At 63.1% G+C, this 55,766-nt stretch carries 56 protein-coding genes (1 of these 56 running past the window's edge); 17 read left to right on the top strand and 39 right to left on the bottom strand.

Features of this window, described 5'->3' with window-relative positions; all coding sequences use genetic code 11:
* Both K663_RS00280 and ppa read left to right on the top strand, forming a co-directional pair.
* Positions 1-705, top strand: partial view of a M61 family metallopeptidase gene (locus K663_RS00280; protein ID WP_062120049.1) — the 3' end only. The gene continues 1,209 nt to the left of window position 1, outside the view; the window shows 705 of its 1,914 coding nt (coding positions 1,210-1,914); its start codon lies off the left edge, out of view; it ends in the stop codon at positions 703-705.
* A 44-nt stretch (positions 706-749) separates the two neighbouring features.
* Entirely contained in the window at positions 750-1,292 is a 543-nt protein-coding gene (ppa, locus tag K663_RS00275; RefSeq protein ID WP_062112649.1) for an inorganic diphosphatase, read from the top strand.
* Between the two features lie 81 nt (positions 1,293-1,373).
* Here ppa and yczR read toward each other — a convergent pair whose 3' ends face one another.
* Both yczR and K663_RS00265 read right to left on the bottom strand, forming a co-directional pair.
* Positions 1,374-2,837, bottom strand: a complete 1,464-nt coding sequence (gene yczR / locus K663_RS00270) for a MocR-like transcription factor YczR (protein WP_062112646.1) — start codon at positions 2,835-2,837, stop codon at positions 1,374-1,376.
* Positions 2,838-2,979: 142 nt separating this feature from the next.
* Positions 2,980-3,441 (bottom strand): hypothetical protein, encoded by a 462-nt coding sequence (locus K663_RS00265; RefSeq protein WP_062112643.1) that lies wholly within the window; start codon positions 3,439-3,441, stop codon positions 2,980-2,982.
* Positions 3,442-3,526: 85 nt separating this feature from the next.
* Between K663_RS00265 and gyrB the strand changes: the two genes are divergently transcribed.
* Complete coding sequence (gene gyrB / locus K663_RS00260; RefSeq protein WP_062120045.1) at positions 3,527-6,034, top strand: DNA topoisomerase (ATP-hydrolyzing) subunit B; 2,508 nt, start codon at positions 3,527-3,529, stop codon at positions 6,032-6,034.
* A gap of 33 nt (positions 6,035-6,067) precedes the next feature.
* Here the strand turns inward: gyrB and K663_RS00255 are convergent, their stop codons facing one another.
* From K663_RS00255 to K663_RS00245, 3 genes are read right to left on the bottom strand one after another with little or no spacing between them, the layout of a single operon-like run.
* On the bottom strand, positions 6,068-6,448 hold the full coding sequence (locus K663_RS00255; protein WP_062112639.1) for a TadE/TadG family type IV pilus assembly protein: 381 nt from the start codon (positions 6,446-6,448) through the stop codon (positions 6,068-6,070).
* The gene (locus K663_RS00250; RefSeq protein WP_062112636.1) at positions 6,445-6,912 is read right to left on the bottom strand and encodes a TadE/TadG family type IV pilus assembly protein; all 468 of its coding nucleotides are present in this window, start codon (positions 6,910-6,912) and stop codon (positions 6,445-6,447) included. The genes K663_RS00255 and K663_RS00250 overlap by 4 nt, the downstream gene beginning before the upstream one ends.
* A gap of 1 nt (position 6,913) precedes the next feature.
* Positions 6,914-8,155: a pilus assembly protein TadG-related protein gene (locus K663_RS00245; RefSeq protein ID WP_062112633.1), complete on the bottom strand. Its 1,242-nt coding sequence runs from the start codon at positions 8,153-8,155 to the stop codon at positions 6,914-6,916.
* Positions 8,156-8,302: 147 nt separating this feature from the next.
* On the opposite strand from K663_RS00245, the gene K663_RS00240 reads away from it, so the two are divergent.
* The gene (locus K663_RS00240) at positions 8,303-8,794 is read left to right on the top strand and encodes a COG3650 family protein (RefSeq protein WP_063619019.1); all 492 of its coding nucleotides are present in this window, start codon (positions 8,303-8,305) and stop codon (positions 8,792-8,794) included.
* 9 nt (positions 8,795-8,803) lie between these two features.
* Here K663_RS00240 and K663_RS00235 read toward each other — a convergent pair whose 3' ends face one another.
* On the bottom strand, positions 8,804-11,215 hold the full coding sequence (locus tag K663_RS00235; RefSeq protein WP_062112629.1) for a ligase-associated DNA damage response DEXH box helicase: 2,412 nt from the start codon (positions 11,213-11,215) through the stop codon (positions 8,804-8,806).
* A 133-nt stretch (positions 11,216-11,348) separates the two neighbouring features.
* On the opposite strand from K663_RS00235, the gene K663_RS00230 reads away from it, so the two are divergent.
* Both K663_RS00230 and K663_RS00225 read left to right on the top strand, forming a co-directional pair.
* Entirely contained in the window at positions 11,349-12,674 is a 1,326-nt protein-coding gene (locus tag K663_RS00230; RefSeq protein ID WP_062112626.1) for a cystathionine gamma-synthase family protein, read from the top strand.
* Positions 12,671-13,630 carry a 2-hydroxyacid dehydrogenase gene (locus tag K663_RS00225; protein ID WP_062112623.1) on the top strand — a complete coding sequence of 320 codons (960 nt, stop codon included), beginning with the start codon at positions 12,671-12,673 and terminating at the stop codon, positions 13,628-13,630. Before K663_RS00230 ends, K663_RS00225 begins: the two co-directional genes overlap by 4 nt.
* Before the next feature lie 6 nt (positions 13,631-13,636).
* On the opposite strand, the gene K663_RS00220 is transcribed toward K663_RS00225, so the two are convergent.
* The gene (locus K663_RS00220; RefSeq protein ID WP_062112620.1) at positions 13,637-14,311 is read right to left on the bottom strand and encodes an HAD family hydrolase; all 675 of its coding nucleotides are present in this window, start codon (positions 14,309-14,311) and stop codon (positions 13,637-13,639) included.
* 98 nt (positions 14,312-14,409) lie between these two features.
* On the opposite strand from K663_RS00220, the gene K663_RS00215 reads away from it, so the two are divergent.
* Genes K663_RS00215 through K663_RS00200 form a run of 4 tightly spaced genes read left to right on the top strand, consistent with a single transcriptional unit; the run spans position 14,410 to position 17,983 of the window.
* Positions 14,410-15,519 (top strand): MlaE family lipid ABC transporter permease subunit, encoded by a 1,110-nt coding sequence (locus K663_RS00215; protein ID WP_062112618.1) that lies wholly within the window; start codon positions 14,410-14,412, stop codon positions 15,517-15,519.
* Positions 15,519-16,391, top strand: coding sequence for an ABC transporter ATP-binding protein (locus tag K663_RS00210; protein WP_062112615.1), 873 nt, complete (start codon positions 15,519-15,521; stop codon positions 16,389-16,391). Before K663_RS00215 ends, K663_RS00210 begins: the two co-directional genes overlap by 1 nt.
* Positions 16,392-16,394: 3 nt before the next feature.
* On the top strand, positions 16,395-17,357 hold the full coding sequence (locus K663_RS00205; RefSeq protein WP_062112612.1) for an MlaD family protein: 963 nt from the start codon (positions 16,395-16,397) through the stop codon (positions 17,355-17,357).
* Positions 17,358-17,371: 14 nt separating this feature from the next.
* A complete protein-coding gene (locus K663_RS00200) occupies positions 17,372-17,983 on the top strand; it encodes an ABC-type transport auxiliary lipoprotein family protein (protein ID WP_062112610.1) in 612 nt (203 codons plus the stop codon).
* Between the two features lie 65 nt (positions 17,984-18,048).
* Here the strand turns inward: K663_RS00200 and pepN are convergent, their stop codons facing one another.
* From pepN to K663_RS00165, 7 genes are all read right to left on the bottom strand, one after another.
* Positions 18,049-20,649 carry an aminopeptidase N gene (pepN, locus tag K663_RS00195; RefSeq protein WP_062112607.1) on the bottom strand — a complete coding sequence of 867 codons (2,601 nt, stop codon included), beginning with the start codon at positions 20,647-20,649 and terminating at the stop codon, positions 18,049-18,051.
* Positions 20,650-20,721: 72 nt separating this feature from the next.
* Complete coding sequence (locus tag K663_RS00190) at positions 20,722-21,648, bottom strand: ParB/RepB/Spo0J family partition protein (protein WP_062112604.1); 927 nt, start codon at positions 21,646-21,648, stop codon at positions 20,722-20,724.
* Positions 21,645-22,427, bottom strand: a complete 783-nt coding sequence (locus tag K663_RS00185) for a ParA family protein (RefSeq protein ID WP_062112600.1) — start codon at positions 22,425-22,427, stop codon at positions 21,645-21,647. The genes K663_RS00190 and K663_RS00185 overlap by 4 nt, the downstream gene beginning before the upstream one ends.
* Positions 22,424-23,068, bottom strand: coding sequence for a 16S rRNA (guanine(527)-N(7))-methyltransferase RsmG (gene rsmG / locus K663_RS00180; RefSeq protein WP_062112597.1), 645 nt, complete (start codon positions 23,066-23,068; stop codon positions 22,424-22,426). The genes K663_RS00185 and rsmG overlap by 4 nt, the downstream gene beginning before the upstream one ends.
* Positions 23,065-24,915 carry a tRNA uridine-5-carboxymethylaminomethyl(34) synthesis enzyme MnmG gene (mnmG, locus tag K663_RS00175; RefSeq protein WP_062112594.1) on the bottom strand — a complete coding sequence of 617 codons (1,851 nt, stop codon included), beginning with the start codon at positions 24,913-24,915 and terminating at the stop codon, positions 23,065-23,067. The genes rsmG and mnmG overlap by 4 nt, the downstream gene beginning before the upstream one ends.
* A 59-nt stretch (positions 24,916-24,974) precedes the next feature.
* Positions 24,975-26,252, bottom strand: a complete 1,278-nt coding sequence (gene mnmE, locus K663_RS00170) for a tRNA uridine-5-carboxymethylaminomethyl(34) synthesis GTPase MnmE (RefSeq protein WP_062120039.1) — start codon at positions 26,250-26,252, stop codon at positions 24,975-24,977.
* Positions 26,253-26,259: 7 nt separating this feature from the next.
* Complete coding sequence (locus tag K663_RS00165) at positions 26,260-26,514, bottom strand: DUF6489 family protein (RefSeq protein ID WP_037469069.1); 255 nt, start codon at positions 26,512-26,514, stop codon at positions 26,260-26,262.
* A gap of 152 nt (positions 26,515-26,666) precedes the next feature.
* Between K663_RS00165 and K663_RS00160 the strand changes: the two genes are divergently transcribed.
* Together K663_RS00160 and K663_RS00155 are read left to right on the top strand one after the other, a co-directional pair.
* Positions 26,667-27,365: a dienelactone hydrolase family protein gene (locus K663_RS00160; protein ID WP_062112591.1), complete on the top strand. Its 699-nt coding sequence runs from the start codon at positions 26,667-26,669 to the stop codon at positions 27,363-27,365.
* A 15-nt stretch (positions 27,366-27,380) separates the two neighbouring features.
* Positions 27,381-28,349: a quinone oxidoreductase family protein gene (locus tag K663_RS00155; protein WP_235589471.1), complete on the top strand. Its 969-nt coding sequence runs from the start codon at positions 27,381-27,383 to the stop codon at positions 28,347-28,349.
* Positions 28,350-28,472: 123 nt separating this feature from the next.
* On the opposite strand, the gene K663_RS00150 is transcribed toward K663_RS00155, so the two are convergent.
* Both K663_RS00150 and rho read right to left on the bottom strand, forming a co-directional pair.
* On the bottom strand, positions 28,473-29,195 hold the full coding sequence (locus K663_RS00150; protein WP_062112588.1) for a YjbE family putative metal transport protein: 723 nt from the start codon (positions 29,193-29,195) through the stop codon (positions 28,473-28,475).
* A gap of 22 nt (positions 29,196-29,217) precedes the next feature.
* Positions 29,218-30,474, bottom strand: a complete 1,257-nt coding sequence (gene rho / locus K663_RS00145) for a transcription termination factor Rho (protein WP_037469064.1) — start codon at positions 30,472-30,474, stop codon at positions 29,218-29,220.
* Between the two features lie 220 nt (positions 30,475-30,694).
* Between rho and K663_RS00140 the strand changes: the two genes are divergently transcribed.
* Positions 30,695-31,651, top strand: coding sequence for a retroviral-like aspartic protease family protein (locus tag K663_RS00140; protein ID WP_083535782.1), 957 nt, complete (start codon positions 30,695-30,697; stop codon positions 31,649-31,651).
* Positions 31,652-31,663: 12 nt separating this feature from the next.
* Here the strand turns inward: K663_RS00140 and K663_RS00135 are convergent, their stop codons facing one another.
* The 6 genes from K663_RS00135 to K663_RS00110 form a co-directional block, all read right to left on the bottom strand.
* Positions 31,664-33,739 carry a transglycosylase domain-containing protein gene (locus tag K663_RS00135; protein WP_062112584.1) on the bottom strand — a complete coding sequence of 692 codons (2,076 nt, stop codon included), beginning with the start codon at positions 33,737-33,739 and terminating at the stop codon, positions 31,664-31,666.
* Between the two features lie 105 nt (positions 33,740-33,844).
* Positions 33,845-34,249, bottom strand: coding sequence for a peptide-methionine (R)-S-oxide reductase MsrB (msrB, locus tag K663_RS00130; protein WP_062120031.1), 405 nt, complete (start codon positions 34,247-34,249; stop codon positions 33,845-33,847).
* A 75-nt stretch (positions 34,250-34,324) separates the two neighbouring features.
* Positions 34,325-35,350 carry a DNA polymerase III subunit delta gene (gene holA, locus K663_RS00125; RefSeq protein ID WP_062112581.1) on the bottom strand — a complete coding sequence of 342 codons (1,026 nt, stop codon included), beginning with the start codon at positions 35,348-35,350 and terminating at the stop codon, positions 34,325-34,327.
* On the bottom strand, positions 35,347-35,844 hold the full coding sequence (gene lptE / locus K663_RS00120) for an LPS assembly lipoprotein LptE (RefSeq protein ID WP_062112578.1): 498 nt from the start codon (positions 35,842-35,844) through the stop codon (positions 35,347-35,349). The genes holA and lptE overlap by 4 nt, the downstream gene beginning before the upstream one ends.
* A 99-nt stretch (positions 35,845-35,943) precedes the next feature.
* Positions 35,944-38,460, bottom strand: coding sequence for a leucine--tRNA ligase (gene leuS / locus K663_RS00115; protein ID WP_062112574.1), 2,517 nt, complete (start codon positions 38,458-38,460; stop codon positions 35,944-35,946).
* An 84-nt stretch (positions 38,461-38,544) separates the two neighbouring features.
* Entirely contained in the window at positions 38,545-38,994 is a 450-nt protein-coding gene (locus K663_RS00110; protein WP_062112571.1) for a DUF3576 domain-containing protein, read from the bottom strand.
* A gap of 222 nt (positions 38,995-39,216) precedes the next feature.
* Between K663_RS00110 and K663_RS00105 the strand changes: the two genes are divergently transcribed.
* Positions 39,217-39,948, top strand: coding sequence for a hypothetical protein (locus K663_RS00105; protein WP_062112568.1), 732 nt, complete (start codon positions 39,217-39,219; stop codon positions 39,946-39,948).
* A 271-nt stretch (positions 39,949-40,219) separates the two neighbouring features.
* Here the strand turns inward: K663_RS00105 and K663_RS00100 are convergent, their stop codons facing one another.
* Positions 40,220-40,783, bottom strand: coding sequence for a thiamine phosphate synthase (locus K663_RS00100; RefSeq protein ID WP_062112565.1), 564 nt, complete (start codon positions 40,781-40,783; stop codon positions 40,220-40,222).
* 23 nt (positions 40,784-40,806) lie between these two features.
* On the opposite strand from K663_RS00100, the gene K663_RS00095 reads away from it, so the two are divergent.
* Positions 40,807-41,541, top strand: coding sequence for a YggS family pyridoxal phosphate-dependent enzyme (locus tag K663_RS00095; protein ID WP_062112562.1), 735 nt, complete (start codon positions 40,807-40,809; stop codon positions 41,539-41,541).
* On the opposite strand, the gene K663_RS00090 is transcribed toward K663_RS00095, so the two are convergent.
* Positions 41,519-44,290 (bottom strand): TonB-dependent receptor, encoded by a 2,772-nt coding sequence (locus K663_RS00090; protein WP_062112558.1) that lies wholly within the window; start codon positions 44,288-44,290, stop codon positions 41,519-41,521. The two genes, K663_RS00095 and K663_RS00090, sit on opposite strands and share 23 nt — an antisense overlap.
* 188 nt (positions 44,291-44,478) lie before the next feature.
* A complete protein-coding gene (gene pdeM / locus K663_RS00085) occupies positions 44,479-45,138 on the bottom strand; it encodes a ligase-associated DNA damage response endonuclease PdeM (protein ID WP_062112555.1) in 660 nt (219 codons plus the stop codon).
* A gap of 65 nt (positions 45,139-45,203) precedes the next feature.
* Between pdeM and trhO the strand changes: the two genes are divergently transcribed.
* The gene (gene trhO, locus K663_RS00080; RefSeq protein ID WP_145902186.1) at positions 45,204-46,004 is read left to right on the top strand and encodes an oxygen-dependent tRNA uridine(34) hydroxylase TrhO; all 801 of its coding nucleotides are present in this window, start codon (positions 45,204-45,206) and stop codon (positions 46,002-46,004) included.
* A 165-nt stretch (positions 46,005-46,169) separates the two neighbouring features.
* Here the strand turns inward: trhO and K663_RS00075 are convergent, their stop codons facing one another.
* From K663_RS00075 to K663_RS00065, 3 genes are read right to left on the bottom strand one after another with little or no spacing between them, the layout of a single operon-like run.
* Positions 46,170-46,880, bottom strand: coding sequence for a M48 family metallopeptidase (locus K663_RS00075; protein WP_062120028.1), 711 nt, complete (start codon positions 46,878-46,880; stop codon positions 46,170-46,172).
* The gene (locus tag K663_RS00070) at positions 46,861-47,286 is read right to left on the bottom strand and encodes a YcgN family cysteine cluster protein (protein WP_062112549.1); all 426 of its coding nucleotides are present in this window, start codon (positions 47,284-47,286) and stop codon (positions 46,861-46,863) included. Before K663_RS00070 ends, K663_RS00075 begins: the two co-directional genes overlap by 20 nt.
* Before the next feature lie 3 nt (positions 47,287-47,289).
* A complete protein-coding gene (locus K663_RS00065) occupies positions 47,290-47,946 on the bottom strand; it encodes an SCO family protein (RefSeq protein WP_201026653.1) in 657 nt (218 codons plus the stop codon).
* A 46-nt stretch (positions 47,947-47,992) separates the two neighbouring features.
* On the opposite strand from K663_RS00065, the gene K663_RS00060 reads away from it, so the two are divergent.
* Positions 47,993-48,616: an ankyrin repeat domain-containing protein gene (locus K663_RS00060; RefSeq protein WP_235589470.1), complete on the top strand. Its 624-nt coding sequence runs from the start codon at positions 47,993-47,995 to the stop codon at positions 48,614-48,616.
* Between the two features lie 42 nt (positions 48,617-48,658).
* Here K663_RS00060 and K663_RS00055 read toward each other — a convergent pair whose 3' ends face one another.
* The 11 genes from K663_RS00055 to K663_RS00005 all read right to left on the bottom strand — a co-directional run bounded on the left by K663_RS00055 (position 48,659) and on the right by K663_RS00005 (position 55,734).
* Positions 48,659-49,165, bottom strand: a complete 507-nt coding sequence (locus K663_RS00055) for an MmcB family DNA repair protein (protein ID WP_062112545.1) — start codon at positions 49,163-49,165, stop codon at positions 48,659-48,661.
* Positions 49,166-49,256: 91 nt separating this feature from the next.
* Complete coding sequence (locus tag K663_RS00050) at positions 49,257-49,901, bottom strand: cell wall hydrolase (protein WP_062112543.1); 645 nt, start codon at positions 49,899-49,901, stop codon at positions 49,257-49,259.
* Positions 49,902-50,094: 193 nt separating this feature from the next.
* Positions 50,095-50,433, bottom strand: coding sequence for a DUF1491 family protein (locus tag K663_RS00045; RefSeq protein WP_201026652.1), 339 nt, complete (start codon positions 50,431-50,433; stop codon positions 50,095-50,097).
* Positions 50,423-50,920 (bottom strand): PaaI family thioesterase, encoded by a 498-nt coding sequence (locus tag K663_RS00040; protein WP_062112540.1) that lies wholly within the window; start codon positions 50,918-50,920, stop codon positions 50,423-50,425. Before K663_RS00040 ends, K663_RS00045 begins: the two co-directional genes overlap by 11 nt.
* Complete coding sequence (locus K663_RS00035) at positions 50,880-51,347, bottom strand: PTS sugar transporter subunit IIA (protein WP_062120018.1); 468 nt, start codon at positions 51,345-51,347, stop codon at positions 50,880-50,882. Before K663_RS00035 ends, K663_RS00040 begins: the two co-directional genes overlap by 41 nt.
* A gap of 136 nt (positions 51,348-51,483) precedes the next feature.
* Positions 51,484-52,077, bottom strand: coding sequence for a ribosome hibernation-promoting factor, HPF/YfiA family (hpf, locus tag K663_RS00030; RefSeq protein ID WP_062112536.1), 594 nt, complete (start codon positions 52,075-52,077; stop codon positions 51,484-51,486).
* Between the two features lie 82 nt (positions 52,078-52,159).
* Entirely contained in the window at positions 52,160-52,852 is a 693-nt protein-coding gene (dnaQ, locus tag K663_RS00025; RefSeq protein WP_062112532.1) for a DNA polymerase III subunit epsilon, read from the bottom strand.
* 33 nt (positions 52,853-52,885) lie between these two features.
* Positions 52,886-53,479: a dephospho-CoA kinase gene (coaE, locus tag K663_RS00020; RefSeq protein WP_062112529.1), complete on the bottom strand. Its 594-nt coding sequence runs from the start codon at positions 53,477-53,479 to the stop codon at positions 52,886-52,888.
* 4 nt (positions 53,480-53,483) lie between these two features.
* The gene (locus K663_RS00015) at positions 53,484-54,320 is read right to left on the bottom strand and encodes a shikimate dehydrogenase family protein (RefSeq protein WP_062112526.1); all 837 of its coding nucleotides are present in this window, start codon (positions 54,318-54,320) and stop codon (positions 53,484-53,486) included.
* Positions 54,317-54,910, bottom strand: a complete 594-nt coding sequence (locus K663_RS00010; protein ID WP_062112523.1) for a Maf family protein — start codon at positions 54,908-54,910, stop codon at positions 54,317-54,319. Before K663_RS00010 ends, K663_RS00015 begins: the two co-directional genes overlap by 4 nt.
* Positions 54,907-55,734, bottom strand: coding sequence for a pyruvate, water dikinase regulatory protein (locus K663_RS00005; RefSeq protein ID WP_062112520.1), 828 nt, complete (start codon positions 55,732-55,734; stop codon positions 54,907-54,909). Before K663_RS00005 ends, K663_RS00010 begins: the two co-directional genes overlap by 4 nt.
* Between the last annotated feature and the right edge of the window lie 32 nt (positions 55,735-55,766).

Genomic DNA, 55,766 nt, shown 5'->3' with positions numbered 1-55,766 from the left:
ACCACCCACGATCCCATCATCTCCGCCCGCAGGCCGAAGGGCTGGTCAAGCTGGCAGCGTTCGGAGGACTATTATAATGAAGGCCTGATGATCTGGCTGGAGGCGGACGCGATCATCCGGCGGCAGACGAAGGGCGCGAAGGGCCTCGACGATTTCGCCCGGGCGTTTTTCGGCATCAATCCAGGGGATTGGGGTCAGGTCGTCTATAATCGTGGCGATGTCGTCAACACGCTGAACGGCGTCGCACCCTATGACTGGGCCGGTTTCTTCGCCAAATATGTCGACAGCACCACCCGCGAGACGCCAAAGGGCGGTTTCGCGCTGGGCGGATACAGACTGGTCTATGGCGACACGCCCAACGCCTTCACCAAGGCGGCCGAGGGCAAGAATCTGGATCAGAGTTTCGGCGTCGGCCTGATCGTGAAAGGCGATGGCGAGATCAGCAACGTCGTGTGGGACAGCGCAGCGTTCAAGGCCGGGCTGGTTACCGGCGCGAAGATCGTCGCGATCAATGGCGACGAATATTCCGGCGACGTTTTCAAGGCCGCGTTGAAGGCTGCAAAGCCGATGCAGATGATCGTCAAGCAGGATAAATACTATCGCACTTTGACGCTCGCATATTCAGGCGGGCTGCGCTATCCGCGCCTCGAAAAGACAGGAGAGGGTGAAGGCAGCCTGGACCGGCTGCTCAAACCGAAAACATGAATCACCCGTAACGCCAACGCGTATCGAAGAAGGTTTGAAGTCCCATGAATATCGAACTGATCCCGGTCGGCGACGATCCGCCCAACAGCCTGAACGTCATCATCGAGGTGCCGGTCGGCGGCGAGCCCGTGAAATATGAGTTCGACAAGGCATCGGGCGCGCTGTTCGTGGATCGCATCCTGCACACGCCGATGCGCTATCCGGCCAATTACGGCTTCGTGCCCCACACCCTGTCGCCCGATGGCGACCCGCTCGACGCGCTGGTGATCGCCCGGTCGCCCTTCGTGCCCGGTTCGGTGGTGCGCGCGCGCCCAATCGCGGTGCTCAATCTGGAAGATGAAGCGGGCGGCGACGAAAAGCTCGTCTGCGTTCCCGATAACAAGACTTTCCCTTATTATAGCGACGTTGATGAAAAGGACGATCTGCCCGGCATCGTGATGGAGCAGATCGAACATTTCTTCACCCACTATAAGGATCTGGAAAAGCAGAAGTGGGTTCGGGTCGGCACATGGGGCGGCGCGGAAGACGCCCGTCGCATCACGCTCGAAGCGATCGAACGCTATCAGGCTGGGAAGAAGGCCGCCTAACGCCTCACTTGGGCTGCTAAAAAAATGGGCCGCGCGGGAGCTATCCTGCGCGGCCTTTTCAATATGAGGGAAACTGGTCTTTCAGATCAGGCGATCCGCCTCCAGCGCAGCCGCCAGCGAATCGCGCCCACGCGGCGACCGCGCATGCAGCCGCGCATCGGCTTCGGCCAGCCGCTCCACCCCCATCGTCAACTGCTCTTCGGGCAAGGTGAAGGGCAAGCGCAGAAACCGCTCGAACGCACCGCTGACGCCGAACCGTGGCCCCGGCGCAACCCGCACTCCATGGCTTTCCGCGATAGCCGCCAGCGCCGTCGCTTCGGCACGGGGCAGTTCGGCCCACAGGGAAAGCCCGCCAGAGGGCGATTCAACACGCCAGTGCGGCAGATGCTTTTCGATCTCGCCGATCAGATGATCGCGGCGCGCGCGCAACATGTCCGCACGCGGCCCCAGACCTTCATCGCTCTCGATCAACTGGGCGACCGCAAGCTGCTCGACAACGGGGCTCGCCATGTCCATCGTCGTGCGCAGGCGGCCAAGCGCGGCGATCGTCTGCGGATCCGCGCGTATCCAGCCGACACGCAGCCCGCCCCAGAATATCTTGCTGGCCGACCCCATGGTGATGACCTGGCGTCCTGAGGGATCATGAATCGCCACTGGCGGCGGCGCGGGAAAGTCCAGGCCCATCGCCACCATCGTTTCGTCGATGATCAGCGGCGTATGGCTGCGCGTGGCGGCGGCGACCAGGGCGCGCCGGGTCGCCGGGTCCATGGCTCGCCCGGTGGGATTGTGGAAATCGGCGATGACATAGGCAAAGCGCGGGCTGGTCTGGCGGAAGGCTGCCTCCATGGCGTCAATGTCCCATCCTTGCGCGGGCAGGCCCACCGGCACCGGCACGACATGGGCGCGCTGCAGCGCCTGAATGACATTATGATAGGTTGGATGGTCGATCACCGCTCGATCCCCCGGTCCGGTCAGCCATTGCAGCAGCAAGGCAAAGCCCTGCTGCGCGCCATTGGTGACGATGATCTGGTCAGGGCTGGTCGGACAGCCGCGCCGTTCGAACTGCGCGGCGATGGCGCGGCGCAACGGAGGCAGGCCAAGCGGGTCATAGCCCAACTCGCCCAGAAAAGCAGGCAGCGCCTCCACCGCAGCCTGGCAGGCGCGGCCGACCCCCGGCGCAGCGGGCAGCGCGGCATGGGTCCAGTTGAGAATATTGCCATAGGAGACCATGTCGATCTCGGCCGTTTCCGGCTCGATTCGTCCGGGCGGCAGGCGCGTCACGCTGCCAGACCCCTGGCGGCTCTCCAGATAGCCCTCGTCCCGCAACCGGTCGAAGGCAGCGGCGATGGTCGTGCGGCTCAGCCCCAACGCGGCGGCCAGTTCCCGCTCGCCCGGCAGTCTGACATTGAGCCCCACGCGCCCGTCGAGCACGAGCATGCGCAGCGCCTGCGCCAGCTGGCGATAGGCGGGCTCGGCACTCTCCTCCACCCGCCAGGCACCCAGCAGCCGGAGGAGCGAAGGGGGACGAAGGACAGATGTGGACATGACCAATGCTCGCTTCACATACGTTCAAGCAAGGCCACTTACCCTTAAATGGATATTTTGTAAAAGGCCATTCAGGACCAGATGGTGAAACAACTTTTGCCCCCTGATCGGCCAGCAGGAGCCCGCTGGCCGGTCCTTTTCTTCAATTCGCAGTGAACCGGATAGATGCGCTGGATACCCAGCCGCTAAGGCACGGACCGTCATAGGCCCGCCTGCGTTCGACCGGCTCGGACAGCCCGCAATCGCCCGGAGTTGGCGGGAGGATGACGACGCCCAGCCATTTCTGGTCCAGGCTGCGGGTGCAGACATGGACCCGCCCCCCTTCGGCCAGCCGTCCGACCTCCTGCGCTTCGGCAAAGGGCGCCGCGCGGACCGCGAGGCCAGACGCGCCGACGCGCATCGCCTGCCCCATCGCCCCGCAGGCCTCCAGTCGGGGACCATTTTCGCCGATTGTCACGGGACGCGTGATCTTCGCTTCCAACCGCGTTTCGGGCATGGCGTCGCGCGGCGCACCCGCGATCGAACTGTTGGGCAATTGCTCCAACACATCGCTGCTGTCCGAACAGGCCGCAAGGAGCGGAAGCAGAAGAAAAATCGCGCGCATCCCCACCTGATAGACCCGGCGGCAGGGGAGCGAAAGACGCCATGTTTCGCTTTAGTTTCCTGGGCGATTTCCCTATATGCTGGCCATGAGCGAGGAAAGTCAGAACACCCCCAACAGCAACGCCTATGGCGCCGACAGCATCAAGGTCCTCAAAGGCCTGGATGCCGTGCGCAAGCGGCCCGGAATGTATATCGGCGATACCGACGACGGATCGGGCCTGCACCATATGGTGTTCGAGGTCAGCGACAATGCGATCGACGAGGCACTGGCCGGTCATTGCGATCGCATCCTGATCACGTTGAACCCCGACGGGTCCGTCAGCGTAGAGGATAACGGCCGCGGCATCCCTACCGGCATCCACAAGGAAGAAGGCGTATCGGCCGCCGAGGTCATCATGACCCAGCTTCACGCGGGCGGTAAGTTCGAGAATACATCGGACGACAATGCGTATAAGGTTTCAGGCGGCCTGCACGGCGTGGGCGTCAGCGTCGTCAACGCCCTCAGCGAATTTCTCGACCTTCATATCTGGCGAGACGGCAAGGAGCATTACATGCGCTTTGCCTATGGCGATGCCGTCGCCCCGCTGAAGGTCACTGGCGACGCGCCTGAGGGCAAGAAGGGTACGCGCGTTACCTTCCTCCCCTCGACCGAAAAGGTTCCCGGCGACGGCGGCACCTTCAAAAATCATACCGAATTCGATTTCGAGAAGCTGGAACATCGCTACCGCGAACTGGCCTTCCTCAATTCGGGCGTGCGGCTGTTCCTGGTCGATGCGCGGCATGAGGAAAAGAAGGAGATCGAGCTGTTCTACGAGGGCGGCATCGCAGCCTTCGTCAAATATCTCGATCGCAACAAGCAGCCGCTGATGCCCGATCCGATCGCGATTTCGGGCAGCCGCGACGATGTGACCATCGACGTCGCGCTGGAGTGGAACGACTCTTATTATGAGAACGTCCTCTGCTTCACCAACAACATCCCGCAGCGCGATGGCGGCACCCATCTTGCCGCCTTCCGCGCGGCGCTGACCCGGACCCTCAACAATTATGCCGACAAGTCCGGCATGTTGAAGAAGGAAAAGGTCTCGCTGACCGGCGAGGACATGCGCGAAGGCCTGACCGCCATCGTGTCGGTCAAACTGCCCGATCCGAAATTCTCGTCCCAGACCAAGGACAAGCTGGTCAGTTCCGAAGTGCGCCAGCCGCTCGAAAGCCTGATGGCCGACAAGATGGCCGAATGGCTGGAGGAAAATCCCGCGCACGGCAAGATGATCGTCCAGAAGGTGATCGACGCCGCCGCCGCCCGCGAAGCCGCCAAGAAGGCACGCGAACTGACCCGGCGCAAGGGCGTGCTGGATATCGCCTCCCTGCCCGGCAAGCTGGCCGACTGCCAGGAGCGCGATCCTGCCAAGTCCGAACTGTTCCTGGTCGAAGGCGATTCGGCGGGCGGTTCGGCCAAGCAGGGACGCAACCGGCATAATCAGGCGATTTTGCCGCTAAAGGGCAAGATTTTGAACGTCGAGCGGGCGCGCTTCGACAAGATGCTGTCGTCCAAGGAAGTCGGCACGCTCATCCAGGCGATGGGCACGGGCATCCGCGACGATTTCAACCTGGAAAAGCTGCGCTACCACAAGATCGTCATCATGACCGACGCCGACGTCGATGGCGCGCATATCCGCACGCTGCTGCTGACCTTCTTCTACCGCCAGATGCCGCAGATCATCGAAGCGGGGCATCTCTATATCGCCCAGCCGCCGCTCTACAAGGCGACGCGCGGACGGTCCGAGGTGTACCTCAAGAACGAAGCGGCGCTGGAGCAATATCTGGTGGACAACGGCGTCGATACGATGGCGCTGGAAACCACGGAAGGCAAGCGATCGGGCGATGACCTGCGGTCATTGATCGAGCATGGGCGGCGGATGCGCGCGGTGATGCGCTATGTGCCGCGCCGCTATAATCCCGCCATCATCGAGGCGCTGGCGATCAATGGCGCGCTCGACCCGGAACTCAGCCAGGACGCACAGGCCGGAAATCTGGCCAGCACGGTCAAGTGGATGGACTCGCAGGATAGCGAGGGTAGGTGGACCGGGCGCATCGCCGAAGAAGGTGGCTTCCATTTCGAACGCCTGTGGCGCGGCGTCACCGATCACCACATGATCGAGGCCGGCTTCATCGGTTCGGCCGAAGCGCGCAAACTGCATAGCATCGCCGCCGAGGAAGCCGACAGCTATCGCACCACCAGCCGCCTGGTGACCGCCAAGGCGGCTGCCGCTGCCGAGGAATCGGGCGACGATGATCTGCCCGCTGCCTCCAAGGGATCGATCGCCATCACCCGGCCGAGCGAGCTGCTGGAAGCCATCCTGACCGCAGGGCGCAAGGGCCTGGCGATCCAGCGCTATAAGGGTCTGGGCGAAATGAACGCGGAACAGCTGTGGGAAACCACGCTGGACCCGGACAATCGCTCCATGCTGCGGGTCGAGGTCGAACAGGCGGACGTCGCCGATGAAATCTTCACCCGCCTGATGGGCGATGTGGTCGAACCGCGGCGCGAATTCATTCAGGACAATGCGCTCAACGTCGCCAATCTGGACGTCTAGGTCGCTTGAGCCGTCTGCGCAGTTGCAGGCGGCTCAATAGGCTCGGCGTGTATAGCTGACCGAAACAGGCGCCGTCTGATAGACTAGGAAATTGAGTGGCCGCGCATAGCTCATCGTGATTTCCGTGTAGGCAATTCCATATTGCGTGCCATGGGTCACGACGGGCTCCGTGGCATAGGCCGGGTCCAGGCCAACGCGCTTGTTCTTCACATAGGCGATGATCTGTGCGTCGGTCGGCGTGGGAAAGATGGTGGCGTAGCGCGCCCCTTCATCCACCGCATGCTGCAATCCGGTGCGCGCCATCGCGACGATGCCCAGTTGCAGCGCGCCCATCAGCAATATGAGGAAAGGCGGCAGCGCCAGCCCGAACTCGATCGCGGCGGCGCCGCGCTGATGCCGCAGAAGCCGGATCATTGCAGGCGCACCGATGAAGAGCCGGTGAGCGTAATGCCCTGAGCGGATGCCCAACTGGTGCCGGGCAGCAATTTGCCGAACATCGGCTGGTAGCTGCCAGTAATGCCGATCGTTACATAGCGCTTCATCTGCTGGCCCGTCGCGCAGACCTCGGCCATGGAGGCCTGCACGGTGCCGTCGCACAGCAGTGAACTAGTGACCGTCACGGCGCCTGAGGACACCCCGGCGCCCGCGGCCGCATCCGCAGCCAGGTTCTGGTACGCGGCGCTGTTGAGGCCGCCGCTGGTGGCCAGTTGCGCCGTCCGCTCCGCCGCCGTCTGGAGCCGGATCTTCGCCTTGAACGCCATCGCCAGATCCGCCGCGACGAAAGTCAGCGCCGCCAGCACTGGAAAGATGATCGCCAGTTCGATGGTGCTCGTCCCCGATCGGTCGGACAGCAAATTATGGAGCCATCTCTTCGCCATTTCAGCCGATCAACCTCACCGTCGTACCGGTGATATCATTCACGCCGGTATTTTCGCACTCGTTGACGATGCTGCTATTACCGATGAAGGTGACACGACGGCTGACCATCTTCACGCAATTCGTGGTCATGCCCGACGTCCCGCTGAACGACATCGCCTGCGACGGGAAGTAGAACGCCCCCTGAAAGGATGAACTGGCGTTGCCGTTGATCTTGTTTTCGCCCGAATCGAGCGCGCGCCGGTCCTGATAGAACAGCACCCCGGAATAGGTGCCGCTGGTCGGCGCTGACAGGTTCAGTGTCGCGCCACCGTTGATATCGACCGTGGCGATCTGGCTGGGATTGGTGGCCGCGTTGCTGCTGGTCAGGATGATGGTGACGCCGGTGCCGTTGATGACGGCCTGCGACCCCACGTTGAAACTGCTGCCATCGATATAGTAGACGCCGGGATCGAGGTTAAGCGTGCCCTTGATATCGAAGCCCTTGTAACAACCCGGACCCTTCGACGCGGTTCCCTGCGGATTGACGCTCAGCTTTCCCTGGCAGCTGGACGGGCTGGGCACCGGCAGCGCTGCATAGGGATCGGACTGCGGCACGGTATAGGGTTGCAGCGTCGTGGGCGAGACGAAGTTGGAACTGGCCTGCAGCCCCCCAACCGCCGCGACGGGCGTTGCCGCGACGGTGCTGCTGCCTCCGGCATAGACGGCGCTGGCCGCGCGCGAATTGGTGATGATGCCGCAGCCCAGATCGACAGAGGCATTACCCTGAAGCGTGACACCGACAGCGGAAGTAGCTTCAAGGGAGACGACGCAATAATTGCCTTCGCTCACGACCGCCGCGGTCGCTTCACCGGATATGACGGGCGTCGGTACGCCCAGCATCTTTGAAAAGGGCAACTCGCTGCTGGTCTGAAGGACGACGCGCACAGCCTTTGCATTGCCGGCGCCGACGCCTGTCGTAGGCGCGTTTTCGATTGTGGGGGTTTGCGACAAGGTGACGAGCGACAGACGGTTGATGTCCGCCGTCGCGCTATCCGATGCGCTGAAGCCCTGGGCCACGGCATAGGCGCCTGCGAGCGCGGCCGAGTCTGCCTGCCGCTGAACCTGACGCTTCCACAACGCCCATTGCACCGTGTCGGTAGCAAGACCCGCAGCACCCACAAGAATAGGCATGGACGCGGCAGCCAGCATCAGGACATTGCCCGCCTTGTCCCGAAGGAACCGGCTTAAAACAGCAGGACGCATGGAAAATCCCCTTCGCATCAGGGATTTTCTACCCACGCATACTTTGCATTTGGTTAAATAGCGTGGTTAAATTGGAATTAAGAGGCGTCTTACTGTTCTGTATATACCCAACGATATATTTATAAATCGTAAACAAGGAGGTGAAGGATGAAGTCGTGGCTGTTGATTTCGGGCATGCTGATTTTGACTGGATGCGGCCGTAAGGAAAATATGGCGGACCTGCCCAGGAATGATGTGCCCGTCGCCAACGCTCCGATCGAAAATCTGTCCGCGGCGCAGGAAGCTCCCCTATTCTCTGATCAGCGCGAAGGGGCTCCCCCCGCCTCCACAGTCGTCGATACGACTCCGCCAAGCAGCGAGACACGCTATCAAGCCCTTGGCACCGAACCCTTCTGGGCGGTAACGGTAAAGGGATCGACCGCGACGCTTGAGCGCCCGGACAATGAACCGGTAGATTTCGCCATCAACCGTGCGGACGATGGCCGCGCGGTACGTTACCTGGGTGACGGCTTTTCCATGGTCGTCACGGATGGGCCATGCAGCGACGGCATGAGTGACGCCCATTGGGCGGACCGGGTTGCGGTGTCTTTCGCGGACGGTACGTTGAAAGGCTGCGGCGGCGTCCGCGCAGATTTCTAGCGATACTACCTAATCCGTGCGCATGGCTTCGGCTACCAACGCCTCCGCTTCGATCAGCAGGGCATCCTCCGCCGCCGTCTGCGCCACCTGCTCGCGCCCGATCAGGATCAGCACGGGCACGGCAAGCGGGCTGACCCTGTCCAGATCGATATGCAGCATCGTCGCCGACGCGCGATCGATCAGGTCGCCCAATCGACCGACATCCGTCATCCGCGCCCGCGCATCAGCCCATGCGGCCTTTAACAGCAGATGGTCGGGCTGATATTTGCGCAGCACATCATAGATGAGGTCCGTCGAAAAGGTGACCTGCCTCCCGGTCTTGCGCTTGCCGGGATGCTGCCGCTCGATCAGGCCCGCGATCACCGCCACATCGCGGAAAGCCCGTTTCAGCAGACTCGACTGTTCCACCCATTCGACAAATTCATGGTCGAGGATGTCGGCTGAAAACAGGCTTTGCGGATCGGTTACGGGCTTGAGGCCATAGACCGCCAGTGCATAATCGTTCGAAACGAAGCCCAGCGGCATCAGGCCCTGCGCATCCATTCGCCGCGTGAGCAGCATGCCCAGCGACTGGTGCGCATTCCACCCTTCGAAACTGTAGCAGACCAGATAGTGCCGCCCCTCGTGCGGGAAGGTCTCGATCAGCAGTTGGCCCGGCTGCGGCAGGGCCGACCGGTTCTGCTGCACCTCCAGCCAGTCGCGCACATCGTCGGGAAAGCGGTGCCATTCTTCCGGCTCCGCCAGAAAGTGACGCACCCTGTCGGCAAGACGGGTCGACATGGCCATGCGGGTGCCGCCCCATGTCGGGATGCGCGCCTGTTTCGATGTGGCCCGAACGACCAGATCGGTCAGGTCCATGCGCACAACCTCCAGCGCGGTGCCGGAAAAGAAGAAGCTGTCGCCCGGCCGCAGCGTCGCGGCGAACCCCTCTTCCACCGTGCCGAGCTTGCGCCCGTTGGCAAAGCGCACGTCGAGTACCGGCTGATCAACGATGATGCCGGCGTTCAGCCGATGCTGCTGGATGAAACGCGGGTGCGACACGCGCCATGTGCCATCGGCCTCATGCGTCAGCCGCTTGAACCGGTCATAGGCCCGCAGTGCGTAGCCCCCGCCCTCGATGAAATGCAGGACGTTGGCGAACGCATCGTCGGTCAGCGCACTATAGGGTGTGGCGGAGCGGATCTCCGACAGCAATTCCTCTTCACGAAAGGGCACGGCGCAGGCCAGCGCCATGACATGCTGCGCCAGGACGTCCAGGCTGCCCGGACGAAAGTCATCCGCATCGCGCTCCCCCGCCTCCACCGCGTCGAGCGCGGCCCGCGCTTCCAGATATTCAAAGCGATTGCCGGGTATCAAAATCGCCTCGCTGGGACAGTCCAGCCGATGATTGGCGCGGCCGATGCGCTGGAGCAGGCGGGATGAACCCTTGGGTGCGCCCATCTGGATCACGCAATCGACATTGCCCCAATCGACGCCCAGGTCGAGACTGGCGGTGGCCACCAGCGCGCGCAGCTTGCCCGCCGCCATGGCGCTCTCCACCTTGCGCCGCGCCTCGACCGACAAGCTGCCATGGTGGATCGCGATAGGCAGGTTGGCGTCGTTCGCCGTCCAGAGTTCCTGGAAAATGAGTTCGGCAAGCCCGCGCGTGTTGCAAAAGACGAGCGTGGTCTGCCGCCGTTCGATCTCCGCCATCACCTGTTTGGCGGCATATTTGCCTGAATGCCCCGACCAGGGAATGCGGCCTTCGGGGATGAAGATGGCGACATTCGGATCGGCGCCCTGTTCCCCGATGACGGGCATCACGCTGTTTATATCGCCATCGGGCGCAAGCCACGTGCGATAGGCGTCGACATCCGCGACCGTCGCCGACAGCGCCACGCGACGCAGGGCCGGGTTGATGGTCTGCAACCGGGCGAGCGAAAGGCTGAGCAGATCGCCGCGTTTCTGCGTGGCGAAGGCGTGAACTTCATCGATGATCACGGTCCGCAGCTGCGCGAACATCAGGAAGCTGTCCGGGTAGCTCAGCAGCAATGAGAGGGACTCCGGCGTCGTCAGCAGGATTTCGGGCGGCCGCGCGCGCTGCCGTGCCTTTCGGTCCGATGGCGTATCGCCCGTCCGGGTTTCGACGCGGATCGGCAGGTCCATTTCCTCGATCGGCGTCAACAGATTGCGGCGCACATCGACCGCCAGCGCCTTCAGTGGTGAGACATAGAGCGTGTGAAGCCCCCCGCCCGGACTGTCGATCAGGTCGGCAAGCGTCGGCAAAAAACCCGCCAGCGTCTTGCCCGCTCCCGTCGGCGCAACCAGCAGCGCATGATCCCCGGTGCGCGCGGCGGCGAGCATATCCATCTGGTGACGGCGCGGCGTCCAACCGCGAGAGGCGAACCATTGCTCCAGCGGGTCGGGTAGGCTTTGGCTCATGCAGGGGATGTAGGGTGGCGTGCCGCCACTGTCACGGTGCCACGCCGCACGGATTCTCATCACTGCCGGGACGGCGCTGGCCCTTTCCTCCATCAACGCGTTACACTCCCGTGATCGAAGCAGGAGAAAAGCGATGACCGGCGAAACCGAGGCCGATCTGACGGGCGCGGAAGTCCCGCCCAACCGCCGCCGTCCCAAAGCCGCCGTCATGGAGATTGGCGGCCGCAAGCTGAAACCCGCGACGCTGATGATGGGTCATGGCTATGATCCCACCCTGTCCGAAGGATCGTTGAAGCCGCCTATCTTCCTCACCTCCACCTTCGCGTTCGAAAGCGCGGCGGCGGGCAAGCGTCATTTTGAAGGCGTGACGGGCATAAGGCCGGGCGGCGCGGAGGGCCTTGTCTACTCCCGCTTCAACGGCCCCAATCAGGAGATCGCCGAAGACCGGCTGGCGGTCTGGGAAGAAGCCGAAGACGCGCTGCTCTTTTCCAGCGGCATGTCCGCCATCGCGACGACGTTGCTGGCCCTTGTGCAGCCCGGCGACGTCATCGTGCATTCCGCCCCGCTCTATGCCGCGACCGAATCGCTGATCGGCCGCATTCTCGGAAAGTTCGGGGTGCAATGGCTCGATTTCCCGGCGGGCGCGACCGAAGAAGAGATCGGCGCGGTCGTCGAACGGGCCAAGGCGCTTGGCCGGGTGGCGCTCATCTATCTGGAAAGTCCCGCCAACCCGACCAACGTGCTGGTCGATGTGCAGGCGGTGGTGGCGCGGCGCGATCAACTGTTCGCTGGTGAAGCGCATGTTCCGCCCGTCGCGATCGACAACACCTTCCTCGGCCCGCTCTGGCACCATCCGCTTGCTCATGGTGCGGATCTGGTCATCTACAGCCTGACCAAATATGCGGGCGGCCATAGCGATCTGGTGGCAGGCGGCGTGCTCGGCCCCAACGGGTTGATCAACACGATCCGGCTGATGCGCAACACGATCGGCACGATCCTGGACCCGCACAGCGCGTGGATGCTTCTGCGCAGCCTGGAAACGCTGGAACTGCGGATGACCCGCGCGGGAGAAAATGCCGCGAAGGTCTGCGCCTGGCTAAAGGAGCAGCCACAGGTCGAAAAGGTCGTCTATCTCGGCTTCCCGGAGACCGAGCGGCAGGCGGACATATACCAGCGGCATTGCACCGGCGCGGGATCGACCTTCTCGCTGTACCTCAAGGGAGGCGAGGCGGAAGCCTTCGCCTTTCTCGACGCATTGAAGATCGCCAAGCTCGCCGTCAGCCTGGGCGGCACGGAAACGCTGGCCAGCCATCCGGCGGCAATGACGCACCTGTCCGTCCCGGCCGATCGCAAAAAGGCCCTCGCAATCAGCGATAACATGGTCCGCATCTCCATCGGCTGCGAGGATGCGGACGACCTGATCGCCGACTTTGCCCAGGCGTTGCAGGCGGTGGGATGAACGGCAAGCGCCCCGTCATCCTGATCGGCCAGCCGCTGCTGGCGCCTTTGTTGCCGCTGCTGCAGCCTCGCTATGAAGCACTGCCATTGTGGGAAGAGGACGGTGCCAGAAGGCGGGCTGAAGCGCAGGCGATCATCTGGGCGGGAGAGTTCACCCTGCCCCCTGCCCTGATCGGCGCGATGCCGCAGCTTGGCCTCGTCGCCTGCTTCACCGTGGGCTATGACGGCGTCGATCTGGAGCTGGCGCGCCAACGCGGAATTGCGGTCACGCATGGCGCGGACGCCAATGCAGAGGATGTCGCCGACCATGCGATCGGCCTGATGCTCGCGCATCGCCGCTGGATCGTCGAAGGCGACCGGCAATTGCGCGCCGGGCTCTGGACGCCGGAGTCCAAGACGCGGACCCGCTCGATGGGCGGCGCTCGGCTGGGCATTGTCGGCATGGGGCATATCGGCCTGGCGGTGGCCCGCCGCGCGGAAATGATGCGGATGCGTATCCACTGGTCCGGGCCACGCGACAAGCCCGGCGTCCCATGGCCGCGGGTCGAGAGCCTGGAAGCAATGGCGCGCGACAGCGACATTCTGCTGATCAGCGCCCGCGCCGATGAGAGCAATCGCGGCATGATCGACACTGACGTCATGAATGCACTTGGTCCCGAAGGGTTGCTTGTCAATGTCGCGCGCGGGCAATTGGTGGATGAAGAAGCGTTAAGGAACGCCTTGCGCGAAGGCAGGCTTGGCGGCGCGGCGCTGGACGTTTTCGAACAGGAACCGACCCCGGCAAGCCTTTGGACCGATGTCCCCAATTGCGTGCTGACGCCGCATATCGGCGGCGCGACCCATGAGGCAGTGGGCCGCATGGCGCAGATGCTGTTGGCCAATCTCGAAGCGTTCTTCGCCGGGCGGCCGCTATTGTCGCCAGTGAGGCATCAGCCAATGCCAAGCGCGGAAGGCTAAACGGCTTTAGCGCCAGTCCACCCGCTTCCAGCCACGCTCCACCGCCAGCCGCGCCAGCGGTTTGTGGGGATTGGAAGCAAAGGGCATATCCGCAAATTCCAGCATCGGCGCGTCCGACACATGGTCGGAATAGGCGCGGATCTGCGCCTGGCTGCGGTCGATCGCCTCGGCCGCCATCCATGCCTTGATCATACGCAGCTTGCCGGTGTCATAGCAATTCTCGCCCGCGATCTTGGCGCGCACATAGCGCAGGTCCTGACTGAGATGATCGGTGGCGATCACCGCGTCAAATCCCAGCCGCCGCGCGATCGGCTCGACGTAAAGGCGATAGGATGCAGTAGCGAGCACCAGCCGGTAGCCGTCGGCCTTGTCGCGCGCGATCTGGTCGAGCGCCCCTGCGCGGATATTGCTTTCCACAACCTTGGCCGCATAGCTTTCCACATGCGGCATCAGCTTCGCCCGCTCAACATGATATCCGATCATCAGCGCCTGGTTCAGTTCCTTCAGGCGCTGGCGGCTGATCAGTTTCAATACATAGGCCAGCATCAACAGGATGATGCCGGGAAACAGGATCAATCGCCACGGCGCCATCGCCCGCGCCACGTGGATCAGAAAGCCGGTATAGGTGCCTGAAAAGGTTACCGTGCGGTCCATGTCGTAGATTGCCAGCCGGTGCGTCATGCCGTTTCCGAAACTTTTGGAGCCTGTTACCGTTCTATCGTGCGGATGGGCCGTTTCGGCTTGCCGTGCAACCGATAATGGACCAGTAAACCGACTTGATGAACAAAGCCGCCGATCTTGTCGAAGAAACGCGCGATGGCGGTACTGTCATTCGTATTCAGGGGCATCTTTCGATTGCATGCCTTCATGATCTGCCCGCGCGGCTGGACGCCGTAACAGGCCCTGTCGCGGCCATCGACCTGTCCGGCGTCGATCATATGGACACGATCGGCGCCTGGACCGTACATCGCACCGCCAAGCGGCTGGACTGTGACGTCACCGGCGGTAACGAGGATGCACGACGGCTGATCGACGCGGTCGGCAAGCTCGACGAACCGGTCAGCATCCGGCCCGATCATGCGCCGCCCTGGCAGCGGGTCGTCGGCCAGATCGGCGAGGCGGTCGTAAATGCGGGTTCGACGCTGTTCGGCCTCCTCGGATTTTTCGGCAGCACGCTGGTCGCAAGCTGGAACGTCATCCGCCACCCCAGCCGCTTCCGCGTCAACGCGGTGGTTCAGCGGTTCGAGGTGGTCGGCGTATCGGCGCTGGGCATCATCGGCCTCATGAGCTTCCTGATCGGCATCGTCATCGCCCAGCAGGGATCGGTGCAACTGCGCCAGTTCGGCATGGAAATGCTGACCATCAACCTGGTGGGCCGCCTCACCTTCCGTGAACTGGGCGTGTTGATGACCGCCATCATGGTGGCGGGCCGTTCCGGCTCCGCCTTCGCCGCGCAGCTCGGCACGATGAAGCTGACCGAAGAGATCGACGCCATGCGCACAATCGGCGTTTCGCCGATGGAGGCGCTGGTGCTGCCGCGCACGCTCGCGGTGGTCATCATGATGCCGCTGCTTGGCTTTTATTCCTCTGTCGTGGCGGTGATCGGCGGCGGTTTCCTGTGCGCCGTGGCGCTCGACATCCCGCCCATCACCTTCATCCAGCGATTGCGGGAGGTGGTGCCGATCACCGACCTGTGGGTCGGCCTGCTGAAAGCGCCGGTATTCGGCGTCATCATCGCGCTGTCCGGCTGTTTCCAGGGCATGCAGGTCAAGGGCAATGCCGAGGAAGTCGGGCTGCGCACGACATCCGCCGTGGTCCAGGCGATATTCCTCGTGATCGTTATCGACGCCTTCTTCGCCGTCTTCTTCACCTGGGTAGGTTGGAACTGATGGCCGAGGAAGAGGAAGTCGCCGCCGAGGAAGCACGCGTCAACAAGGCCATCGAAGCCAGCGACATCGCCATTTCCGTGCGTGGGCTGAAAAACAGCTTCGGCGATCAGGTCGTGCACGAAAATCTCGATCTGGACGTGCGCAAGGGCGAGATTCTGGGCGTGGTCGGCGGATCGGGCACCGGCAAGTCAGTGCTGATGCGATCGATCATCGGATTGCAGACCCCCGATGAAGGCGAAGTCCGGGTATTCGGCGAATCCATGATCGGCCGTCTGGACGATGAGGCCCTGGCGGTGCGCAAACGCTGGGGCGTGCTGTTTCAGGGTGGCGCGCTTTTCTCGACGCTCACGGTCGCCGAGAATGTCGAGGTGCCGATCCGCGAATATTATCCCAATATCGGGCCGCAGCTGCGTGACGAAATCGCCGCCTACAAGATTCGCCTCACCGGCCTGCCGGCTGAGGCCGGGCCCAAATATCCCGCCGAACTGTCGGGCGGCATGAAAAAACGCGCTGGCCTTGCCCGTGCGCTGGCCCTTGATCCGGACCTGCTGTTCCTGGACGAGCCGACCGCCGGTCTCGACCCGATCGGCGCTGCGGCCTTTGACGATCAGACCCGCAAGCTGCAGGAAACGCTGGGCCTTACCGTATTCCTCATCACCCATGACCTCGACACCCTCTATTCGATCTGCGACCGGGTGGCGGTGCTGGCGGATGGAAAGGTGATCGCCGTTGGGACGATCGACGAGCTGTTGGCGACTGATCACAGCTGGATACAGGAATATTTCAACGGCCCTCGCGGCCGGGCCGCCACTGCGGCGGTGACCCGTGAACGAGAAAAGACGGCCGGACAGCCATCGGACGGAAGGCGATAGGATATGGAAACCCGCTCCAACCATGTGCTGGTGGGCACGGTCACGCTGCTGCTGCTGGCGGCTATCATGATCGCCGCCTTCTGGTTCTCGCGCCTCTCCGAGGGCGACAACATAGAATATGACATCTTTTTCAAACAGTCGGTGAACGGCCTCGCCAAGGGATCGAGCGTCAACTATTCGGGTGTTCCTTCCGGTCAGGTCGAAAAGATCGAGCTGTGGAAGCGCGACCCCGGTTTCGTGAAGGTACGCATCTCGGTGAGAGAGGGCACCCCCGTCCTGCAGGGCACCACCGCCACCATAGCGGGCGTGGGTTTCACTGGCGTCAGCGAGATCGTGCTGGACGGCGCGGTCAAGGGCGCGCCGCCGATCGGCTGCCCGGAACCGAACCCGCTCGCCGCCTGTCCCGATGGCGTGCCCGTCATCCCGACCAAGCCGGGAGCGTTGGGCGAACTGCTCAACAATGCGCCGCAGTTGCTGGAACGCCTGTCCACCCTGACCGAGCGGCTGACGGAATTGCTGAACGACAAGAACCAGCAATCCATCGCTGGCATCCTGACCAATCTCGAACGCGTGTCGGGCGCTCTGGCCGATCGCAGTCCTGAAATCGCCGCCACGCTGGCCGAAGCCCGCATCGCCATTCAGCGCACCGGCGTCGCGGCCGAACAGATCGGCAAGCTGGCCGCGACCACCGACTCCCTGCTGACCGACGAAGGCAGGCCGCTGATGGCCGACCTGCGCAAGAGCGTGCAGTCCGCCACTCGCAGCATCGATACGCTCGACAAGACGATTGCCGAGGCGCAGCCGGGCGTTCGCGCATTCAGCAACCAGACGATGCCCGAAGTGAACCAGCTGGTCCGCGACCTTCGCGAAATGTCGCGGGCGTTCCGTGGCGTCGCTGAAAAACTGGACCAGCAAGGCGCGGGATCAATCGTCGGATCACCCAAATTGCCCGATTACAAGCCATGAGAGGGAGCGCGATAATGTTCCACAAGAAACCTGCCGCCATTCCGCTCGTCCTCGCGCTCGTCGCCGCGCTTTCCGGCTGCGTGTCCTTTGGCGGTAAGCCGCCCGAACAGCTGTTATCGCTGGATGCCGTGCAGAAAGTGACGCCAGGCACGCTTCGGAGCGTCTCCGCTGGCAGCACCATCACCGTGGCCGATCCCGAAGCGCCAAAGCTGATCGACACCGTGCGGGTGCCGGTGCGCACCTCCCCCACCTCCATCGCCTATGTGACCAAGGTGCAGTGGGCCGACACGCCCCGCCACCTGTTCCAGAAGCTGCTGTCGGAAACGATCGCGGCCACCAGCAACCGGATCGTGCTCGACCCCGGCCAATATTCGGCAGATGCCGGGCAGCGGCTGATGGGCGAGCTGATAGAATTTGGCCTGGATGAAGCGAGCAATAGTGCGGTCGTCACCTATGACGCCATTCTCGCGGGACCGGGCGGCACGGCCATTTCTCGCCAACGCTTCACCGCCAGCGCGCCCATTGGCGCAAAGATCGAAGCAGGCAATATCGGCGCTCCGCTGAACCAGGCAGCGAACAAGGTCGCCGCCGACGTAGCGGCCTGGCTCGCCTCCAGCGGCCGCTAAGCCAATAATTCCTGCGAAGCGGGGGATTTGGGTGATCCCCCATGTCGTTCGGCGACACGCGCCCTTTAGTCCAGGCTCTTGCTGACCTGCTCGGCGACGTCCTTCGACAGGCCGGGTTCGGCCAGGATGCGCTGCAATTCCGCCCGCATCAGGGCAGCGCGACCTTCGTCAAAACGACGCCAGCGCCCCAGCGGCGGCACCAACCGCGCGGCTGTTTGCGGGTTGATCTTGTCGAGCGCGATGATGCAGTCGGCCACCATGCGGTATCCCTTGCCCGACTTGTGGTGAAAGGCCCACTGATTGCCCGCGAAGGCGCTATAGAGCGACCGCACGCGATTGGGATTGGACAGAGTGAAATCCGGATGCCGCGCCAGTTCCTCGACCAGATCGACCGTGTCGGGATGGGAAGCAAACGCCTGGGTCTGGAACCATTTGTCCAGCGTCAGCGCATCGCTGCGGTAACGGTTATAGAATATGTCGAGCGCCGCTTCCCGTTCGTTGCTGATACTATTGGCCAGCGTAGCTAATGCCGACTGCCGCTCGGTCATATTGTCGGCTTCGTCGAACTGGGAAAAGGCCATTGTCGGCCCATCGTCCGCGCCGGACGCCACCAGATAGAGCAGCGCCGTATTGCGCAGTTTACGGGCCCCCTTCGCAGCGGGAGACAGCGAGAAACCATTGGCCTTCATGCTGGCATGAATATCCCGCCACAGCGGCTCCAACTGCTCCCCGATTCGCTGCTGTAATGCGTCTCGCGCGGCGTGGATCGCATCCGGGTCGACCTGTGCCATCTGGTCGCCCAGATAGGCCTCGCTTGGCAATCGGATCGCTTCGGCAATGAATGCAGGGTCCAGATTCGGATCGGTAGCAGTATCGCGGATCGCCGCCACGACTGCGCCCTCATCGATATTCTGCCCGGCGACACGACCGACCAGCGCGTTGACCATCAACTGCTGCATCGCTTCATAGCGGGCGAAAGGATCATCGTCATGCGCGGACAGGAAGGCCAGCTCTGCCTGGCTGCGGTCGGCCTCGACAATGACCGGCGCGGAAAAGCCGCGATTGATCGACAGAATAGGCGCGTCCGCAAAGCCGTTGAAAGTAAAGCTCTGCTGTGCCTGCGTCAGCATCAGCAAAGTTTCGCCCCTATGCCTGCCCCCTGCACGATCGAACAATGCTGTGCAAAGGGGTATCGCCATTGGCTGCTTGTCCGGCTGGCCTGGAGTGGGCGGAATGCTTTGCTCCAGCAGAAGTTCGACCGACTGCGCCGCCGCATCGTGCCGCAGCGTTGCCCGGACATGCGGTGTGCCCGCCTGTTCGTACCAGCGGCGAAATTGGCGAAGGTCGATGCCCCCACCCTCTTCCATGGCCTTGACGAAGTCCTCGCAGGTCACCGCTTGCCCATCATGCCGGTCGAAATACAAATCGCTGCCCGCGCGGAAGCGGTCGGGCCCAAGCATCAGGGCCATCATCCGGATCAGCTCCGCACCCTTGTTGTAGATGGTCGCGGTATAGAAATTGCTGATCTCGATATAGGATTCCGGCCGCACGGGATGCGCCAGCGGACCTGAGTCCTCCTGGAACTGCGCCGCCCGCAACACGCGGACGTCATCGATCCGCTTGACCGCATGACTGCCCATATCGGCCGAGAAATTCTGGTCGCGGAAGACAGTGAAGCCTTCCTTCAGCGACAGTTGGAACCAGTCCCGGCATGTGACCCGGTTGCCCGACCAGTTGTGGAAATATTCATGCGCCACAACCGCCTCGACCCCATCATAATCGATGTCGGTCGCGGTCTCCGGATCAGCAAGAATATAACGCGAATTGAATATGTTAAGTCCCTTATTCTCCATCGCGCCAAAGTTGAAATCCGCCACGGCGACGATGTTGAACACATCTAGATCATATTCGCGGCCATAAACCCGCTCGTCCCACGCCATGCTGTTCTTCAGCGCCCGCATGGCGTGGTCGGTGCGGGGCAGGTCGCCCTCCTTCACCCAGATGCCAAGTTTGACCTCGCGTCCACTCATGGTCACGAAGCTGTCAGCTTTGCAGGCCAGGTCTCCGGCAACGAGCGCGAAGAGATAGCAGGGCTTGGGAAAGGGATCGTTCCAGCGCGCCCAGTGTCGGCCCCCCGGCAACGTCCCCTGTTGGACCGGATCGCCGTTCGACAACAATATCGGATAACGGGTTTGATCCGCCTCCATGCGAACCGAATAGCGCGACAATATGTCGGGCCGGTCGGGGAAGAAGGTGATGCGGCGAAAGCCCTCCGCTTCGCACTGGGTACAGAGCAGACCGCCGCTGGCATATAAGCCCATCAGCTTGCTGTTATTCTCGGGAGCAAGCTCCACCAGAGTCTCGACCTGATGCGTGTCACCCGGCAGCGGAATGACGAGAGAGCCGCCTTCCACCGCCCATTCGTCGCCTTGCAACAGACGGCCATCGACCTTCACCTCTATGGGCGAGAGTCCGTCACCATCCAGTGTCAGCGGCCGCTCATGAACGCCATTGCGCGTGACGCTCAGTATCGCCCGCACCTGCGTGCGCGCCGGATCGAGCGCAAAATCCAGAGCGATTTGGGGGACCAACCAATCGGGAGGCAAATAGTCCTGACGGCGGATGATCGCAGGAGCAGCGGCGTGGGTGGATTGCATGTCGGCCATGGCCACAACCTAAGAAACCGGCAATCAAAAGGCCAGTGGGCCGACAATCTTATTACGCAGGGCGACCTTCGGTCAGATCCGCTCACCGGAAAGACGCTGGCAAAGCATATCCAGTTGATCGAGAGTCGAGTAGCGAAGCGTCAAGGTGCCAGCAGGGCCGACGCCGTGGCTGATGTCCACCTTCACGCCCAGAATGTCGGCAAGATGCTGTTCCAACGCCCCTATGTCAGCATCCTTGACTTCCGGCACCGCTCCGGCGCGACTGCGCGGAACAGCTGCCTCTCCATTCTTGGTACGGCGCACCAGATTTTCGGTGTCACGTACCGAAAGCCCCTTGGCTTCCACTGTTCGGGCCAGCGCTTCGCAATCTGGCGCACCGATCAGGGCGCGTGCATGGCCCATGGATAGCTTCTGCTCGACCACCTGCTGCTGCACCGATCCGGGCAGGTCCAGCAGGCGGATAAGATTGGCGATATGGCTGCGCGATTTGCCGACCAGACGGCCCAGCGCCTCCTGACTATGGTTGAAGTCGGCAATCAGCTTGCGATAGGCCTCTGCCTCCTCGATCGGATTCAAATCCTCCCGCTGGATATTCTCGACCAGCGCGATTTCCAGCGTTTCCGCTTCGTCGAAATCACGCACGATCGCAGGAATACGATGCATCTGCGCCCGCTGCGCCGCGCGCCAGCGCCGTTCACCTGCAACGATCTGAAATCCGCCGCCATGCGGACGAACTATGATCGGCTGGATGACCCCGCGCTTGGCTATGCTGTCGGCCAGTTCCGCCAATGCGCCCTCATCAAAATGACGCCGCGGCTGTTCGGGATGCGGCTGGATCAGCGCGACCTCAATGCTCTGGATGGCCTTGGTGGAGGCTGACGGTGCGGTCTGCGTCACGGGTTCTTCCCGCGCCACATCCCCAAGAAGGGCTGACAAACCACGGCCCAAGCCGTGCGGACGCTTGGCCACCTTCAGCTTTTCGTCATTTTCGGTGCTCAAGCGGCAACCTCCTGTCGGGGCAATCGGGAAATCAGTTCACGAGCAAGGCGCATATAGGCTTCAGACCCCGAACAGCGAAAATCATAGATAAGCGCCGGCACGCCATGGCTGGGCGCTTCCGACAGTCGTACATTGCGGGGAATCACCGTGGAGAAAACCAGATCCCCCAGACAGGCGCGGACGTCATCCGCCACCTGATCCGTCAAGCGATTGCGCCGGTCATACATGGTGAGAGCCACGCCCATGATCGACAAGCCGGGATTGAACCGGCCTCGTATGCGCTCCACAGTCTGCAAAAGCTGGGACAACCCCTCGAGCGCGAAAAATTCGCACTGCAACGGCACGAGCAGGAATTGGGCAGCAACCATGGCGTTGATGGTCAACAGGCCCAGCGATGGCGGGCAGTCGATCAGGCAAATATCCCACCGACCCGGCTGCGCTTCGGATAACACCCGCTCCAGCCGATGCGTGCGCTCTTCATATTCGATGAGCTCAATCTCTGCGCCCGACAGGTCTTGCGTCGCGGGAATGATTTCCAATTTCGGCACGCGGGTCGGGAGCACCGCATCGTCTACCCCGCAATTGCCCACTAACAGGTCATAGCTTGACCGCAACCGATCGGCCTGATTCACGCCCAGGCCGGTAGACGCGTTCCCCTGGGGGTCGAGGTCAATCAGGAGCACGCGCAAGCCAGTGGCCGCAAGGCCCGTCGCCAGATTTATCGCGGTCGTGGTCTTGCCGACACCACCTTTCTGATTGGCAATGGCGATGCGGATCATCTTTGACCTTTCTTGCCCTTCGGCGTCACACCCCGCGCGACGATGATCGCGCTATCGGTATCGGTGACACTCCGTTCCACGTGAAACACACCTTGCCATGTCGGCCGCGTCGCCTCCAGTTCAATTTCCGCATTTCGTCCTTTTGGCAGCACCCAAATGGTCTGATCCGTCGAAAGATGAAGCGCTGAGCTGAATAATCGCGGCAGAGGCGCATATGCGCGCGCGCTGATGATAGAGGCTGGCACCGCCATCTCCGCGCTTTCCACCCGGCCGCCAATGACCTTAGCATGCGCCAATCCCAACTCAGTGGCGATGTGGCTCAGAAACTCGATCCGCTTGCGTCGTGCCTCAATCATGACGACCGGTCGATTGGAAAGGACAGCGACGACGATGGCGGGCAGCCCAGCGCCGGAGCCAAGATCTACCCACGGTCCTTCCCCGGCCCCGCTCGCGAAGGGCAAAAGTTGGGCCGAATCGACGATATGCCGTGCCCAGACATGATTGCGTGTCGATGCCGCAATAAGATTTTGCTCCTCCATCCCGGCCAACAACAGAGCGACATATCGCTCCAAACGCCCCATTGTTTCACGTGGAACAGCCAAGCTATCAACAAGCCATTGCTTCGCTTCATCCTCCGTCATGCGGCGCGCCGCCGCACATGGACGAGTAATGCGGCCAAGGCGGCAGGCGTGATGCCACGGATGCGCCCCGCCGCAGCGAGCGTATCGGGGCGCGCCCGCTCCAGGCGCTCAATCATTTCGTTGGAAAGCCCACCGATCATCGCAAAGTCGAAATCGGCGGGAATATTGACACGCTCGTTCCTGCGGAGGTCGGCAATCTCAGCGGCCTGCCGTTCCAGGTAAGGCGCATAATGTGCGTCCTCCAAAATTTCCTCGCGCAGGGCCGGGTCAGCAGCCCGCAAGGCCGGCGTGAGCGAAAACAGCAGCTCTCGCGACACTTCAGGAAATCTGGCCCACTCAAATATTGTGCGCCGCGCGCCATCCTGTCGAACCGCCGCCCCCACCTTCACCATATCTGAAGCCGACAGCAACCGCCCCATCTGTTCGTCCACTGCCCTCCTTTGGCGAGCGCGGCGTGCATATAGATCGGAACGCTCCGGCCCCAAAATGCCATGCTCCTGCCCGACCTTCTCCAACCGGCTGCCCGCATTGTCGGCACGGAGCCGCAGCCGATATTCGGCCCGGGCGGTCAACATCCGATAAGGTTCGGTGACGCCTTGCAAAACAAGGTCATCGATCATGACGCCGATATAGCTGCTCGCACGGTCAAGGATCAGTGGCGCTTCGTCCCGCGCTCTTGCGGCGGCATTCACGCCTGCCACCAACCCTTGGGCAGCGGCCTCTTCATAGCCGGTCGTGCCGTTGATCTGCCCCGCGCAGAAAAGGCCCGGCACATCGCGCATCTCCAACGTGGCGTCCAGCGCGCGCGGATCAATATGATCATATTCGACCGCATAGCCAGGAACGACGATTTCCGCCCGTTCAAGCCCGGCCATGGATTGCACCATCGCCTGCTGAACATCGGCCGGCAGCGAGGTGCTGATGCCATTGGGGTAAACCAGATGACTGGAAAGCCCTTCCGGCTCCAGGAAAATCTGATGGCCGTCCCGATCGCCAAACCGAATGACCTTATCTTCGATGGAGGGGCAGTAACGGGGCCCGCGCCCCTCTATCGCGCCGCTAAACAAAGGTGATCGCCCAAGCCCGTCCCGGATGATCGCATGGGTGGTGTCATTGGTGCGGGTGATGGCGCATTGCAATTGCGGCAGCGCACGGCCAGAGGACAGAGCCGACATCGTCCAGCCGCCCCGGTCGGAGGGTTGCTCCTGCAACCGCGCCCAGTCGATGGTACGGCCGTCCAGTCTTGGCGGCGTCCCGGTTTTCAGTCGCCCGATGGGCAGGCCAAGCTGGCGGAGTTGGACACCAAGCACCGTTGCCGCCCTTTCTCCCGTGCGCCCGCCTTCGCTTATCTCTTCGCCTCGGAACAATTTGCCGCCGAGGAACGTGCCGGTCGCCAGAACAACGGCCTTGCAAGTCAGAGTGCGGCCGTCGCTCAGTTCCAGTCCAGCGACCTCTCCCGCGTGGAGGACCAAGGCAACAGCCTCTCCCTCAACGATCTCCAATCCCGGTTGGGCCGCGATCATGCGGTGAATCGCCATCTTATAATGGGCTCGATCCGCTTGCACGCGCGGGCCTTGGACCGCCGACCCCTTGCTACTGTTCAGCATGCGATAGTGGATCGCCGCCGCATCAGCGGCGCGTGCGATCAGGCCGTCAAGCGCATCCACCTCGCGCACGAGATGCCCCTTGCCCAGACCGCCGATCGCTGGATTGCACGACATCGCACCGACCGTCGATTTTTCGAATGTCAGAAGAGCGACCTTCGCGCCCTTGCGCGCGGCTGCGGCTGCTGCCTCGCAGCCGGCATGACCACCGCCCACCACTATAACGTCAAAAGCCCTGTGCATGCGGCGCCCCTTACCAGACTTGGGGCGGGGCGGTCAAAACTGTTCCACGTGGAACAAATCTATTTGCCGATACAGAATCCCGAGAACAATCGGTCCAGCATGTCCTCGGTACTGGCCCGCCCCGTCAGCCGATCAATCGCCGCGCGCGCCCGTCGTAGCTCCTCGGCAATTATCAGCAAATCCGTATTTCGCGCCGCTGCGTCGATATGCGTCAGCAATGTGGAAACCGCTTCGCGCTGCCGGTCGTGCAGCGCATAATCCTGCTCCTTGGGTAGCAAGGTCGCGGCATGATCAATCAACAATGCCGCGAGCTCCTCCATGCCTTCGCCCGTTACGGCGGATACAGCCATGCCCGCGCATCCGTCCTTCCGATCACATTGTGCAGCGATCAGATGCGCATCCGGCCGCGGAAGCATAGCCGGGTCGCCCAGCCACAGAATAATATCGGCAGCCTCCAGCGCGGCCCGCGCCCGGTCCATGCCGATCGCTTCGATGGCGTCGTCAGTCTGTTCCCGAAGACCGGCCGTGTCGGTAAAAAGAAACGCCGTGCCGCCCAAGGAAGCGGGGACTTCGATCCGGTCCCGTGTGGTCCCTGCGATGTCCGATACGATGGCGGCCTCCCGCCCCACGAGGGCATTCAGCAACGTGGATTTGCCCGCATTGGGTGGCCCTGCAAGGACCACTCGAACGCCGTCGCGCAGCCGTTCCGCACGCGGTGCATTGAGCGCGGCCCTGACTTCGCCACCCAGCTTCAATAACCCGTCCACGATGCGCGTCTCGATAGCCTCATCCGGCACATCATCCTCGTCGGAAAAATCGAGCGCGGCCTCGGCCATGGCCGACAGGTCGAGCAAAGCCGCCTGCCACTCGGCCACGCGACGAGAAAAATGCCCCTCTGCCATGAGGAGCGCAGCGCGGCGCTGCTGCTGCGTTTCAGCCGCCAGCAGATCCGACAGCCCCTCGACCTCGTTAAGGTCCATTCGCCCATTTTCAAAGGCACGGCGCGTAAACTCACCGGGTTCAGCCCGGCGCAATCCGTCCAATGAAGAAAGTACGGTCTCAATCGCGGCAATCACGGCCCGCCCGCCATGACAATGCAACTCCGCCACATCTTCCCCTGTCGCCGTCCCCGGCCCCGGGAGCCACAACACCAGCGCACGGTCGAGCGGTGAGTGGTCCTTCGGATCGGTAAGCAGGGTCAGGTGAGCGCGGCGCGGCGGGGGAAGTCTTCCACCCAAGGATTCCAACGCCTTACCTGCCGAAGGACCGCTGATCCTTATGACGCCGATCCCTGCCGGCGGTGCGCCGCTCGACAGGGCGTAAATAGTGTCCGTCACGCGAACTTCAGGATTTGTCGCCATTCTTCCCGGCGACGCCTGCCAATCCGATGTCCATCATCTGCCGGAACAAGCGCATCCCCGCATCGCCCATCGGCGAAAAGCTTTTGAACATCGTTTCCATCTGCTCAATGTTCGCCACACCGTCGAAACTGTCCAGCACCGTCTTGACATATTTGTCATGGATCGGCGTCACATCGGGCAAGCCCAAGAAGGTGCGGGCCTCGGCAGGGGTGCAATCCACATCCACGGTCACTTTCATAGTCGGCACCCTTCTGTTGCAGCCATTACCGCCTCATGCCGTATCATGGGCAACAAACGCAAAAAATAATTTGCTCTCCAGATCTGTTGGCTCTCTCGCAGAAGCCGCTTATGCCTGGGGAGCAGAGTCATAATAGAACGGAAGGATTCAGCATGGGAGCATTTACATCCATCAAGCCCCTGGAAGGTGATGGCCAGTTCGACGTCTATATTGCGCGCCCCACAGGAACGCCCCGCGCCGCGATCATCGTCGTCCAGGAAATTTTCGGCGTCAACGAAGGCATTCGCAGGAAATGCGACCATCTGGCCGAACAGGGCTATCTCGCCCTTTCTCCCGATCTGTTCTGGCGCGATAGCGTCCGGGTCGAGCTGGATGCCGATGTGCCTGAGGATTTCCAGAAGGCGATCGAGCATATGCAGAAGCTGGATCAGGATCGTGCCATCTACGACATCGAAGCGACGATCAAAGCCGCCCGCGCTGAACTGGGCGGCGCTGGCAAGGTTGGGCTGGTCGGCTATTGCATGGGCGGGCGCCTCGCCTTCATGGCCGCCTGCCGGACCGATGGCGACGCCTTCGTAGCCTATTACGGCGTCGGGATCGATAATTTGCTCGGCGAACAGCATGCCATCGGCAAACCGCTGCTGCTTCATATTCCCACCGCCGATGGTTTCGTCCCACCAGAAGTTCAAAAGACGATGCATGAAGGGCTGAAGGACAATCGGCACGTTACCCTTTATGACTATGAAGGGCTGGACCATGGCTTCGCCGCGGAAATGGGCGCTCGCCGGAACGAGGAAGCCGCCCAGTTGGCGGACAAGCGGACCGCCGATTTCTTCGCCGCCAACCTCTGACCAGCGACACTATCGATGAACCAGGCCTATCGCATGATCGTCCGCGCGACGGGCGGGCCAGAGGCAATCGAGCGAGAGCCGTTCGATCCCGCTCCCCCGGCCGCAGGCGAAGTGCTGATCGCACAGGATGCGGTGGGCCTGAACTTCATCGACACCTATCACCGCTCAGGGCTTTACCCAGCGCCCCTGCCCCTCACTCTGGGCGTGGAGGGCGCCGGACGGGTTGCTGCGGTAGGCCCTGGCGTCACCAATGTCGCAGTCGGTGACAAGGTGGGAAGCGTGGGGCTGATGGGCGCCTATTCGACTCATCATATCGTCCCGGCCAATCGTGTGATCGCGATCCCGGACGGCGTTGGCGCCGATGAAGCGGCCGCGATGATGTTGAAGGGGATGACCGCCTGCATCCTGGCGGAAGACATCGCTAAGCTGCAGCCGGGCCAGGTGGCTCTTGTCCATGCGGCTGCCGGTGGCGTCGGATCTGCGCTGGTGCCCTGGCTGCGCGACAAGGGGGTGATCGTCATCGCCCATAGCGGGTCGGCGGAAAAGGCGGCCAGCGTGACTGCTGACCACAGCCTGCATGGGCCCTTTTTCGAACTGCCCGAGCGGGTGCGCGCCCTAACGTCGGGCCGGGGCGCGGATATTGTCTTTGACGGCGTTGGAAAGGATAGCTGGATCGGGTCCATCGCATCACTCAAGCGGCGTGGCATGATGGTGAGCTATGGCAACGCCTCTGGTCCAGTCCCTCCCATCTCCCTGCTGGAGTTGAGCCGCGCTGGCTCCCTGTTCGTCACCCGGCCTACGTTGTTCGACTATATCGTCACGCGCGAAGAGCTGGACAATGTGTCCGCGCGGCTGTTCGACCGTATGCAGCGCGGCATTATTCGCGCCGCCATAGGCCAGCGCTTCGCCCTTGCCGATGCCGCCGAAGCGCACCGCAAGCTGGAAGCGCGGCAGACTGTTGGCAGTACGCTATTGCTGCCCTGATCGCCTGAGCAGCGTGTTTGAAGGTGAAGCGGCGCAGGCTGAATGCGATCCGCGACTGCCTGCACATGTCAGGCGGAGGAAAGCGGCAGGCGGACGACCAAATAGCCGCCCGCCCGTCAATCCTCAGGTCAGCAGGGTCAATATGCCGACATTATGATCGACAATGCCTTCATAGATCATCTTGACCGCAACATAGACGATCACGACCAGCCCGATATAGGCGATCCAGCGGAAGCGCTCGATATATTTGGCGATGATATTGGCTGCCACGCCCATCAGGGCGACGGACAGGATAAGGCCGATGATCAGGATGCCCGGATGATCACGGGCCGCGCCCGCGACCGCCAGCACATTGTCCAGACTCATCGACACGTCTGCAACCGCGACCGCCCAGGCAGCCGCCGCAAAGCTCTTTGCGGGACGCAGACCGGAAATATCATCGTCGCTGGTGTCGTCAGGCGTGTCCGCACCCCGCTTGGGATGCAGTTCGCGCCACATCTTCCAGCTGACCCACAGCAGCAGCAGGCCGCCCGCCAGGATCAGGCCGACGATCTGCATCAGCTGCGTCACAACCAGCGCAAAACCGATACGCAAAACGAGCGCGGCAATGATCCCGATCAGGATGACGCGCTGGCGTTGCTGCGGCGGAAGGCCGGCGGCAAGCGCGCCGACGACAATCGCATTGTCGCCCGCCAGCAGCACGTCGATCATCAGCACCTGGCCAAAGGCGGCCAGCGCGGCCGGAGAACCGATGTTGCTGAAATCGCTAACGATATGCCCCCAGATATCTGCGGGGGAGCCCAGGCCCTGCGCGGCGGCAGTGGCTGTCGTGATCAGGTCGAGCATGGCGGCCTAACGAATCTCCGGCTTACTGGTTCATCGAATCGAAGAAGTCTTCGTTCGTCTTGGAATCCTTCATCTTGTCGAGCAGGAATTCCATGGCATCGACCGTGCCCATCTGCATCAGGATACGGCGCAACACCCACATCTTGCTGAGCTTGGCCTTGTCGACCAGCAGCTCTTCCTTGCGGGTGCCCGACTTGCCGACGTCCAGCGCCGGGAAGATGCGCTTGTCCGCCACCTTGCGGTCCAGGACGATTTCCGAATTGCCGGTGCCCTTGAACTCTTCGAAGATGACTTCGTCCATGCGGCTCCCGGTGTCGATCAGCGCCGTGGCGATGATGGACAGCGAGCCGCCCTCCTCGATATTACGCGCGGCGCCGAAGAAACGCTTGGGACGCTGCAGGGCGTTTGCGTCCACACCGCCGGTCAGCACCTTGCCGGAACTGGGGACGACCGTGTTGTAGGCGCGGCCCAGGCGGGTGATCGAATCGAGCAGGATCACCACATCCTTCTTGTGTTCCACCAGGCGCTTGGCCTTTTCGATCACCATTTCGGCGACCTGGACGTGCCGCGACGCAGGTTCGTCGAAGGTCGATGACACGACCTCCCCCTTCACGCTGCGCTGCATGTCGGTCACTTCTTCCGGGCGCTCGTCGATCAACAGCACGATCAGGAAAACTTCGGGATGGTTGTCGGTGATCGCCTTGGCGATATTCTGCAACAGCACCGTTTTACCCGTACGCGGCGGCGCGACGATCAGCGCGCGCTGGCCCTTGCCCTGCGGCGACACGATGTCGATGACGCGCGCTGACTTGTCCTTGACGGTCGGGTCGAGCGAGTCGAGCACCAGCTTCTGGGTCGGATAGAGCGGCGTCAGGTTATCGAAATTGACGCGGTGGCGCACAACATCGGGATCGTCGAAATTGACCGACATCAGCTTGGTCAGCGCGAAATAGCGTTCGCCGTCCTTGGGTGCGCGGATTTCGCCTTCGACGGTATCACCGGTGCGCAGGCCGAACTTGCGGACCTGGTTGGGCGAAACATAGATGTCATCGGGACCGGCCAGGAAATTCGCCTCAGGACTGCGCAGGAAGCCGAAGCCGTCCGTCAGCACCTCGATCGTGCCCTCGCCCATGATCTGCTCGCCATTCTCGGCCTCGGCCTTGAGGATCGCGAACAGCAGGTCCTGCTTGCGCAGGGTCGATGCGCCTTCGACGCCCAGCTCTTCCGCCATGGTGACGAGGTCGGCGGGTGATTTCTTCTTGAGATCCTTGAGGTGCATTCGACTAGAGTCCGATGGAGAGAGATGAGGAAGAAAAATTCGAAAATCAGGGGAATCTGCCCGGTTAGGAAAACACGGGACTCCGGCGCTGGACGGCCAGGATGGACCGTCCGCGTTTAGCGATCAGATTACCCCCAAGTCAAGGCGCATCGGTTGCAACGATAGCCCCTGCCCAGCCTTCATGTTATAAACAAAACAAAATAGCCGGAGAGGTGAGGGCATGGGATCGTTTCATCTCGTCCCCGCAATTGCCGCCATCACATTCGGCCTCTCCGCAGCGGCCCAGCCGACCGCGCCTGCCAGTCCGCCCGCCGATCCGCCAGCAGTCGTGCGCACCGTCACTGCGGCGGATGACCGGGTGTCGATCCCGATCCATATCGGCGGCAAGGGCCCGTGGAACTTCATTGTCGATACCGGGTCGCAGCGAACGGTCATTTCCCGCGACCTCGCCGAACGCCTCGCCCTTCCCTACCAACGGGCGGTGACGATCATCAGCATGGCGGGCCGCAGCGAGGCGCGGACCGTCGCCCTCCCCCGCCTGGGCTATGGGCGTGAAACGATCGACGACATCGAAGCGCCAGTGCTGGAGGCAGACCATCTCGGCGCCGCCGGATTGCTTGGCCTGGACAGCCTGCATGCCAAACGCCTGCTGCTGAATTTTCGCACGGGCCGCATGGAGATCGGCGCCAGCCGCCCTGCATGGCGCAATCCCGACGCAATCATCGTGGAAGCCCGTCGCCGCAAGGGACAGCTTATCCTGCTGCATTCCGAGGCCAATGGGCTGAAGGTCAACATCATCCTCGACACCGGCACACATTTAAGCGTCGGGAATCTGGCGCTTCGTGACAAGCTGATCCGCAAGAAGCGCGCGCCCATAATGAGCGATGTCAGCCTGCTCAGCGTAACCGGGGAGACATTGACCGGAAAGCTGGGACAAATCGGCAAGATCCGCATGGGTCCGATCACCCTGACCAACCTGCCGGTCATGTTCGCGGATGCCCCACCCTTCCGGGAACTGGGCCTTCAGGACAAACCGACCCTGCTGCTCGGCATCCAGGCGCTCAGGATGTTCGACCGCGTCGCCATCGACTTTGGCCGGGGCAGGATCGATTTCCTGATGCCCGACGGCAGCGCGCTCGATCTGCGGCGCTTTGCCGCCACGCCTCGCCAGGGCTGAAGGCCATACCGCCTACTGTGGCGGGGGCCGCTGCCGCTCGCGGCCCAGCACCTGATCGATCCACTGCTGGTCAAGCCGGGGCGGCGCGGTGCGGGCGGCGGGCGCCTGATCGATCCGCTGGTCATCCGTATAGGGCGCCTCATCCTGCGGTTGCTGCCGGTCCGGGCCAATGGGCAGGCCGTTTTCATCGACCATCATGCCCCCGCCAACGCCATTATCGGGCTCGCCATAATAGGCTTCCTCGTCCGGCTCCAGCTGCCACTCCGGCAATGTCACCTGCGTTTCGAACTGCTCGACCGGGCGGCGTGAAACCGCAACCTTCATATAGTCGGCAAAGGCATGTGCAGGCGCGCGACCTCCCTGCAGAACCCGCACCGCGCGGGCATCGTCCCGGCCCATCCAGACGCCGGTGGTGATCCCGCTGGAAAATCCCAGGAACCAGCCGTCCTTGTTGCTGCTGGTCGTGCCGGTCTTGCCCGCCACCGGGCGGCCGATCTGCGCCGCCTTGCCCGTCCCGGTGCTGACCGCCGTCTGCATCAGGTCGGTCATCCCGGCCGCCACCCAGGGCGCAACCAGAACGCGGCTGGTGTCGTCCTGATGCTGGTAGAGCAGGCGTCCGTCCGCAGTCGTCACCTTGGTAATGCCATAGGGGGTCACCGCCACGCCCTTGCGCGCGATCGAGGCAAAGGCCCGCGTCATGTCGATCAACCGCACGTCGGATGTGCCCAACACCATCGACGGATGCGTATTGATCGGCGTCGTCACGCCGAAGCGGCGCGCCATGTCGGCGACGGTGGGAAAGCCCACCTCCACGCCCAGCTTCGCCGCGACAGTGTTGACCGAATAGGCAAAGGCGGTGCGAATATCGATGTCGCCGGAATAGCGGCCGCTGCTGTTGCGCGGCTTCCATCCGTTGATATCGACCGGGCTGTCCGTGACGCCGGTGTCAGGCGTGTATCCCGCCTCCAGCGCCGCCATATAGACAAAGATCTTCCACGCCGAGCCGGGCTGGCGCGTAGCGGTGGTGGCACGGTTGTAATTGGACGTGACATAGTCCAGCCCGCCGACCATCGCCCGCACCGCTCCATCGCGGTCCAGCGACACGAGCGCGCCCTGCGCCCCGGCGGGCACATTGGTCTGGATCGCCGCCGTCGCCGCCTTCTGCATACCAAGGTCTATGGTGGTATAGACTTCCAGCGGTTCATTAGGCTCATCGACCAGCAGGTCGAGCTGCGGCAGCGCCCAGTCGGTGAAATAGCGCACGCTGTTCTGCGGCGGCTCCGGCGCCATCTTGACGTCGTCCAGGTCGATGCTGGCCAGCTCTGCCGCGCTGATGACGCCATTTTCCTGCATCAACTGCAACACCACGCCCGCGCGCCCGATGGCGGCTTCCGCGTCAGCGGTGGGGGAATAGCTGGACGGCGCCTTCACCAGACCGGCGATGATAGCGGCCTCGGGCAGGTCCAGGCTGGTGGCCGGATGACCAAAGAATTTGCGGCTGGCCGCATCGATGCCATAGGCCCCGCCGCCGAAATAGACCTTGTTGAGATACAGCTCCAATATCTGCCGCTTGGAAAATTTCCGCTCCAGCGCCAGCGCCAGGATCATCTCCCGGACCTTGCGGCCCCAGCTATAGCTGTTGTTGAGGAATATGTTGCGCGTCACCTGCTGGCTGATGGTCGACGCGCCTTGCCAGCGGCGTCCCTTGCCCCGGTTCTCCAACGCTACCCAGGTCGCGCGTGCCATGCCGATCGGATCGACGCCGGGATGCATGTAAAAGCGCCTGTCCTCGGTCGAAATCATGGCATCGACCATCACGGTCGGGATCTGATCATAGGTAAGCCAGCGGCCAAAGCTTGGCCCCAGCGACACGATCACGCTGCCGTCGGCCGCATGCACGCGGATCATCTGGCCATTGGGTGATGATTTCAGCGATTCATAGCTGGGAAGCGACTGGTAGGCGATGACCACCGCCACCACGAGGGCAAACAGCCCGCCCAGCGTCGCGACCAGCCCGAATTTCAGGCCCCGCATCAGCCACAGCCTCGCCTTGGCCGGCCTTCCCTTGCTTTTGCCCGATCGTGCCATCTATGCCGCCCGCATACGCGCTAAGTGAATGGGCGGCCAGCGGAAACCAGGCAACCCGCAGAGCTTGCTTCTCAAGAGAAGCGACGCTTTACCGGCGATGAATGATTATTCAACCTCGTCACGCGGCTTGAAGTCCAGCGACGCGCTGTTCATGCAATAACGCAGGCCGTTGACGCCCGGACCATCGGGAAAGACATGGCCCAGATGACCCTCGCATGTCGCGCAACGCACCTCGGTTCGCATCATGCCGTGGCTGTTGTCGCGAATTTCCTCCACCGCATCAATGTCGACCGGCGCGGTGAAGCTGGGCCAACCCGACCCGCTGTCATATTTTTCCTCCGCGTCGAACAGCTCGGCTCCGCAACCCGCGCAATAATAGACGCCGTCGGCCTTGTTGCTGTTATATTTTCCGGTAAAAGCGCGCTCGGTTCCCGCTTCGCGAAGCACATGAAATTGTTCGGGGGAAAGGCGTTCGCGCCATTCGGCATCGGTCAAATTGAGCTTGTCCATGGGCGGCAATATGGCGAGGGCGGCATCCGCGATCAAGCGCTTAGGATCGCGGGCGAAGGCCCGGCCATATCACGCCTATCGCTCCCGCGCCGCCTGCCGCGCGATGGCCAGCAATTCGTGCCGCACCATCAGATCGCCCAGCCCCCGGCCCGACCGGCTGGCCCGTTCGGCCTGCGCCAGCCGCTGAATGGCGCGGGCTATGCCATGCGTGTCCCACAGCCGTACCTGCCGCGTGACGACGCCCTTTTCCTTCCAGAACACCTGCTTTCCAGCCGCTTCGACCGCTGCATCCAGCCGCCCGCTGCCATCGAAGGACAATCGGATATTGGCGATCAGCATCGCGCGGGTGAGCAGCGGCCGCAGCACCGCCGCCATGGCCGTCCCGGATTCCGCCAGCCGCCCCAGTTCGCGGTGCATCGCGCGCAGGTCGCCACCCAGCACCGCGTTCACCAGCGGCGCGGAGTCGGCGTCTGGATTGTCGGCGGACAGCGCATCCAGCGCCTCGGCGGTTGCCTCGCACGGCCGGTCGGGCGCGGCATCCAGATACAGGATCAGCTTCTCGACCTCTCCCGCCATCAACGCCCGGTCGCCATTGGCCAGATCGACGATGCGCCGGGCGAGATCCGACCCCAGGCGCAGCCCGCCTTCCCGCGCGATGGCGACGGCAATCTGCTCCGCTTCGCGCCCGTCGGGCTGATAGGATGGAAAGGCCATGGCCAGTGGACTGTCGAGCGCCAGCTTCAGCAGCTTCGACGTCGCCTTCAACGCCCCGGCCGTCGCGATCACCGGATTGCCCGCCGCCTCGGCCGTCAGCAGCGCCGTCAGCGCGGGCAGGGATTCTTCGCCCATGCCGTTGATGCGCACCCATCTTTTGTCACCGAACATGGAAAAGGACGCCGCCTCGTCGGACAGCCGCGCCGGATCGTCGCGCAGGGTCGATGCGTCCAGATCGACACGCTCTGCGTCAGGCCCCATGGCCCGCTCCAGCCGTTTGCCCAGCGCCGCGCTCCCCGATTCATCGGGTCCGTACAGCAGGAAGAACCGAATATCGGCAGGCGGTGCGTCGAGCGCCTTTTCAATCTGTCCGCGATTGGCCTTCAACGCTGCTTTTCCCGCGCGGCGAACAGCGCGAGGCGGGACACGATCTGGTCGGCGACCGTCTGTGACAGACGCTCCAGCGCCGTGTCTTCCGCCGCGATCGTCGCATATTCGCTCGACGTGACGTCGATGCCCGCGTCCGACCCCGCCGTGTCGTCAATGACCTGCGTGCCCGTCGCGGTGTCGATCAACTGGTAACGCGCCCGTAGCGTACGCCGCTCGCGCGTGACGGCGGCGTCGGCGCGCAAGCCGAAACCGCTGATCTGGTCGTCCAGCTTGACCACCAGCCTGTAGCTTGGCCCATTGCCGCTCATCGCCGACAACCGGTCATTGAGCGCATTGCGCACCAGCCAGCCGCCCTTCCCTTCGATCGGCGCGATTTCGACATTGCCCAGCCGTTGCGCCACCGCACCCTGACTCCCGCCGCTATAGACGGGACGCAGCCCGCAAGCGGAGAGAGACAGGGCGACGAGGAACAGGGGAACAGTGCGTTTCATCGACCAACCTCTAACCGTTCGGGCTGAGCTTGTCGAAGCCCTGCTCTTTTCTTGACGGAAGAAAAGCCCTTCGACAAGCTCAGGGCGAACGGTTCCTTGTTAGAGGACAAGATTCACCAGACGATCCGGCACCACGATAACCTTTTTCGGCGTCGCGCCATCCAGCGTCCGCATCACATTGGGCGCGGCAAGGGCCAGCTTTTCCAGTTCCTCTTTCGACGTCCCCTTGGGCACGGTAATCGTGTCGCGCAGCTTGCCCATCACCTGACAGGCGATCGTCACCTCATCCTCGACCAACAAAGCCGGATCGACCTGCGGCCAGGCCGCCTCGGCGATCAGTCCCTCCTCGCCCATGTCCGCCCATGCCTCTTCGGCCAGATGCGGGGTCATCGGCGCGACCAGCAGCGCCAGCGCACGGATGGCGGCGCTGCGGCTGGCTGAAGGCCTGGCCTTCTCCACCGCATTGGTCAGTTCATAAATCTTCGCCACCGCCTTGTTGAAGGACAGCGCCTCGATATCCCTGGCGATGCCGTCGATGGTCTGGTGCAGCTTGCGGTCCAAAGCCTTGTCTTGCCCCTCGGCCGCCTTGTCGGCCTCGCCAAACAGCCTCCACAGCCGATTGATGAAGCGCCAGCTGCCCTCGATCCCGCTTTCGGTCCACGGCAGATCGCGCTCCGGCGGGCTGTCCGACAGCATGAACCAGCGCACCGCGTCCGCGCCATATTGGGCGATGATGTCATCGGGATCGACGACATTCTTCTTGGACTTGGACATTTTCTCGACGCGGCCGACCGTCACCGGTGCGCCGCTGTCGATCATGACCAGCCCGTCGCCGCGCCGTTCCACATCCTGCGGAGCGAGCCAGGCGCCCTCGGGCGACTTGTACGTCTCATGCGTCACCATGCCCTGCGTAAACAGGCCTGTGAACGGCTCGGCAAAGCCGATCTGCCCCATATGCTGCAACGCGCGCGTCCAGAAACGCGCGTAGAGCAGGTGCAGGATCGCATGTTCCACGCCGCCGATATACTGGCCGACGGGCAGCCATTTCTCGACCGTCTCGCGATCGAACGGCTTGTCTTTGGGTTGGCTGGCAAAGCGGATGAAATACCAGCTGGAGTCCGCAAACGTATCCAGCGTGTCGGTCTCGCGCCGCGCCGCCTTGCCGCATTTCGGGCAATCGACATGCTTCCAGGTCGGATGGCGATCGAGCGGATTGCCCGGAATGTCGAAGCTGACATCCTCCGGCAGCACGACCGGCAGCTGGTCCTTGGGCACGCCCACGGCCCCGCAATCCTCGCAATGGATGACCGGAATCGGCGTGCCCCAGTAGCGCTGGCGCGACACGCCCCAGTCGCGCAGGCGAAACACGGTGGTGCCGGTGCCCCATCCCTCGCTCTCGGCGCGGCGAATAACCTCGGCCTTGGCGTCCTCGACGCTCATGCCGTTGAGGAAGTCGGAGTTCACAAGGCGGCCCGGCCCCACATAGGCTTCCTCGCCGATGCCCTTGGCCTCATCGCCCTCGGCGGCGACCACGCGCTCCACGGGCAGCATATATTTGCGCGCAAAGTCCAGGTCGCGCTGGTCATGCCCCGGAACCGCCATGACCGCGCCGGTGCCATAGTCCATCAGCACGAAGTTCGCCACGAACAGCGGCAGCTTACGCCCCGTGAACGGATGAATCACCGACAGGCCGGTGTCGTAGCCCTTCTTCTCCTGCGTCTCGATCTCGGCGGCAGCAGTGCCGCTGTGGCGGCATTCCTCGGCAAAGGCGGCAAGTCCCGCATCCTTCGCTTCCAGCGCCAGCGCCAGCGGATGATCCGCCGCGATAGCGGCAAAGCTCGCGCCGAAGATCGTGTCGGGACGGGTCGAGAAAACCTCAAGCTCGCTGATGCCGTCCACGGCCTCGTCCAGTTCGAACCGGAATTGCAGCCCGACCGACTTGCCGATCCAGTTTTCCTGCATCAACCGCACTTTTTCCGGCCACTGGTCCAGCGTCTTCAGGCCCGCCAGCAGATCGTCGGCAAATTGCGTGATCTTCAGGAACCATTGGCTCAGCTTCCGCTTCTCGACCGGCGCGCCGGACCGCCAGCCCTTGCCATCGATCACCTGCTCGTTCGCCAGCACGGTCATGTCGACCGGGTCCCAGTTGACCGCCGACTCCTTGCGATAGACCAGGCCCGCTTCCATCATGTCCAGGAACAGCGCCTGTTCCTGCCCATAATAATCCGGCTCGCAGGTCGCCAGTTCGCGGCTCCAGTCCAGCGCGAAGCCCAGCTTCTTCAATTGCGCGCGCATCGTCGCGATGTTGGATCGGGTCCAGTCGCCCGGATGCACCTTCTTTTCCATCGCGGCGTTTTCAGCAGGCATGCCGAAAGCATCCCATCCCATGGGATGCAGCACCTCATGCCCGGTCATGCGCCGGAATCGCGCCAGCACATCGCCCATCGAATAGTTGCGCACATGGCCGATATGGATGCGCCCGGACGGATAGGGGAACATCTCCAGCACGTAGGACCGCGGCTTGTCGCTGCTGTCGGACGCCTTGAACGTCTGCTTCTCGTCCCAGACGGCCTGCCAGCGGGCGTCGGCCTCCAGCGGGTTGAAGCGCCTTTGCATGGATTCAAGTCCTCAAAATGCATGCGGGCTGAGCTCTTCCAAGCCCAGCCCCCGTTATTCAATAAAATCGGATGAAAGAAAGGCTTATCCCATGATCGCCATGCGGCGCAGGTCGCGCGCCTTGGTCAGGATGACTTCTTCCAGCTTCTGCACGGTCGCGGCCTGCACCGGCGCATCGACCCACTGGCCGCCCTGATTGACCTGACGGCTGGCGGCGACGCGCAGCGCGTCGGCGCGCAGATCCTGGTCCAGGATCGACACGGTCAGCTTCATCCGCTCATTGGGGCTGTTGGGATTGGCGTACCAGTCGGTGACGATGACGCCGCCGTTCGAATCCGTCTGCACCATCGGCATGAAGGACAGCGTGTCCAACGTAGCGCGCCACAGATAGCTGTTGACGCCGATGGTCGTGACCTTCGACGCGGCCAGATCGGCCTTGGGGCGTTCCTTGGCCCCGCCCCCGCATGCGGCGAGCGGCAATAGCGCGGTCAGCAGCAGACCGGCGGAAACAGAAGCGGGTAGGCGGCGGACCATCAGGCATGTCCCATATTGAAGAAAAACGCCCCGCTTCTATAGAGAAGCCGTGGCAATGGGCAAGGGGGCCATGGCATCGCCGGAAACGGTTGGCCGCCCCGCGCGTTTGACTCTGTGTGTTCCGTGCAACAGCGCGGATAAAAAGGTCATGACGCACTACCCATTGCCGGTGTTGAAGTGTAGAAGTTTGGAAAATTCGTCGGTGGGGAAGAGATTCGCGTCATGCGTGTGAATAGGGGACATTTGGCGTTGGCGGGCTCGGCGGTTGCCTTGGCCGGCTTCATGCTGTCTCCTGCGATCGGCGCAGCCACCGATCTGGTCCGCATGCGCGCCGATGTTCCTGTCTCCCTTGGCGCACTTGGCAGTATCTCGTCCTTCACGCCCACGACCAAGGATCCCCGTCTGGCGGCGGCCTATGCCCGGATCGCCGCCTCGGCCGGACGTCAGAATTTTCGCTTCACTCCCACCAGCGGCTCGCTCAGCGGGCAGCGTTCGGTCACCGTGATGGTGCGTGCGGCGGATCTCAATGATCGCGTGTCGGTCAACCGGACGCTCGATCCGGTCAGCATCGCTCCCGTCGCGTTCAGCCTGAACAGCGCGAATAGCTGGCGCAAGTTCGCCCTGCCCGAAGCGGTGGGCCGCAAGGAACTGGATCCGGTTTCGATCGATAATATTGCTGGCGCGAAGAATTTCTCGCTGGATGAAGGCGGCAAGAATCGCTTCAGCACCAAGGTGATGATCGAAAGCCGCCGCGATCCCGGCACTGCCGTCCGCACGCCCAATGCGGACAAGGATTATTCGCTGGATCTGGCCAGTTCCTATTCGCTGACGCGCAACCTGAACGTGACAGCGGGCCTGCGCTACAACAACAGCGTCATCGGCCGCCTGGCCCCCATGACCGACGAGCGTCAGGATAACCAGGCCGTCTATCTGGGCACCGTCTTCAAATTCTGATCTAGCTGCGGCTAGCCTGACTTCGCGACATCGTTAGCCTTGCTTCATCGCGAGGGAGCGCCAGCATGGCTGGTTGCGACCAATTGCGGACCTTATGCCCCCTCCCGCTGGCGGGAGGGGGTTAGGGGGTGGGCCTGCACAAGGTTGCGACAGCCCATCCCGCTGCGACTAATTCGCTCCGCTCATTAAGTCCTCCCGCAAGCGGGCGGGGAATGAGTAAGCGGCCCCTCCCCAAGCCACCCAGCCTCGCCGTACCAACTCCAGCATCATCCTATGTCGGCCCGGTAGTCAGCCCATCAATCGCGGCCCAACCTGAAGCGCCCATGCCCCGCAGCATAGTGTGATGCTTCGCCTGAACCCCACCCAACGCCATCACCGGCATGCCAGCCCTCAGGGCCAGGCCCGCGAATCTCGTGCGGCCCAGCACCCTGCCCCCCGGATGCGACCGAGTAGGGAACAACGGCGACAGAAATATCAGATCAGCCCCCCGCCGCTGCGCCTGCTTCAATTCCCGGGCGTCATGCACCGCCATGCTATGCAGCAACGGCCGCGCCGCAATTCCAACCAACCGCCCATGCCATCCATCCGCGCCCCATGCCGACGCCTGCTTTGCCGGTCCCGCCAGCAGCAACACCAGCCGCCGCCGCCGCGCGATAGCGGCGATCCGATCGAACAGTGCCCGCCGCTCGGCCGCTCCGGTTGCATGATGCCGAAAAAGGATGCCCCCCCGCCCCCGAGGCAAACGGCCCGCGCTCTCCACCAACGTTGCAGCCGAAACCCGTTCGTCAGTCACGAGCCACATAGAGGGCAGATTTTTGGCGTAGCGGCCTGTCATCGCCCTCGCCTATAGCAGCCGCCATGACGACCGAAAGCATCGAAGCCGCAGAGCGCCTGAACGCCGTGCGCGAAACCATGGGGCGCGCCGCGCGCCTGACCGGCCGCACAGCCAGCGACATCAACCTGATCGCCGTCTCGAAAACGCAGGACGCCGCCGCGATCCGCCCGCTGATCGCCGCCGGGCAACGGGTGTTCGGCGAAAACCGGGTTCAGGAAGCGCAGGGCAAATGGCCCGAATTGCGCGCCAAAACGCCCGAGATCATGCTGCATCTCGTCGGCCAGCTGCAATCGAACAAGGCGGCAGACGCCGTTGCATTGTTCGACGTCATCCACTCGCTCGACCGCCCGTCCCTGCTCACCGCGCTGGCCAAGGCGATGGATGCGGCGGGAAAGCGCCTCCCCTGCTTCATTCAGGTCAATATCGGCGCGGAGGAACAAAAGGGTGGCTGCGCCATCGCTGACACCCCGGCCCTGCTGCGCGCCGCGCGCGACGCCGACATTCCCGTCGCGGGCCTGATGTGCGTGCCCCCAGCCGATGTGGAGCCAGCCCCTTATTTCGCGCTGCTGGCAAAGATCGCCCGCGAAGAAGGCGTCGACCGCCTGTCCATGGGCATGTCGGGCGATTTCGAAACGGCGATCATGCTGGGCGCGACCGATATCCGCGTGGGCACCGCCCTTTTTGGGGAACGGCCAGTGCCCGCCCGCTCGCTTCCAGCAAGCGGGCGGGGCATGATCAGAAACTCCCGCGCAACGTAATACCGTATGTCCGCGGTTCGGCCAGATAGGCGGAGATCAGCTGGTTCGCCATCGGCGCGCCCAGCGCGAACTGGCCGGTCGTCGATGTTGCCGGGCTGCTCGATTGCAGGGGGCTGCTGAAGGCGACCTGCGTATAATCCTGATTGAAGATATTCTGGCCCCAGAATTCCACCGCCCAGCGCTGCTGCGGCCCGCGAATGCCGACCCGCGCGTTGAACACGGCAAAGCCGTCCTGCCGCTTTTCGGGGAACAGGTCCGACCCGGTGTTGAAGTCGCTGGTCATGCGCCCGTCGATGTAGAACAGCGCCGACAGCCCGCCGGTGCCCAGCTCCGGCGTCCAGGATGCGCTGACGGTCGTCACCACTTCGGGCGCCTGCGAATTGATCGACCCGGGCAACAGGAACAGCGCCGGATCCAGCGGCACCGCGCCGCTGCTGCTGCCGACCAGCCGGTTGGCGAACTTCGCCCGTGCATAGGTAAACCCGCCCGCCACGCGGACATTGCGCGCCGGCGTCGCCGCCAGTTCCAGTTCCACGCCCTGACTGATCAGCCCCGGCCCGACATCGTCGCTGGCGCAGGTCCGGCTTGCCGACAACGCGCCGTCACAGCCATTGATGTTCTGCACGACGAAGCTGGTGCCGTTGAAGGTGTTCAACTGGAAATTCTTGAACTCCTGCCGGAACGCCGCGATGTTGGCGCTCCATTTGGGCTGGGTATATTTCAGGCCGATCTCGAACGCATCGACCTTTTCCGCGGCAAAGCGCAGGCTGGTCACATCGCCATTGCTTCGCGGCGAAAAGACCGCCGGAACCGGGTTCAGCCCGGTCGATCCCAGCTGGAAACGGTCGAGATTATAGCCCCCCGCCTTATAGCCCTTTGAATAGCTGCCATAGACCAGCAGTTCGTCCACCGGCTTCCACGAAAGGACCGCCGTGCCGGACAACTCCCCGTCGCTTATCCGGTCGTTCAGATCGAGCGCGTTGAGGCCGGTCGAACTGTTGCCGAGGCACCCGAGCGTCAGGATACCGCCTGCCAGCGCCGCCGCGCTGCCCAGCACCGGGTTGGTGGCCAGCGTCGGCAGGCTCGATGCCTGCAACGCCGCGCAGGTCGCATTATTATTATTGAAGTCAGCGGAAAACCGCTTGCTTTCATGCGTGTAGCGCAGCCCCAGCGTCAGATCGACCTGCTTGGTGATGTGAATGATATTGTGGGTAAAGAGCGCCCAATTCTCGCTCTTCTGACGATAGACGGAAGAAACGTCGCCCGATCCGGCCGGAATGGCCGCCAGCGCGCTGAGCCCATTGCCCAGCCCGGTCGAAATCGCTGCGGCCTGCAACGCGGGAACCCCGGCATTGACCAGACCGGCATTCAACTGCGCCTGCGTCCCCATAATCAGCGCCTGCGTCGCCAGTCCGCTGCCGCATGCCGCCAACTGCTGCGCGGTAAGGTTGCTGTTCGCCCCTGCCCCCGCCATCAGTCGGCAGGCGGCGAAACGGCCATAGTCCGCGCCAAAGACGATATTGTCCTCCAGCGTCAGCTTCTCATGCGCATAATAACCGCCGACCAGCCAGTCGAGCACCTCATTGAACGCCGAACCCTGCGCGCGCAGCTCCTGCGTGAAGGTGCGGAACTGCCGATAGGTGTTGGGATCGCGATACAGCAGGTCCGCGCCGCTATAGTCGTAATCACCATAATCCTGGCTCTTGTAATCGCGATAGGCGGTGATGCTGGTCAGCTTCGTCCCGCCAAGGTCGTAATTCACCTCACCGGAAATGCCCCAATCCTTGACCTTGCTGACATAGTCGCGCCCCGGCGTGATGGTCAGGTTGCGGTCATAGGGATCGGTCGGGAAAACGCTGCCTTGCCCGGCAAGAATCGCCGCGATGCGATTGAAGGGCGCGGTGCTGTACCCGCCGCCCGCGACCGGCAGCCGCTCGCGCGTTTCGATATAGGCCGCGCCGCAACAGCTTTCGTCGCGATTGGTATAATCGCCGATCAGCCGGATCGACAGCGCATCATTGGGTTCGAACAGAGCCTGTCCGCGCACGAAATAGCGATCGCGGTCGTTGGTTTCCCCAACCTTGTCGCCGCTAGCATCGACCAGGTCGAAAAAGCCGTCGCGCTTTGACCATACGCCGTCCAGGCTGAGCGCCAGCTTGTCGCTGACCGGGCCGGTAATCCGCCCCGCCAGCCGCCAATAATCATAATTGCCGTAAGTGATCTCGGCCTTGCCCCCCAGATCGAACTCGGGCGCCTTGCTGACGACGTTGATAAGGCCCGCCGACGCATTGCGGCCGAACAGCGTGCCCTGCGGCCCGCGCAGCACTTCGACCCGCTCGATCTCGCCCAGTTCGTTGAGCCCCGCGCCCGTGCGCGAGCGATAGACCCCGTCGATGAACACGGCAACGGAGCTTTCCAGCCCCGGATTGTCACCCACCGTGCCGATGCCGCGTATGCGCGCCGAAGCATTCGCCTCCGATCCGGTCGACGATACCAGCAGGGACGGCGCAAGCTGGTTCAAGGTGCGGATGTCGCTGGCACCACTATTCTGCATCGCCTGGGCGGTCACCGCCGAAACCGCGATCGGCACGTCCGACAGCGGACTAGCGCGGCGCGTCGCGGTGACGATGATGACATTTTCGCCGTCCGCGACGTCCTGCACAGCGGTTTCCTGCGCCTGAACATGGGAGATGGAACCAGCCAGCGCGACCACGCCAGCGGACAACAGCCAAAGATTTTTCTTACTCATTGGACCCTTTCCTCTCCTGCAGCGCGTGGTTTTCCCACATCAACTTTCGGAGTGCGATTATGCTGGCACAGACAGCCAAAGGCAAGCGAACCCAGCCTTTCCAAGCCTTTGCGCACCAACGGCTGACCGATTCCAACCCCCTGTGATTTAGCAGCAACAGTTTAATGTCGCGTTTCCCTAGCGTCGGCTTAATTCAGCGGAAAACGCAGCATCCTGTCGGCTACAGGGACCATCGCCATCGCGCCGGGCCCAACCACGCGCCGAATCTCCCCATGTCCCGCATCCAGCCCCCCGGTCAGCGCTCCCAGAGCAGGCAGAATCAGTTTGGAGGATGACCCGACGAAGCAGCGGCGTGACACATGACGGCCACGCAGCGACAGGCGCAACTTGGGATGGAAATGCCCCGAAATCTCTGGCCGGGGGTCCGCCGGATCGGCTTCATGCCGCAACCAGACGCCATCGACCTCCGCCTCCGCCATGCGCCGCCCGCCCGGCATCTGCGCCATACCCGCATCATGATTGCCCGTGATCCAGATCCAGTCCAGCCGCGCCGTCAGCGCCGACAGCCTTTCACGCGCCCCTGTGGGCAGCCGCGCCGCCCCATCGGCGTCGTGGAAACTGTCGCCCAGCGACCAGACGGATCGCGCGCCCGTCCGCCGCACCAGCGTCTCGATCATGTCCAGCGTCGCCTGGCTGTCATGCGGCGGCAGGAACTGGCCGAAACGGCCGAACCAGCTTGCCTTCTCAAAATGCAGGTCGGCAACCAGCAGCGCCGACCGGGCGGGCCAGAACAGCGCCGCTTCCGGCAATGCCAGAAACTCGTGACCCGCGAACGAAAAGGGAACCATGTCCCGCCTATGCGCGCTCGGGCGCGGCCTTTCAAGAGGGCGGTGAAGCCGCTATGGGGCGCGGCATGGCCCCGCCCTTCACCATCGCCGCGCTCTATCGCTTCGCCGCATTCGCCGACCCGGAGGGCATTGCCGCGCGCTTGCGCGAACTCTGCGTTCAACTCGGCACCTGCGGGACGCTGATCCTGGCGAAGGAAGGCATCAACGGCACTGTGGCTGGCAGCGATCGGGCCATCGCCACCCTTATCGATCATATCCGCGCCCTGCCGGGCTGCGCCGATCTCGACGTCAAATATGCAACCGCCTCGGAGGCGCCCTTCGCTCGCATGAAGGTGAAGGTAAAGCCGGAGATCGTGACGCTGGGCGCGGGAGAGCTTGATCCCGCGACGCAGGCAGGCCGCCATCTCGACCCGGCCGAATGGAACGCCCTGATCGCCGATCCCGACACGATCGTGATCGACACCCGCAACGCGTACGAAGTGTCAGTCGGCAGCTTCGAAGGCGCGATTGACCCCGGCACCCGCTCCTTCCGCGACTTTCCGGCCTGGTTCGACGATTTCGCCGCCCACTTGCGTGATGAAGGGCGCAAACCCCGCATCGCGATGTTCTGTACCGGTGGCATCCGTTGCGAAAAATCGACGGCGCTGGTGCGCTCGCGCGGCTTTGACGACGTCTATCATCTGCGCGGCGGCATCCTGCGCTATCTGGAGGAAATGCCGGAAGACCAGAGCCGTTGGCAGGGCGATTGCTACGTCTTTGACGAGCGGGTCGCCGTGGGCCACGGTCTCGCACCCGGCAACCATGTCATCTGCCGCACCTGTGGCCTCGCCCATCGCCAGGACGCAGCTCATGATTGCGCGGCCTGAACGCCCGACGCTCGTGCGATATTAGGCGGTATCGACATTCAGATGCTGGCGAGCCGAAAACGGTGGTTTTCCGCGACCCGAAGCGCAGCATACTAGAAGTACGTGAGCATCGGAAGCGAGGGAAATCGCCGTTTGCAGGCCGCCGGGGCTGAATGTCGATACCGCCTAGACGATATAGCGGTGCAGGGCCGCACCATGTTCGCGCAGCCACGCCCGCGCCGGCCGGGGATCCTCCCCCAATATCCGGGCATGGGCCGCGTGAAAGGCCGGGCTGTGATCCATATGCAGCAGATGGGCTAGTTCATGCGCCACCGTCGCGCGCCGGATATGTGGCGGACACAGGATCAGCCGCCAGCTATAGCGGATCGCACCGCTCGACGCGCAACTGGCCCAGCGGCTGCGCGGATCGCCTATGCCCACCGACGCCACTTCCAGCCCATTGTCGCGCGCCATGGCGTGACTTTCCGTTTCCAGCACGGCCCTGGCCCGCGCCTTCAGCCAGCGCAGCACGCGCGGTCCGACGGACTCGGGTGGGCCGCCCAGCACCATCCGGTCACCGTCCAGCCGGATCGCGCGGGGTGCGCCAGCCATCCAGCACAGCTGCACCTCGCGTCCCTCCAGCGGGAAAAGCGCGCCGTCGCCCAGCATCACCAGCGCGGGCTGGGCGGCCATCTGCGATCGCACCCACCCTTCATGCCCCTGCGCCCATCCCAGCGCACGATTGAGGTTCGCCTTTGCAGGCAGCGACAGCCGCAATTCCCTGCGCGTATGATCCATCGACAGCCGATAGGCCTTCGCCCCCGGTGAACGGCGCACCCGCACCGGAACGGCAACGCCGTCTATGACGATGACGTTTTCAGAGTTCCCGGTCGACAAGATGATGTTCCCAATCGCCCGCATCCGCTTCCGCAATGGTCCAGCCGCGCACCGATTCCTTCGCCCGGTGCACCGCTTCCCGATCGCCGCTGATCAGATAATGCCATGACGGCAGCGGCTTGCCCTCCCCCCGCAGCCGATAGGCGCAGGTGCGCGGAAGCCAGCTAATCGTCTTCACCTTCTGCGGCGTCAGGCGCACGCAATCGGGCACAAAGCTGCGCCGTTTCTTATAGTTGGTGCATTGGCCGCTATGCCGGTCGAGCAGGCGGCAGGCGACGTTGGTCGGATAGATACGTCCCGTATCCTCATCTTCCGCCTTGTGCAGGCAGCATTTGCCGCAGCCATCGCACAGCGCTTCCCACTCAGCGCGGTCCAGCTTGTCGAGTGGCTTTTCCCAGAAGTCCAAGCGTCACTTGACCCATTTTTCAAGGAAGGCGAGTACCTTGTCCGGCGCGCCCTCGTCCTGGTCCGCCGTTCCCGGATCATCCACGGGCACCAGCGCGACCGGCTGTCCGTCCGGTCCGAACAGATAGGGCGTGCGGCTGTGGCTGACCAGATAATCGCTGCTTCCTTGCGCCTTCTCCCTGTTGAAGATGACGACGAAATCCTTGGCCACCTTCGCAATCTCGTCGGGCGACCCGGTCAGCCCGATCAGGCGCGGGTGGAAAGCGGCGACATAGGTCTTCAGCACCGCTGGCGTATCCCGCTCTGGATCGACGGTGATGAAGATCGGCTGCACCTTCGCCGCGCGTCCCGCGTCAGCCTTCTCGAACTGCGTGAACGCCTGCATGATGCGTTGCAGGTCGACCGGGCAGACATCGGGGCAGTAGCTGTAGCCGAAATAGACCAGCCGGTACTTTCCCTTGAAATCGTCCCACGCCACCTTTTCCCCATCCTGGTTCGTCAGGGTGAAGGACGCGCCGATCCGCGCGCCTGCCAGGTCGCCGGGCGCGTTCTGGGCATCGCTTGATGCGTTGTCGCCCGCACCCATATTGCAGGCGACCAGCAGGGCGGTGAACGGCAGGATGACGGAGCGGAGCGCTTTGTTCATGGCGTGGCCAGCCATGCCCTGCTATGGGCGATTTTGCAAATGCCAACGGGGCTTATCGACGATGACAAGAGGTTTTCCGACTTGGATGGGCGCGGGCCGCGCCGCTGCCATGGCGCTCGCGCTGCTGACTCCGGTTGCGGCGCAGGCGCAATTTTCCGACGGCTATAATTTCCTGAAGGCGGTGAAGGACGCCGATGGGCAAAAGGTCACCGACCTCGTCCAGAAGCCCGGATCGACCGTCATCAACAGCCGGGATGTCACCAGCGGGGAAACCGCCCTGCACATCGTCATCGCCCGCCGCGACAATACATGGCTGTCCTTCCTCCTGGCCAAGGGCGCAAATCCCGACCTGGCGGACAACCGGGGCAACACCCCCCTCATGAATGCCGTGCAGGCGCGGTTCGAGGATGGGGTGCGCACGTTGCTGGCTGGCGGTGCGCAGATCGACAAGGCGAACGGCAGTGGCGAAACGCCGCTGATCCGCGCGGTGCAGCTGCGTGACGTAGGCCTGACGCGCCTGCTGATCGGGCAAGGCGCCAATGCCGACAAGCGCGACACCATCGCCGGCATGTCCGCGCGCGACTATGCGCAACGGGAATCCCGCACGCCCGGTCTGGTCGAAGCCGTGACCGCAGCGAAAAGCAAGCCCGCTCCCTCAGGTCCGGTGCAAGGCCCGGTTTTCTAGAAAACGCACTGGCGTGGGGCGGGGCGCTGGATCAGCGCGCCGTCACCAGCCCAGTTCAGCTGCATGATCCGGGTCGGCCAGCGCCGTCAGCCGCCGCGCCGCGCGCCGGGCAAAGCGCAGGGTCTCCGCCTTGCGCCGCGCCGCCGCCAGCGGTTCGACCGGTGCCGGACGCAGCAATTCGGCATCATATTGGTCGGCGACGATCAACCCCGTCCGCGCTGGCCATAACGCTTCGCTGTCGAACAGCGACAGGTCGAATCCCGATGGAACGGCCCAGAAGAAGCGGTCGCAATAGTCCAGATAGTCCGGCCATTTCATGTCGCCGAGCAGGTCCGCGCGACTGCACTTGATCTCGACAATCGTGATGCGCCCCGCACTGTCGAGCGCCATGATGTCGGCCCGGCGGCCATTTGGCAGCGGCACTTCCAATATGCCGCTCATGTCATGGCGAAAGAACAGCCGCAACGTGCCACGAGCCACCGCCAGCGCAGTGCCATCGGTCAGGGGCGAACAGCCTTCCGCGGCGGATGGAGAGGAACTGTGCATCATCCCCCATGATAGAACAGGTGGGGAACAAAAGAAAAGGCCGGTTCAGGATTATCTGAACCGGCCCGCTGTCCTGATAGGTGCGACCCGAGGATCAGCGATAGAAGATATGATTGTCGATCGCGGCGAGCTGGCGCTTGCCCCAGCTGGGCGAAACGCGGCGAGCGTGGAAGAACAAAGCGCCTTCGGCTTGGCTGTCCCAGGCGTCCTTCATGGCGATCTGCGCGATTGCCACCGCGCGGCGCCAGCTTTCGCTGCCCATGCGAATCGTTGGCATGCTGCCCCCACGCACGAAGCTGAACTGACCCGGCTGATAGACCACGCCGCAAAGGCTGTTGGCGAAACGCCCCGACTTCGCACGATTGATGATGACGCGGGCGACGGCAAGCTGGCCCTCCAGGCTCTCACCCTTCGATTCGAAATAAACCGCACCGGCAAGGCACCGCATATCGCCTTCGAGCGTTTCAGCATCACCATGGGCGCTAACAAGGGCGGAAAGATTATCAGCACGTACATCGGCGCTGTCGGAAGAAACCAGCGGCTGCGCGACTTCGCGCGGAGCGGCGAAAACAACAGCGGGCTTGGCGACCGCCGGAACCTGGTCAGGCTCTTGATTACCCGAAAGGGTAACGACCGAAGGAGCAGCCTCGCTGGCGCTCGACATATCGGCCGCAGTAACCGCCGCAGTGGCGGACAGAGCAAATGCCGCTGTGATCGCGGCCTTCAAACGAAGACTCATTATAACTCAAAAACGTGCGGTTCTTGGCCGGGGACGTCGGGTTAAAAAACCCCAAATTCACAAACGACGTCTGGCCGCCCCCCGTCTGCGTGTTTACCTCCCCCGCCCCCCACGGGCGAATTTGGCAACCTGCGCGTTAAGCGTGGGGGGGCCAGTGCCCGCGCGCGAACACAGAGTCAATCTTTAGGACAGATTAACAGATCGTTTCAGCGGCGAACCGTTCCGCATCCACGATATCGAGTTCGACTATCCACAGATCGGGGTCCGATCGTCGTCTGCGCGCAATATATTGCGCCAGCGACTCCGCCCCCTCCTCTGGCGATGGTCCGCAGCGCAGCAGCTCATAGCCGCCAGAGAGGGTCGAAACCCGCTCATACAGGCCCTTTCGCTCGCCTCTCTCGGCCGCTTCGATCAATATGACCCCGCTGATTTCATCGCCTTTCGCCAGCACCGTGGCAAAGCCCCCGGCTGCTGCAGTCCGCCGGATCAGGACGCCGACCAGCATCGCGCTGGTCAGCCGGTCAACCGGCATAACCGGGCAGGGAAGACAGGGGGAATTGTGATCGCATGAAAGTGCCGGTGCCCCGGCCAACCTCTTCGCCTTCCATGTCGATCAGGCTTGCTTCGGCGACGAATACCCGCCGCTTGCCGCTGATCCACCGGCCCTCGGCGCGGATTCGGCCGGGGCCGATCGGTCGCGTGAACAGCAAATTGAAGGCCGTGGTCAGCAAAAACCGGTCACTCACCAGGCTGTTCGCCGCATAAAAGGCAGCGTCGTCCATCATCTTGAAATAAACGGTTCCATGCACCGCACCAGCGGCATGGAACTGTTCCTCCCCCACATCGAATTCGATGATCGAACGGCCCGCCTCGGGAATCGTCAACTCGGAACGGAAAAGCCGGTTGATCGGCGCAGACCGGTACAGGTTTTCGAGCGCCCGGAAATGCGCCGCCTCGCCGCTGGGCGAAGACGGCGTCTCAGGCTGCGTCACGCGATTCGCCACCGGCCAGCAGCGCATGCAGCGCCTCGGTCGAATTTGCGCCCCGCAACCGGGCGACATTAGCGTCATCGCGCAGATAGCGGGACACGCGGGCCAATGTCTTGAGATGCTCCGCACCGCTATCGACCGGCGACAACAGCCCGAAGACGATATCCACCGGCGCTTCGTCCACTGCATCGAACATGATCGGCGGATCTAGCAGGACCACGACTCCGCTCATCCGTTCCAGGCCGGGTATCTTGGCATGGGGTATGGCAACCCCGCCGCCAAATCCGGTCGAACCCAGCCGTTCCCGTTCGAACAGCGCTTCCGACACCACGTCCGCGTCGAGGCGATAAGCAGCCGCAGCCAGTTGGGCGATCTTCTGGAAAAGAGGCTTCTTGCCATTGACTGAAAGGCCCGTTGCGAGCGCGCCGGGCGCAACAATATCGTTGAAATGAACCATGACCAACCTGGAACAGCCGAGGCGCGCCATGCCCCAAAAAATCGCGCGTCGCCGGGGAATAAAGCCCGGCCCCATAGGCTGCCTGCTGCTCTAGGTCAACTGGCACCCTGGGGCCGTAGCCTGTGTCAGTACCCTGTCAGCCGCGTGGTTCCACCCAGCCGATCGTCCCGTCATGACGGCGATAGACCATATTGTACGCGGATGTCCCGGCATTCAGGAACAGCAGCGCATTGGTGTTGCGCAGGTCCAGCATCATCACCGCGTCCGACACGCTGGCTTCGGGAATATCGACCCGCGTTTCAGCGACGATCAGGGGCGCATCGGCCGGTTCCTCCTCCTCCGGCGACGACGCGAAGATGGTGTAGCCCGCCCCATCCATCCCGTTGAGGTCATAGCCATTGGCGCGCTGTGCCTCTGCAGCCGCTGCCTGCGAATGGCGGTCCTTCAGGCGGCGCATGTAGCGTCGCAACTGCCGCTCGATCTTTTCCGCCGCCTGGTCGAAGGCGGGATGCGCTTCCTGCGCCTCGCCCGCTCCCTTCAGGATCAGGCCGGTCATGACATGACAGACGATATCGCAATGGAAAGCCCCATGGGGCGCAGGCCGGAATGTGACCTGGGCGGAAATCGTGCGAGCGAAATATTTCTCGGCCATCGCCTCCAGCCGGGCCCACACATGCTCCTTGAGCGCGTCGCCCGTATCGACCTGATGTCCGGAAACACGAATATCCATATGCCTTCTCCTTGTTCTTGCCGGGCTGCGGGAAGCAGTCCGGTTGGCGTGAAGCATGAAGGGCAGGACATCGTCCCCGCCTTCAGGCCTCTTCCAGCCAGAGCGGCTTTTCCAGCGTCGCGACGAACGCTGCATGCCGTTCCAGCTCTGCCGCGCTGGCAGTGAAAAGCCGCGCGGGACGAACAGGGCGAACCGCGATACCAGCCGCAAGTTCCGCCCGAATGGCGTCATTCTCCTCCTCTCGTGCAAGACCAAGGCCGATCTGACGGCCGCCGGTCAGTTCGATGTAAAGCTGGGCCAGCAGTTCGGCGTCGAGCAGCGCCCCATGCTTGATGCGGTGGCTGCGGTCGATGCCATAGCGGCTGCACAGCGCGTCCAGGCTGTGTTTGGCGCCCGGATGCAGCTGGCGCGCGATCGTCACCGTGTCGATCATCCGTTCCATCGACACTTCGGACCGGCCGCACAGCTTCAGTTCGTGGTTGAGGAAGCCGAAATCGAACCGCGCATTATGCGCGACCAGATGGCTGTCCTCCAGAAAGTCGAGCAGTTCCTCGACCCCTGCCGAAAAAAGCGGTTTGTCCTTGAGGAATATGTCGGACAGCCCGTGAATCGCCTCGGCGGCGGAGGGCATGGCGCGCTGGGGATTATAGTAAGCGTGGAATGTCCGCCCCGTGGGCACTCGGTTGAAAAGTTCAATGCAACCGATCTCCACCAGCCGGTCGCCAGACGCGGGGTCGAACCCTGTTGTTTCGGTATCGAAAATAATCTCGCGCATTGCCCTCTTCAACCGACTCTGCCGGACTTGTTCTTATCGGCCTGTCTTCGCGCCAAGGCAAGCGACCAAGCGTCTTACCTGGGCCCGCGTATTGGCGAAAGTGGTCCCGCTATTGATGATATAGTCAGCCCGCCGCCGCTTTTCAGCATCCGGCGTCTGCAAGCGCAGGATTCTGCGGAATTTGGCCGGAGTCATGCCCTCTCGCCTCAGCACCCGCTTGCGCTGTTTCCAGGCAGGCGCGGTCACGACGATGACCCCGTCCAGCATGCGCTCGCCATGCTTTTCATAGAGCAGCGGGATATCGAGCACGACAAAGGCGCGGGACCGGTGGCGGCGCAGGAACGCGATCCGTTCTTCCCAGACGGCGGGATGGACGATCGCCTCCAGCGCCTTCAACTCCTGCGGGTGGGCAAACACCGCCGCGCCCAGTTTCGGGCGATCGACGCCCCTGGGTCCGGTCGTGCCCGGAAAGCGCGCCTCGATCGCGGGCAACAGCCTGCCGCCCGGCCCTTGCAACCGATGCACGGCGGCGTCCGCGTCAAACACGGGAACGCCCTCCCGCTGCAACATGGCGGCTACGGCGGACTTCCCCATGCCGATCGAACCGGTCAGGCCATAGATCTTCATCGCTTCACGCCGCCAGCAGCAAGGCCCGCAATTCCTCGTCCCGGTCGCGCGGCGCCTCCGCGTCAAAGAATATGTCGAAGGCCAGCGCAGCCTGCCCGATCAGCATCTCCAGCCCGTCCAGCGCCTTCAAACCTCGCGCCCCCGCAGCCTTGAGCAATCCGGTCTCCAGCGGCGCATAGACGATGTCATAGACCGTCGCATTCTGGGCCAGCGGCGCAAGATCAATGTCCAGCACCGGCTGACCCACCATGCCCAGCGAACTGGTGTTGACCAGCAGGTCTGCGGCGGGAAGGGGGTCTGCCATCCCGATGACGCGCCCCTTCACCTTCGCCCGGTCGAGCAGCGCCTGCCCCTTGGCCGGGTCGCGCACCATGACCGTGATATCCGGAACGCCCAGGCTGGTAAGGGCAAAGAGTATGGCGCGCGCAGCACCGCCCGCGCCGACCAGCACGGCACTCTCGCCCTTCCACTTGTCGCGCAGCAGCGGCTGCAGGAAACCGCCCGCATCGGTATTGGTCCCGATCAATGGCCCGCCGGTTTCGCTGGCGATCGTGTTCATCGCCCCGATCCGCTCGCGCACGCCGCCCGGATCGTCGGTATAGTCCATCACCGCGATCTTGTGCGGTATGGTGACGTTGCATCCCAGCCAGTCGGGATCAGCGCGCCGCTCAAGGAAATAGGCGGACAATCCCTCGCTCGTCACATGCGTCTTGCGATATTCGGCCTCGATACCCAGGCAATCGAGCCAGAAATTATGGATCAGCGGCGATTTGCTGTGCGCGATCGGATCGCCGATCACTTCGGCATAGGGGATGGGGGCATAGGGGAGCTTGTCGGTCATGCTGGCAGAACGCCCCGGATACGCAGAAAGTCAAGCAGCGGCAGCAACGGAAGCCCCTGAATCGCAAACTGGCTACCCTCGACCTTCGCGAACAACTGCGCGCCCGGCCCCTCGATCCGATAGCATCCGACGCACCATTGGCATTGGTCCCAATCCTGATCGAGATAGGCGTCGATAAACGCGTCCGACAGCGGCCGCACCGTCATCCGCACCCGTTCGACATGCCGCCAGATCGGCTCGCCGTTCAGCACAATCACCGCCGCGCTGTGCAGATGATGCACCCGGCCCGACAGCAAGCGCAGGATACGCGCGGCATCCTCCCGATCCACCGCCTTGTCGACCATCGACCCATCGTCCAGGCTCAGCGTCTGGTCACAGCCCAGCACCAGCCCGCCCGGCACGCGCCGCGATACCCGCAGCGCCTTCAACTCCGCCAGCGCATCGGCCAGCGCCCGCGCGTCCAGCCCGTCGGCCCGCAACGCTTCCTTGGCCGCTTCCTCGTCCACGCCCGGCGACAGCGCCTCGAACGGCACGCCCGCCGCGCCCAGCAGCGCACGGCGGCTCGCGCTTTGCGATGCCAGCACGATCATGCGTCACTCCCTTCCGCCAGAACGCGGTCGTTGAACAGGTTGATGATGGCCGCCGCCGCTTCCTCGATCGACCGCCGGGTCATGTCGATCACCGGCCAGCCATTGTCGGCGAACATGCGCCGGGCAAAGGCCAGCTCCTCCTGCACCTTGTCCGGATTGACATAGCTGGTCTCCGGCGCCTGGTTGAGCGAGAGCAGGCGGTTTCGGCGGACCTGCACCAACCGTTCGGGACTGACCGTCAGGCCAACCACCATCGGATGCTTCAATGCAAACAGGCTGCGCGGCGGAGGGGACTGCACGACCAGCGGGATGTTCGCCGTCTTGTACCCGCGATTGGCAAGATAGATGGACGTCGGCGTCTTGGACGCACGCGACACGCCCGCCAGGACGATGTCGGCTTCCTCCCAATTTTCATGACCCACGCCGTCATCATGGGCGATGGTGAACTGGATCGCCTCGATCCGGGCGAAATAGGCTTCGTCCAATATATGTTTGCGGCCCGGCCGGTTGCGGGTTTCCTGCCCCAATATGTTGGACAGCGCGTCCGTCACGCTGTCCAGCGCCGCGACATGGGGCAGGCCCAACGCCCGGCACCGGGTTTCCAGCCGCCGGCGCAACTGGTGATTGGACAGGGTGAACAGCACTAGTCCCGGATTGGCGGCAATCTCCTCCATGATCCGGTCCAGATGAAGATCGGACCTGACCATGGGCCAGAAATGCCTTACTGCCTCGACATTCTCAAATGCGCCAATGGCCGCCTTGGCGATGTTCTCCAGGGTTTCGCCGGTGGAGTCCGACAGCAGATGCAGGTGGATACGCGACATGACGCATATCTCTGTGTGGAGCCTGTGGATAA

Source organism: Sphingobium sp. MI1205 (genome assembly GCF_001563285.1).
Classification (GTDB): domain Bacteria; phylum Pseudomonadota; class Alphaproteobacteria; order Sphingomonadales; family Sphingomonadaceae; genus Sphingobium.
The sequence above is the reverse complement of the archived record's forward strand: the minus strand, read 5'-3'. Positions and strand labels throughout refer to the sequence as shown.

What these genes read in the sequence shown, in the direction of transcription:
- ppa (WP_062112649.1), top strand. Translation starts at nt 750, where the DNA reads ATGAATATCGAACTGATCCCGGTCGGCGACGATCCGCCCAACAGCCTG.
- K663_RS00265 (WP_062112643.1), bottom strand. Translation starts at nt 3,441, where the DNA reads ATGCGCGCGATTTTTCTTCTGCTTCCGCTCCTTGCGGCCTGTTCGGAC.
- K663_RS00210 (WP_062112615.1), top strand. Translation starts at nt 15,519, where the DNA reads ATGGCCGAGGAAGAGGAAGTCGCCGCCGAGGAAGCACGCGTCAACAAG.
- K663_RS00205 (WP_062112612.1), top strand. Translation starts at nt 16,395, where the DNA reads ATGGAAACCCGCTCCAACCATGTGCTGGTGGGCACGGTCACGCTGCTG.
- pdeM (WP_062112555.1), bottom strand. Translation starts at nt 45,138, where the DNA reads ATGGTTCCCTTTTCGTTCGCGGGTCACGAGTTTCTGGCATTGCCGGAA.
- K663_RS00220 (WP_062112620.1), bottom strand. Translation starts at nt 14,311, where the DNA reads ATGACGCACCGGCTGGCAATCTACGACATGGACCGCACGGTAACCTTT.
- K663_RS00110 (WP_062112571.1), bottom strand. Translation starts at nt 38,994, where the DNA reads ATGGTCCGCCGCCTACCCGCTTCTGTTTCCGCCGGTCTGCTGCTGACC.
- msrB (WP_062120031.1), bottom strand. Translation starts at nt 34,249, where the DNA reads ATGGACAAGCTCAATTTGACCGATGCCGAATGGCGCGAACGCCTTTCC.
- dnaQ (WP_062112532.1), bottom strand. Translation starts at nt 52,852, where the DNA reads ATGCGCGAGATTATTTTCGATACCGAAACAACAGGGTTCGACCCCGCG.
- hpf (WP_062112536.1), bottom strand. Translation starts at nt 52,077, where the DNA reads ATGGATATTCGTGTTTCCGGACATCAGGTCGATACGGGCGACGCGCTC.
- K663_RS00215 (WP_062112618.1), top strand. Translation starts at nt 14,410, where the DNA reads ATGAACAAAGCCGCCGATCTTGTCGAAGAAACGCGCGATGGCGGTACT.
- K663_RS00040 (WP_062112540.1), bottom strand. Translation starts at nt 50,920, where the DNA reads ATGCGCTGCTGGCCGGTGGCGAATCGCGTGACGCAGCCTGAGACGCCG.
- pepN (WP_062112607.1), bottom strand. Translation starts at nt 20,649, where the DNA reads ATGGCCGACATGCAATCCACCCACGCCGCTGCTCCTGCGATCATCCGC.
- K663_RS00255 (WP_062112639.1), bottom strand. Translation starts at nt 6,448, where the DNA reads ATGATCCGGCTTCTGCGGCATCAGCGCGGCGCCGCCGCGATCGAGTTC.
- K663_RS00165 (WP_037469069.1), bottom strand. Translation starts at nt 26,514, where the DNA reads ATGAAAGTGACCGTGGATGTGGATTGCACCCCTGCCGAGGCCCGCACC.
- K663_RS00015 (WP_062112526.1), bottom strand. Translation starts at nt 54,320, where the DNA reads ATGACCGACAAGCTCCCCTATGCCCCCATCCCCTATGCCGAAGTGATC.
- K663_RS00005 (WP_062112520.1), bottom strand. Translation starts at nt 55,734, where the DNA reads ATGTCGCGTATCCACCTGCATCTGCTGTCGGACTCCACCGGCGAAACC.
- K663_RS00235 (WP_062112629.1), bottom strand. Translation starts at nt 11,215, where the DNA reads ATGAGCCAAAGCCTACCCGACCCGCTGGAGCAATGGTTCGCCTCTCGC.
- K663_RS00035 (WP_062120018.1), bottom strand. Translation starts at nt 51,347, where the DNA reads ATGGTTCATTTCAACGATATTGTTGCGCCCGGCGCGCTCGCAACGGGC.
- K663_RS00065 (WP_201026653.1), bottom strand. Translation starts at nt 47,946, where the DNA reads ATGGCTGGCCACGCCATGAACAAAGCGCTCCGCTCCGTCATCCTGCCG.
- K663_RS00200 (WP_062112610.1), top strand. Translation starts at nt 17,372, where the DNA reads ATGTTCCACAAGAAACCTGCCGCCATTCCGCTCGTCCTCGCGCTCGTC.
- rsmG (WP_062112597.1), bottom strand. Translation starts at nt 23,068, where the DNA reads ATGACGGAGGATGAAGCGAAGCAATGGCTTGTTGATAGCTTGGCTGTT.
- coaE (WP_062112529.1), bottom strand. Translation starts at nt 53,479, where the DNA reads ATGAAGATCTATGGCCTGACCGGTTCGATCGGCATGGGGAAGTCCGCC.
- K663_RS00150 (WP_062112588.1), bottom strand. Translation starts at nt 29,195, where the DNA reads ATGCTCGACCTGATCACGACAGCCACTGCCGCCGCGCAGGGCCTGGGC.
- K663_RS00135 (WP_062112584.1), bottom strand. Translation starts at nt 33,739, where the DNA reads ATGGCACGATCGGGCAAAAGCAAGGGAAGGCCGGCCAAGGCGAGGCTG.
- K663_RS00185 (WP_062112600.1), bottom strand. Translation starts at nt 22,427, where the DNA reads ATGATCCGCATCGCCATTGCCAATCAGAAAGGTGGTGTCGGCAAGACC.
- K663_RS00055 (WP_062112545.1), bottom strand. Translation starts at nt 49,165, where the DNA reads ATGATGCACAGTTCCTCTCCATCCGCCGCGGAAGGCTGTTCGCCCCTG.
- K663_RS00060 (WP_235589470.1), top strand. Translation starts at nt 47,993, where the DNA reads ATGACAAGAGGTTTTCCGACTTGGATGGGCGCGGGCCGCGCCGCTGCC.
- lptE (WP_062112578.1), bottom strand. Translation starts at nt 35,844, where the DNA reads ATGAAACGCACTGTTCCCCTGTTCCTCGTCGCCCTGTCTCTCTCCGCT.
- K663_RS00155 (WP_235589471.1), top strand. Translation starts at nt 27,381, where the DNA reads ATGAACCAGGCCTATCGCATGATCGTCCGCGCGACGGGCGGGCCAGAG.
- yczR (WP_062112646.1), bottom strand. Translation starts at nt 2,837, where the DNA reads ATGTCCACATCTGTCCTTCGTCCCCCTTCGCTCCTCCGGCTGCTGGGT.
- K663_RS00240 (WP_063619019.1), top strand. Translation starts at nt 8,303, where the DNA reads ATGAAGTCGTGGCTGTTGATTTCGGGCATGCTGATTTTGACTGGATGC.
- K663_RS00245 (WP_062112633.1), bottom strand. Translation starts at nt 8,155, where the DNA reads ATGCGTCCTGCTGTTTTAAGCCGGTTCCTTCGGGACAAGGCGGGCAAT.
- K663_RS00225 (WP_062112623.1), top strand. Translation starts at nt 12,671, where the DNA reads ATGAACGGCAAGCGCCCCGTCATCCTGATCGGCCAGCCGCTGCTGGCG.
- K663_RS00100 (WP_062112565.1), bottom strand. Translation starts at nt 40,783, where the DNA reads ATGACAGGCCGCTACGCCAAAAATCTGCCCTCTATGTGGCTCGTGACT.
- gyrB (WP_062120045.1), top strand. Translation starts at nt 3,527, where the DNA reads ATGAGCGAGGAAAGTCAGAACACCCCCAACAGCAACGCCTATGGCGCC.
- K663_RS00090 (WP_062112558.1), bottom strand. Translation starts at nt 44,290, where the DNA reads ATGAGTAAGAAAAATCTTTGGCTGTTGTCCGCTGGCGTGGTCGCGCTG.
- rho (WP_037469064.1), bottom strand. Translation starts at nt 30,474, where the DNA reads ATGCACCTCAAGGATCTCAAGAAGAAATCACCCGCCGACCTCGTCACC.
- K663_RS00250 (WP_062112636.1), bottom strand. Translation starts at nt 6,912, where the DNA reads ATGGCGAAGAGATGGCTCCATAATTTGCTGTCCGACCGATCGGGGACG.
- K663_RS00105 (WP_062112568.1), top strand. Translation starts at nt 39,217, where the DNA reads ATGCGTGTGAATAGGGGACATTTGGCGTTGGCGGGCTCGGCGGTTGCC.
- mnmG (WP_062112594.1), bottom strand. Translation starts at nt 24,915, where the DNA reads ATGCACAGGGCTTTTGACGTTATAGTGGTGGGCGGTGGTCATGCCGGC.
- K663_RS00050 (WP_062112543.1), bottom strand. Translation starts at nt 49,901, where the DNA reads ATGAGTCTTCGTTTGAAGGCCGCGATCACAGCGGCATTTGCTCTGTCC.
- leuS (WP_062112574.1), bottom strand. Translation starts at nt 38,460, where the DNA reads ATGCAAAGGCGCTTCAACCCGCTGGAGGCCGACGCCCGCTGGCAGGCC.
- trhO (WP_145902186.1), top strand. Translation starts at nt 45,204, where the DNA reads ATGGCCCCGCCCTTCACCATCGCCGCGCTCTATCGCTTCGCCGCATTC.
- K663_RS00045 (WP_201026652.1), bottom strand. Translation starts at nt 50,433, where the DNA reads ATGCCGGTTGACCGGCTGACCAGCGCGATGCTGGTCGGCGTCCTGATC.
- K663_RS00095 (WP_062112562.1), top strand. Translation starts at nt 40,807, where the DNA reads ATGACGACCGAAAGCATCGAAGCCGCAGAGCGCCTGAACGCCGTGCGC.
- K663_RS00230 (WP_062112626.1), top strand. Translation starts at nt 11,349, where the DNA reads ATGACCGGCGAAACCGAGGCCGATCTGACGGGCGCGGAAGTCCCGCCC.
- K663_RS00140 (WP_083535782.1), top strand. Translation starts at nt 30,695, where the DNA reads ATGGGATCGTTTCATCTCGTCCCCGCAATTGCCGCCATCACATTCGGC.
- K663_RS00160 (WP_062112591.1), top strand. Translation starts at nt 26,667, where the DNA reads ATGGGAGCATTTACATCCATCAAGCCCCTGGAAGGTGATGGCCAGTTC.
- K663_RS00010 (WP_062112523.1), bottom strand. Translation starts at nt 54,910, where the DNA reads ATGATCGTGCTGGCATCGCAAAGCGCGAGCCGCCGTGCGCTGCTGGGC.